We start from the raw sequence: 57,671 nt of genomic DNA on the forward strand, positions 1-57,671 counted from the left end.
GCCGCGGGTGGCGTGGCACGCGCTGGACGTGGCGGACGTGCGCGACCGGCTGGAGCACGAGACCGAGCCCGAGCCGACCGTCGTCGAGCAGGCCACGACGCGGATGCGGGAGGCGGCCGAACGGGCGGGCCGGGTGCGGGCGCTGGCACCGGTGCGCTGGTCGTGGCAGCTGGCCCGGGCCGTGCGCGGCGAGCTGGACGATCCGCTCACGCCGGTGCTGGCGGTCGGTTCGGCGGCCTCCGCGATCCTCGGCTCGGTCGTGGACGCGGCGCTGGTGGTCGGCGCGCTGGACCTGAACGCGCTGGTCGGCGGGTTCCAGCGGCTGCGGGCCGAACGGGCGCTGTCCGGGCTGCTCGCGGAGCAGAAGCAGAAGGCGCGGGTGAGCGAGGAGTTCCCCACGGCGGTGCCGGAGGCCCCCGCGGGAGACGCGAAAGGACCCGCGAAAGGCCCCGCGGAGGGCTCGGAGGCCCCCGCGGAGGGCGAGCCGCGGATCGTGGACGCCGCCAAGCTGCACCCGGGGCACGTGATCGAGCTGAAGGCGGACGACGTCGTGCCCGCCGACGCCCGGCTGCTGTGGGAGGAGGGCCTGGAGGTGGACGAGTCCGCGCTGACCGGCGAGTCGCTGCCGGTGGACAAGTGCGTGGACCCGGCACCGAAGGCCCCCGTGGCCGAGCGGTACTGCATGGTCTTCGAGGGCACGACCGTGGTGGCGGGCCGGGCACGGGCCGTCGTCGTGGACACCGGCGAGCACACCGAGGCCGCGCGGGCGGTGGCGCTGGCCGCGCGGACGCCGTCGGCCGCGGGCGTGCAGGCCCGGCTCCAGGAACTCACCCGCAAGGCACTGCCGTTGACGCTGGCCGGCGGCGCGGCGGTGACCGGCCTGTCCCTGCTGCGCGGCGCGTCGATCAGGCAGGCCGTCTCCGGCGGCGTGTCGGTGGCGGTGGCCGCCGTGCCCGAGGGACTGCCGCTGGTGGCGACGGTGGCCCAGCTGGCGGCGGCCCGCCGGCTCAGTCGGCACGGCGTCCTGGTGCGCACCCCGCGCACCCTGGAGGCCCTCGGCCGCATGGACACCGTGTGCTTCGACAAGACCGGCACGCTCACCGAGAACAGGCTGCGGCTGACCCGGGTCGCGGGCGCCGACGGCACCGTCCGCGGAGCGGGCGACCCGGACGCCGCCGGCACCGTACGGGTCGCCGCGCGCGCCTGCCCCCGCCTGGACGGCGACGGCGCCCGCCCGACCCACGCCACCGACGAGGCCGTCCTGGACGCCGCCGGACCCGACCCGCGGTGGACGCAGGACGAGGGCCTGCCCTTCGAGACCTCCCGCGGCTACGCCGCCGCCGTCGGCCGGGACGCGGACGGCGTGCCCGTGCTGGTGGTCAAGGGCGCCCCCGAGACGGTGCTGCCCGCCTGCGCCGGCCTGCCGTCGCACGCCTCCGACGCGGCGCACGACCTGGCCCGCGCCGGGCTGCGCATCATCGCGGTGGCGAGCCGGCCGCTCGGCGAGGGCGAGCAGGCGGCCGACGTCCTCGAACAGCCGCTGTCCGGACTGGAGTTCACCGGGCTGCTCGCGCTCGCCGACGTGGCGCGCGAGACGTCCCCGGCCCTGGTGCGCGGGCTGCGCGAGGCGGGCGTACGGCCCGTGGTGCTGACCGGCGACCATCCGCAGACCGCCCGCGCGATCGCCGTCGACCTGGGCTGGCCCGAGGACGCGGTCGTGGTCACCGGCGACGAGCTGGCCGCCGCCGACCGCTCGGCCCGCTCCCGGATGCTGCGCGACGCGGACGTGGTGGCCCGGGTGGCGCCGGAGCAGAAGCTCCAGGTCGTGGAGTCGCTGCGGGACGCCGGGCGGGTCGTCGGCATGGTCGGTGACGGCGCCAACGACGCCGCGGCGATCCGCGCCGCCGACATCGGCGTCGGCATCAGCGCCCGCGGTTCGGCCGCCGCCCGCAACGCCGCCGACCTGGTCGTCACGGGCGACGACCTGCTGGTGCTGGTGGAGGCGGTGCGGGAGGGCCGGGCGCTGTGGCACAGCGTCGCCGACGCCATCGCCATCCTGATCGGCGGCAACGCGGGTGAGGTCGGCTTCGGCATCCTCGGCACCGTCCTCGGCGGCTCCGCCCCGCTGTCCACCCGCCAGATGCTGCTGGTCAACCTCTTCACCGACCTGTTCCCGGCGATGGCCGTGGCGGTGACGGAGACGGGGGACGCCGAGCAGGAGAAGGACGACGCGGGCGCGCCGCTCGGTACGGCGGTGCTGGGCGAGCCCCTCATCCGGCAGATCCGGCACCGGGCGCTGACCACGGCGCTCGGGGCGACCGCGGCCTGGCTGCTGGGCCGCTTCACGCCGGGCACGCGGCGCCGCTCGACGACCATGGCCCTGTGCGCGGTCGTCGGCACCCAGCTCGCCCAGACCCTCGCCGACCGCCGCGACAGCCGGCTGGTGCAGGTGACGTCCGTCGGTTCGGCCGTCGCGTTGGTCGCCCTGGTGCAGACGCCGGGGGCGAGCCAGCTCTTCGGCTGCACGCCGCTGGGGCCGGTCGCCTGGGCGGCCGTGGCCGCGGCGATCACGCTGGCGCTGGCGGGGCAGCGGGCGTTGCCGGTGGTGGAGGAGGCGGTGGTGAAGTACTGGCCGAAGGTGGCGGAGGTTCTGCCGACAGCGATGAGGTGAGGCGCGTGTCGGTGTGAGGGGCGGGGGTGGGCGGTCGGGTGGTGTGCTGCCCGCGGGTGGTGGGGGCTGGTCGCGCGGTTCCCCGCGCCCCTGGGGGTGTGCCGGGGCGCCGGTTCGGTCGGTGTGCCGCGTGTCCTGGGGGTGTGCCGGGGCGCCGGTTCGGTCGGTGCTCCGCGTGTCCTGGGGGCGCGCGGGGGAGGCTGTTTGCGCAGTTCCCCGCGCGCGTCTGCAGGGCGTGCGGCGGGCGCCGGGCGTCAGTGCTCCGCGGTTCCCGGAAGCGTGCGGTGGGCGTCGGTCGGTCGGTTTCCCGCGCCCGCGGGCGACCGGGCCGGCTCCCGAACCTCCGGGGACTCCAGGCGCTCGGCCGTCCGCTCCGCCGTGCGGCGGGCCCAGCGGCCGCTCGTGACGGCGCCGAGGACGAGGACCGCGAGGCCGCAGGCGGCCAGGATCCACCAGCCGGGGCGGGCGGCGGAGACGAAGGTGTCGCGGTACGACGACGCGCCCACGCCCGTCGCCAGCACCGCGCCGACCACCGCCACGCCGAGCGTCTGGCCCAGCTGGCGGCTGGTGGAGGCGACGGCGGCGGCCACCCCCGCCTGGGCGCGCGGCATGCCGGAGACGGCCGTGTTGGTGATGGGCGCGTTGACGAAGCCGAAGCCGACGCCGAACAGGACGTAGCCGACGAAGAGGGTGACGTTCGACGTCTCCGCCTCGAAGGCGGCGAACAGCACCCCGCTCACGGTCAGCGCGCCGCCCGCGATCAGCAGGGGCAGCCGCGGCCCCCGGCTGCCGACCAGCCGCCCGGACAGCGGGGCGCACAGGAAGGTCGGCACGGCCATCGGCAGCATCCACAGGCCGGCGTGCAGGGCGCTCAGTCCGCGCACGTTCTGCAGGTACAGCGTGGACAGGAACAGGAAGCCACCCAGCGCGGCGAAGGCGCTGATCGCGATGACGGTGGCCCCGCTGAACGGCGCCGACCGGAAGAACCGCAGCTCGATGAGCGGGTCGGTGCGACGTGGCTCGTGGACGAGCAGGCCGATCAGCGCGGCGAGCGCCAGCACGGCGTAGGGGAGCACGGAGGTGATCCCCGCGTCCGGCGCCTCGATGATCGCGTACGTCAGGGAGCCGAACAGCACGATCACCATCAGCTGGCCCAGCGGGTCGGGGCGGCGGGCCTTGGGCGCGCGGGACTCGGGGACGAAGCGGAGGGTGAGCAGCAGGGCGGCCAGGCCCACCGGCAGGTTGACCCAGAAGATCGAACGCCAGCCCACCGACTCCACGAGCACCCCGCCCACCAGCGGACCGGCGGCCATGGATATGCCGACCACCGCACCCCAGACGCCGATCGCGCGGGCGCGCTCGCGCGGGTCGGTGAAGGTGTTGGTGATGATCGACATCGCGACCGGGTTGAGCATCGAACCGCCCACCGCCTGCATCATCCGGAAGACGATCAGCGAGGACAGGTCCGGGGCCAGCGAGCACAGCAGCGAACCGAGGGTGAAGATCACCAGGCCGGTCATGAAGACCCGCTTGCGGCCGATCCGGTCGGCCGTGGAGCCGGACAGCATCAGCAGGGCGGCCAGCACCAGCGTGTACGCGTCGATGGCCCACTGCAGGCCCGACGTGCTCGCGTGCAGGTCGCGCTGCATGGAGGGGAGGGCGACGTTCAGGATCGTGTTGTCGATGCTCACGATCAGCAGGCTCATGCAGCAGATGGCGAGCACGAGCATGCGGCGGCGACGGGTGAGCTCGGGCATGGACTCCATCGTACGCCCGTTTCAATAGTGCGGCTAACTAATGACCGATACATGATCTCTCGGCGTACGTGACAATGGAGGAATGTCCACGCTCACCACGCCCGCCCCCGACGCCCCCGCCGCGCCCCTGCGGATCGGCCCCCACACCGTCACGCCGCCCGTGGTGCTGGCGCCGATGGCCGGCATCACCAACGCGCCGTTCCGCACGCTGTGCCGTGGGTTCAGCGGGGGCAAGGGCCTGTTCGTGAGCGAGATGATCACGACCCGGGCGCTGGTCGAGCGCAACGAGAAGACCATGCAGCTGATCCACTTCGACGCGACCGAGACCCCGCGCTCGATCCAGCTGTACGGCGTCGACCCGGTGACCGTCGGCAAGGCCGTCCGCATGATCGCGGAGGAGGACCTCGCCGACCACATCGACCTGAACTTCGGCTGCCCGGTGCCGAAGGTGACCCGCAAGGGCGGCGGATCGGCGCTGCCGTACAAGCGGAACCTGCTGCGCGCCATCGTGCGCGAGGCCGTCACCGGCGCCGGTGACCTGCCCGTCACCATGAAGATGCGCAAGGGCATCGACGACGACCACCTCACCTACCTCGACGCCGGCCGGATCGCCGTCGAGGAGGGCGTCAGCGCCATCGCCCTGCACGGCCGCACCACCGCCCAGCACTACGGCGGCACCGCCGACTGGGAGGCCATCGCCCGCCTCAAGGAGCACGTCCCGGAGATCCCGGTGCTCGGCAACGGCGACATCTGGTCGGCCGAGGACGCGCTGCGCATGGTCCGCGCGACCGGCTGCGACGGCGTCGTGGTCGGTCGCGGCTGCCTCGGGCGCCCGTGGCTGTTCGCCGACCTCGTCGCCGCCTTCGAGGGGCGCACGGAGGACTTCGTCCGGCCCACCCTGCGCGAGGTCGCCGACGTGATGGTGCGGCACGCCACGCTGCTGGGGGAGTGGATCGGCGACGAGGCGCGGGGCGTCATCGACTTCCGCAAGCACGTCGCCTGGTACCTCAAGGGCTTCGCCGTCGGCTCCGAGATGCGCAAGCGGCTCGCGATCACCTCCTCCCTCGAGGCCCTGCGCGCCGGTCTCGACGAACTCGACCTCGACCAGCCCTGGCCCACCGGCGCCGACGGCCCCCGCGGCCGCACCTCCGGCAACAACCGGGTCGTCCTGCCGGACGGCTGGCTGAAGGACCCCTACGACTGCGCGGGCGTCGGCGAGGACGCGGAGCTGGACACCTCCGGCGGCTGACGACCGGGCCCTCAGCGCCCGGAAGGGCGCGGGGTCGAGCCGTACGCCGTCAGGAAGCGGTCGCGGAAGGAGCTCATCCGCCACACCGGCGCGTCGTGGGCGGGGCGCAGGCCGTCGCTCCAGTTCCAGCCGTCGATCGCGTCGAGCACCTTCGGGTCCTTCGCGACGATCGAGACGGGCACGTCCCGGCTCGCCCCCTCGCCGCTGACCCGGGCGATCGGCTGGTGGTCGCCGAGGAAGACCAGGACGGTGTCGTCGGTGCCGTAGCGCTCCAGCCACTGGGTGAGACAGGTGACCGAGTACTGGATCGACCTGCCGTACTCCTCGCGGGACTTCGCGGAGTCGGTGATGACGTCCGCCGGCTTCTCGCCCGCCGCCTCGATGTCGTCGAACACCGAACCGTCGCCGAGCTCGTCCCAGCCGACCGTCCGAGGGATCGGTGCCCACGGCTGGTGGCTGGAGGTCAGGATGACCTCGGCCATCAGCGGCCTGTCGCGCTTCCTGCCGTGCTCCAGCCGCTGGAAGGCCTCCAGCGCGTACTGGTCCGGCATGGTCGACCAGCTGAACTTCGGGCCCTGGTAGCCCAGGTCGGACGCGTCGTAGACCTTGTCCAGCCCGTACCACTCCGCCTCCGGCCACGCCTTCTGCACCCCCGGCATGACACCGACCGTGTCCCACGCGCCGGTCTTCGCGAACGCCTTGGTGAGGGTGAGGTGGTCGCTCGTGGTGACGGTGCGGTAGCGCTGCTGGCTGTCCACCCACAGGCCGGACAGGAACGTGGAGTGGCCGAGCCAGCTGCTGCCGCCGTACGTGGCGGAGGTCAGCCAGCCGCTCCTGGCGTGGAAACCCGCCTCGGCCAGCGCCTCCGTCCCCGCGTCGAGGGTCCGGTCGACGCCGGGGGCCATGACCGGGTCCTCGATCGCACTCCGGCCGTAGCTCTCGATGAAGGCGAAGACGACGTCCTTGCCGCGGAGGTCCGGCACCAGGCGGCCGGCCGGGGTGGCGCCGAAGCGGTCCGCCCTCGCCTCCTCGGCGAAGGCGGCCTCGTCCCGCAGCGTGTCCGTCACCCTGCGGGCCTGTTCCCGCAGGGCGGAGGACGCCCGTTGGGAGGCGACCGGTACGCCGAAGGCGTGCAGTCCGAAGGCCACGCAGGTCATCCACGCCGTGGCGGTGATCAGCGCGGCCCGCGACGCCCGGTCCCGGTGCGCCGTGAGCAGCCCGGCCAGCCGGACCGCGGCCGCGGCCATGAGGAGCAGCAGGGCCGGCACCAGCGCGACGGCGCCCGCGGTGGCCCAGGCCGCCGCGGCCCCGCCCATCGAGTCCGCCAGGTACGACCGGGCGTCGTCGAGCAGGCCCCAGTCCAGGACCGGGTTGAAGCCCCGGCCGAGGTACTCGTTGAAGCCGATGTCGAGCAGGTTCAGCACCGTCAGAGCGCCGAGGCCCGCCCCGCACAGCGCCGCGGCCACCAGCCGCGGCCGGTGCGGCAGCCACAACAGCACCACCGTCCCGATCACCGCCTCCGACGGGATCCGCGCGAACCAGTTCACCTCCAGGCCCGCGGGGGTGTTCGGCAGCAGCAGCGCGCCGAGGACGAGGGCGGCGGCGAGGACGGTGGTGGTCCGCCGGACGGCACGGGCGGCGCGCGGGTACCGGGTGCGCCAGGCCCGCCAGTGGGTGACGCGGGCCGCCCAGGGGCGCGGTGGCCGGGCGGCGGCCTCCGCCGCCGGTGGACCCTCGGGATCCGCCGTCCTCGGGGTGGGGTCCGGAGCGTCGCCGGTCGTCGAGTGCGGCGCCCGGCGCGAGCGAGTGAAGACGGCCACCCGGAGGTCCTTCCGTACGAAAACCATGGGGCGGCGGACCCGCCGTGGGGGAAACGGGTCCGCCGCCGTGTCGTACGTCCCGGACGTGGAGTGTGTTCACCCCGCCGCGCACACCGTCCGCGACGCGTCCGCATGGTGAAATCCGGCGGGCTGTGGCAGCGTGATTCTCGCCACCTCTGATAGGAGGAGTGCTCAGATGAGCGGATCGTGACCGATTCCACTTCTCCAAACTGTGGCACTGAGTGCCATACCTTGATCGTTCATCGATCGAACTCAAACGTGAGGAATGACGCTCAGGTGAGCAAGTCGTGGAGTCTGCGGGGGTTGATCCGTTCAAGAAGTGAAAACACGAGCTGCCGCTCGCTTGCCAAGCCTTGACTTTCAATCCGCTGGCGGACGAGTGGTTACAGGCACATGACGCGCACGTGGACGTACCCAGGTGCCTTCGATCTGGGTACATTCCTCGCCGTCAGGGCAGCCACCGCGTCCTCGAGGAGTCGAGACCCGTGTCGGAAAACAAAGAATCCCAGGTAGTCGAGCAGGGCACCGGCGTTGAGGGCGTGAAGTTCGTCTACGACTTCACCGAGGGCAACAAGGACCTCAAGGACCTCCTCGGCGGCAAGGGCGCCAACCTCGCCGAGATGACCAACCTGGGCCTTCCGGTCCCTCCCGGCTTCACCATCACCACCGAGGCCTGCAAGACCTACCTCGACAGCGGCGAGGAGCCCGCGGCACTGCGTGACGAGGTGAGTGCGCACCTCGACGCCCTCGAGGCGAAGATGGGCAAGAAGCTCGGCCAGGCCGACAACCCCCTCCTCGTGTCGGTCCGCTCCGGAGCCAAGTTCTCCATGCCCGGCATGATGGACACCGTCCTCAACATCGGCCTCTCCGACAAGTCCGTGCAGGGGCTGGCCGAGCAGGCCGGCGACGACCGCTTCGCGTGGGACTCCTACCGCCGCCTGATCCAGATGTTCGGCAAGACCGTCCTCGGCGTCGACGGCGACCTCTTCGAGGAGGCGTTGGAGAAGGCCAAGGAGGCCAAGAAGGTCACGGTCGACACCGAGCTCGAGGCCGCGGACCTGAAGAAGCTGGTCACCACCTTCAAGAAGATCGTCAAGAAGGAGGCCGGCCGGGACTTCCCGCAGGACCCGCGCGAGCAGATGGACCTCGCCATCAGGGCGGTCTTCGACTCCTGGAACGGCGACCGCGCCAAGCTCTACCGCCGCCAGGAGCGCATCCCGCACGACCTCGGCACCGCCGTCAACGTCTGCTCCATGGTCTTCGGCAACCTCGGCCCCGACTCCGGCACCGGCGTCGCCTTCACCCGCGACCCCGCCTCCGGCCACCAGGGCGTCTACGGCGACTACCTCCAGAACGCCCAGGGCGAGGACGTCGTCGCGGGCATCCGCAACACCGTGCCGCTCGCGGAGCTGGAGCGGATCGACAAGAAGTCGTACGACCAGCTCATGCAGATCATGGAGACCCTGGAGAACCACTACAAGGATCTCTGCGACATCGAGTTCACCATCGAGCGCGGCCAGCTGTGGATGCTCCAGACCCGCGTCGGCAAGCGCACCGCGGGCGCCGCCTTCCGCATCGCCACGCAGCTCGTGGACCAGGGCCTGATCGACGAGGCCGAGGCGCTCACCCGCGTCAACGGCGCCCAGCTCGCCCAGCTGATGTTCCCCCGCTTCGACGAGAGCGCCAAGGTCCAGCAGGTCGGCCGCGGCATCGCCGCCTCGCCGGGCGCGGCGGTCGGCAAGGCGGTCTTCGACTCCTACACCGCCGTCAAGTGGTCCCGTTCCGGTGAGAAGGTCATCCTGATCCGCCGCGAGACCAACCCCGACGACCTGGACGGCATGATCGCCGCCGAGGGCATCCTGACCTCGCGCGGCGGCAAGACCTCCCACGCGGCCGTCGTCGCGCGCGGCATGGGCAAGACCTGTGTCTGCGGCGCCGAGGAGCTGGAGGTCGACACCAAGCGCCGCCGCATGACCGTCCCCGGCGGGCACGTCGTGGAGGAGGGCGACGTCGTCTCCATCGACGGCTCGTCCGGCAAGGTCTACCTGGGCGAGGTCCCGGTCGTGCCGTCCCCGGTCGTCGAGTACTTCGAGGGCCGCATGCACCCGGGCGCCGACGACGCCGACGAGCTGGTCGAGGCCGTGCACCGCATGATGGCCTTCGCCGACCGCAAGCGCCGGCTGCGCGTGCGCGCCAACGCCGACAACGCCGAGGACGCGCTGCGCGCCCGCCGCTTCGGCGCCCAGGGCATCGGCCTGTGCCGCACCGAGCACATGTTCCTCGGCGACCGGCGCGAGCTGGTCGAGCGGCTGATCCTGGCCGACACGGAGGCCGAGCGCGAGGAGTCCCTCAAGGAGCTGCTGCCGCTCCAGAAGAAGGACTTCGTCCAGCTCTTCGAGTCGATGGACGGCCTCCCGGTCACCGTCCGCCTGCTCGACCCGCCGCTGCACGAGTTCCTGCCCGACATCACCGAGCTGTCGGTGCGCGTCGCCCTCGCCGAGTCCCGTCAGGAGCCGCACGAGAACGAGCTGCGCCTGCTCCAGGCCGTGCACCGCCTGCACGAGCAGAACCCGATGCTGGGTCTGCGCGGCGTCCGTCTCGGCCTGGTCATCCCCGGCCTGTTCACCATGCAGGTCCGCGCGATCGCCGAGGCCGCGGCCGAGCGCAAGGCCGCCAAGGGCGACCCGCGCGCCGAGATCATGATCCCGCTGGTGGGCACCGTCCAGGAGCTGGAGCTCGTCCGCGACGAGGCCGACCAGGTCATCGCCGAGGTCGAGGCGGCCACGGGCACCCGGCTCAAGCTGTCGATCGGCACGATGATCGAGCTGCCGCGCGCCGCGCTGACCGCCGGCCAGATCGCCGAGGCCGCGGAGTTCTTCTCCTTCGGCACCAACGACCTGACCCAGACCGTGTGGGGCTTCTCCCGCGACGACGTGGAGGCCAGCTTCTTCACGGCCTACCTGGAGAAGGGCATCTTCGGCGTCTCCCCGTTCGAGACCATCGACAAGGACGGCGTCGGCTCGCTCGTCGCCGCCGCCGCGAAGGCCGGCCGCGCCACCCGCCCCGACCTGAAGCTCGGCGTCTGCGGTGAGCACGGCGGCGACCCGGAGTCGGTCCACTTCTTCCACGAGGTGGGTCTGGACTACGTCTCCTGCTCCCCGTTCCGCATCCCGGTCGCCCGCCTGGAGGCCGGCCGCGCGGCGGTCACGTCGAAGGGCAGCGACCACCGCTGACCCCGCGCGGGGCACGAAGGACCCCGGAGCCGCCGTCTGTCACCCGACCACCCTCACCGATCGGCGGCGGCTCCGGATCACGAGAAGGGGCGGCACCCTGTGCGGGGGTGCCGCCCCTTCGTGCGCGCGCCGCGTGTTCCCGCGGCCACCCCCGCCGCACCGGCCGTCGGCCGGCGCCGGGCGGGCCGGAGACGACGGAGCCGGTGACGTGGCGGGAGAGTGGTGACGCGGGAAGGAACCGTGACGGGGACGCGACGCGACCGGGCGTCGACTCCCCGCTCCCCTCCCCGCGGCGCGTACGGTGAGGTGGGGTCCGGGAGATCGGGAAGGAGCCGTGGATGGCCGGCTGGAGTGTGCGCGACATCCCCGACCAGGGCGGGCGGACCGCCGTCGTCACCGGGGCCAACAGCGGACTCGGGTACGTGGTGGCGCGGGAGCTGGCGCGCAGGGGTGCGCGGGTCGTGCTCGCCTGCCGCAGCGAGGCGCGCGGCAGGGCGGCCCTGGGGCGGCTGGCCGGCGAGGTGCCGGGCGCCGACGTGGAACTGGCGCGGCTCGACCTCGGCGACCTGGCCTCCGTGCGGAAGTTCGCGAGCGCGCTGCCGTACGAACGGGTCGACCTGCTGGTCAACAACGCCGGGGTGATGGCGCTGCCCCACGGCACCACGGCGGACGGGTTCGAGACGCACTTCGGCGTCAACCACCTCGGGCACTTCGCCCTGACCGGACTGCTGCTGCCGACGCTGCTCGCCGCGCCGGGCGCCCGGATCGTCACCGTCTCCAGCATGATGCACGCGCTGGCCGACGTGGACCTGCGCGACCTCAACAACGTACGCCGCTACGGGCGGTGGATCGCCTACGCCCGCTCGAAGTCCGCCAACCTGCTCTTCACGCACGAACTGGCGCGCCGGCTCGCGGCGCGGGACGGCGGCCCGGACGTGACGGCGGCCGCCGCCCACCCGGGGTACGCGGAGACCAACCTCCAGACCGCCGGACCGCGCGCCGAGGGGCGGCGGCTCGCCGAGCACCTGATGCTGCTCGCCAACCGGACCGTCGCCCAGTCCGCCGAGGCGGGCGCGCTGCCCGTCCTGTACGCGGCCACCGCGCCCGCCGTGGCCCCCGACTCCTTCACCGGCCCGTCCTTCGCCATGTGGCGCGGGGCGCCCGCACCGTCCTGGCGGGCGCCCCGGACCCGGGACGACGCGCGGGGGGAGCGGCTGTGGGCCGCCTCCGAGCGGCTGACGGGGGTCACCTACGAGGCGCTGCGGACCTGAGTGCGGGGCGCATCGGGCCCGGAACGGTCCGGTCCCGGACCCCGGGGCGACCGGGTCGACGGTCCAGGGAGAACCTGGGGCGGCCGGACGGCGCGTCCGTCCCCGGGCGGACGGGTTCCGGCCCCGGTGAGGGGGTCAGGCGGTCTGGCCGCCGTCCACGACCAGGTCGGTGCCCACCACGGACGACGCGTCGTCCGACGCCAGGTACAGCACGGCCGCGGTGACCTCCTCCACCGACGAGACCCGGCCCAGCGGCGTCTCGCCCCGCATGCGCTCGGCCCGGCCCGCCTCCGTCTCGCCCGGCCGCAGGGACATGCTGGTCGCCGTGGCGCCCGGGCTGACGGCGTTGATGCGGACGCCGTCGGCGATGTGGTCCAGGGCGGCGCCCCGGGTGAGCACCGAGACCGCCGCCTTGGTGGCGGCGTAGGCGGTGGCGCCCGGGCTGCGCTTGTGCAGGCCGAAGGTCGAGGCGATGTTCACGATCGCCCCGCCGGACGCCTGGGTGCGCATCCGGCGGACCTCCGCCCGGAGGGCGTGGAACACGCCGGTGACGTTGATGCCGAGCTGCGTGTGCCAGTCCTCCTCGGGCAGATCGGCCACGGGGACGCCGCCGCGGAAGACGCCCGCGTTGTTCACGGCCACGTCGAGCGAGCCGAAGTGCTCCACGGCGGCGGCCACCAGGGCGTCCACGTCGGCGGGCCGGGTGACGTCCGCGGTGACGGCCAGCGCCTTGCCGCCCGCCTCCTCGATCAGCGCCACCGTCTCGTCGAGCGGCTCCCGCCTGCGCCCGGCGACCACGAGGTGCGCGCCCTCCCGGGCGAGGGCGAGGGCGACGGCCCGTCCGATGCCGGAGCCGGCGCCGGTCACGAGCGCGGTCCTGCCGGTGAAGCGCTGGGTGGTCACGAAACTCCCCTTTTTCTTGACCGATCAGTTCATTATGAGGACGGAAAAACACCCCTCCCTGAAGAGGGGCGCTCAGTCGAGCAGGGCCAGGGCCTGTTCCGCCGCGTCCCGCACCCGCGCCGGGTCCGCCGACGCCTTGCCGACCACCCGCATGCCCTGGAGCAGGACCAGCAGCATCCGGGCGAGGGCCGCCGGGTCGCGACCGGGGGGCAGTTCGCCCCCGTCCCGGGCGCGGGCCAGCGACGAGTGCAGCACGGTCTCCAGCTGGTCCCAGTTGCGCTCGACCCGCCGCGCGGCGACCGGGTCGTGCGGGGCCAGCTCGGCCGCCGTGTTGGTGACGAAGCAGCCGCGTCCCCGCAGGTCGTCGGCGGTCGCCTCGGCGGCGTAGCGCCGCACCAGGGACCGTACGCCCGGCAGGGCGGGGCCCGGCCGGGCCAGGTCCGCCAGCAGGTCCGGGAGCAACCCCTGCTCGTAACGCTCCAGTGCCTTCAGGTACAGCTCGCGCTTGTTGCCGAAGGTCGCGTAGATGCTGGCGCGTCCGATGCCGAGGTGCTCCACGAGGTCGGACATCGACGTCGCCTCGTAGCCGCGCCGCCAGAACAGCTCCAGGGCTGCCCGCAGCGCGGCGTCCGGATCGAACTCCTTGGTCCTGGCCACGTGCCGTAGCCTAGGCGTGAATGGAACGATCGGTCAAGAAACCTCGGCTCAGGCGGTCGTCACCTCGTACGTCGTCACCCGGACCGTCTCGTCGTCCAGGCACACCCCGGTCGCGAGGTCGAAGCGCTGCTTGAGGAGCGGGGAGGCGACGAAGGGGCGGCCGCGGTGGCTGCCGGTCAGGCCGCGGGAGAGGACCGCCGCGCCGGTGAACGGGTCGCGGTTGTCGATGGCGTACAGCCCGCCCGTCCGGTCGCGGAACAGGGCCGCCTGTCCGCCGTCCGGCAGCAGGGCCGCCACGCCGCGGCCCGGGAGCAGGGCGTCGAGGTCGCAGGCCGTGAACCAGTCGTCCGCCAGCCGCAGCCGGACCTTCAGCTCGGTCGTCTCGGGTGCCAGGGTCTGGGGTGTCAGGGTCTGGGGTGCCGGGGTCATCGCCGGGTGCTTCCTTCCAGGAGGTCGTCTTCCGAGGGGCGCCGCACGCCGATGCTCAGCAGCGGCAGGTCGGGCTTGATCTGGTCGCGCTCGGGCACGAAGCCGACGACCGGGTCGGGGGTGTCGGGTGCGTTGACGAAGGACACGAACCGGGCCAGCTTCTCGGGGTCGTTGATGGTCTCCGCCCACTCGTCCCGGTAGTGCGAGACGTGCGCGCGCATCAGGGACTCCAGCTCGTCGCAGATGCCGAGCGAGTCGTGCACCACCACGTCCCGGACGTGGTCCAGGCCGCCGGGGATGCGCTCCAGCCAGGTGGAGGTGCGCTCCAGCTTGTCGGCGGTGCGGATGTAGAACATCAGGAACCGGTCGATCAGGCGGACCAGTTCGGCGTCGGAGAGGTCCTGCGCGAGCAGGTCCGCGTGGCGCGGGGTGGCGCCGCCGTTGCCGCCGACGTACAGGTTCCAGCCGTTGGAGGTGGCGATCACCCCGAAGTCCTTCGACTGGGCCTCCGCGCACTCGCGGGCGCACCCGGACACCGCCGACTTCAGCTTGTGCGGGGACCGCAGGCCCCGGTAGCGCAGCTCCAGGTCGATCGCCATGCGCACCGAGTCCTGGACGCCGTAGCGGCACCAGGTCTGCCCCACGCAGGACTTCACCGTGCGCAGCGACTTGCCGTACGCGTGCCCCGACTCGAAGCCGGCGTCCACCAGCCGGGCCCAGATCAGCGGCAGTTGCTCGACGCGGGCGCCGAACATGTCGATGCGCTGGCCGCCGGTGATCTTCGTGTAGAGCCCGAAGTCGCGGGCGATCTCGCCGATGACGATCAGCTTCTCCGGGGCGATCTCGCCGCCGGGGATGCGGGGGACGACCGAGTACGAGCCGTTCTTCTGGAGGTTGGCCAGGAAGTGGTCGTTGGTGTCCTGGAGGGCCGCCTGCTCGCCGTCCAGGACGTAGCCGCTCGCGCCGATCGCCGGGGCGAGGGAGGCGATGATCGAGCCGACCGCCGGCTTGCAGACCTCGCAGCCGTCACCGCCCCGGGCCTCCTCGCGGCCGTGCCGGTCCAGCAGGTCCCGGTAGGAGGTGATCCGCAGGGCGAGGACGATCTCGTACAGCTCCTCGCGGGTCTGGGCGAAACAGCCGCACAGGCCCTTGTCGACCTCGACGCCGCTCGCCTCCAGCTCGGCGGTGACCAGCTGGTCCAGCACCTTGACGCAGGAGCCGCAGCCGGTGCCGGCCCTGGTGCACTTCTTCACCTCGGGCACGGTCGTGCAGGAGTGCTCCGTCACCGCGCCGCGGATCGTGCCCTTGGTGACGTTGTGGCAGGAGCAGATCACCGCGTCGTCGGGGAGGGCGGACGGGCCGAGCGGGGCGGGCGCCCCGGCGCCGGCGGGCAGCACCAGGGACTCCGGGGAGACGGGCGGGACCGAGCCGGTGAGGGCGCGCAGCGTGCCGTACGCCTCCGCGTCGCCGACCAGGATGCCGCCGAGCAGGGTGCCGTCGCGGCCGACGACCAGCTTCTTGTAGAGGCCCGCGCGGGAGTCGGAGTAGACGACGTCCAGGCAGCCCTCGGCGGTGCCGTGCGCGTCGCCGAAGGACGCCACGTCCACGCCGAGCAGTTTCAGCTTGGTGGACAGGTCGGCGCCGGTGAAGGCCGCCTCGTCCCGGGCGATGGTCGCGGCGGCCGTCTCGGCCTGCTCGTACCCCGGCGCCACCAGGCCGTACACCCGGCCGTCGGCGGCCAGCGCGCACTCGCCGATCGCGAACACGTGCGGGTCGGTGACCGTGCGGCACTGCTCGTCGACGCTGATGCCGCCGCGCTCGCCGACCGCGAGCCCGCAGTCGCGGGCCAGCTGGTCGCGGGGGCGGACACCGGCGCTGAACACCACCAGGTCGGTGGCGAGTTCGGAGCCGTCGGACAGCTTCATGCCGGTGACGGCGCCGTCGTCGCCGGTCACGATCTCCTGCGTGCCGACGCCCGTGTGGACGGACAGGCCCATCTCCTCGATGGTGCGCAGCAGCGCGGCGCCGCCGCCCTCGTCGACCTGCACCGGCATCAGGCGCGGCGCGAACTCCACGATGTGCGAGGTCAGTCCGAGCCCCTTGAGCGCGCCCGCCGCCTCCAGGCCGAGCAGTCCGCCGCCGACCACCGCGCCGGTCGTCGCGTTCTTCGCGTACTCCTCGATGGCGAGGAGGTCCTCGATCGTGCGGTAGACGAAGCAGCCCTCGGCGTCCTTGCCGGGGACCGGCGGGACGAAGGGGTAGGAGCCGGTGGCCAGGACCAGGACGTCGTAGTCGACGGTCAGCCCCGAGCGGGCGGTCACCCGGCGGGCCTCGCGGTCGATCGTCTCGGCCGGGTCGCCGACGTGCAGCTCGATGCCGTGCTCGGCGATGAAGGCCATGTCGGTCATCGACAGGTCCTCGGGGGTCCTCCCCGAGAAGTACGAGGTGAGCTGGACGCGGTCGTAGGCCGGGCGCGGCTCCTCGCACAGCACGACCACGCGGTGCGTGGCGGTCAGGCCGCGCTCGGCGAGCGCCTCCAGGAAGCGCTGGCCGACCATGCCGTGGCCGACGAGCACGAGGGTGGGGGTGGGCCCCGGGGTGGCGGTCATCAGGAGCCTCCGTCGTTGGTGAGCAGGTGGAGCAGGGGGCCGCCGTCGGAGGGGAGCGGCTCTGCTCCCTCCCAGGCGCGCGCCAGCGCGCCGACGGTGCCGAGTTCGCCGACCAGGACCCCGCCCACCAGCCGGTCGTCGCGGACGACGACCTTGCGGTAGGTGCCCCGGGTGGCGTCGGCGAGCTGCACGACGTCGTCGCCGGGGCGGGGGTCGGTCTCGCCGAACGCGGCGAGGTCGAAGGGGCTGTCCGGCCCGGTGAGGGTGAGCCGGGTCAGGGACCGGGTGCCGGTGTAGCGGGCGGCGCGGTCGCCGGCCAGCAGCGCGGCCAGCGCGCCGGCCTGTTCGAGGGCGGGCGCGGCCAGTCCGTACACCGTGCCCGCGTGCTCGGCGCAGTCGCCGACGGCGCGGATGTGCGGGTCGGAGGTGCGCAGCTCGTCGTCGACGACCACGCCCTCGGCGACGTCCAGGCCCGCCGCCCGCGCGAGACCGACCCGGGGCCTCACCCCGCAGGCGAGGACCACCAGGTCGGTGCCGAGGGCGTACCCGTCGGCCATCTCCACCGACCGCACCGCCCCGCCGACCGAGCGCACGTCCCGCACCCGGCACTCGGTGTGCACCTCCACGCCGAGGTCCTCCAGGCGGCGCCGGACGAGCGCGGAGGCGGCCGGGTCGAGCTGGCGTTCCATCAGCCGCTCGGACTGCTGGGCGAGGACGACCTGCGCACCGCGCACGGCCAGCGCGCGGGCGGCGGAGACGCCGAGCAGCCCGCCGCCGACGACGACCGCCCGCACCCCCGGCCGTACCGCCTTGGACAGGCCCAGGCAGTCGTCCATGGTGCGGAACGCGTGCACGCCCTCGGGCAGTTCGCGGCCCGGGGTGAACAGGCCGCGCAGCGGCGGCAGCACGGCGTTGGAGCCGGTGGCCAGGACCAGCGTGTCGTACGCGATCTCCGAGCCGTCGGCGCAGCGCACCGTCCGCGCGGACCGGTCGACGCCGGTGACCCGGGCGCGGACCAGCCGCGCGGGCGTCGGCAGGGCGGTCACCTCGGGGCCGAACCGTCCGGCCAGCACCTCCGCGAGCAGCACCCGGTTGTACGGGCGGTGCTCCTCGTCGCCGACCAGCAGCGCGGGCGTGCCGAGCTCACCGAGCCGCCGGGCGAGCGTCACACCCGCGAGCCCGGCGCCGATCACCACCACACGCGCGTTCGAGGTCATGGCAACGAGCCTGCGGTGCGGGTGTTACCCGACGGCATCCCCTCTGTTTCCCACGGGGAACGCTGCCCTCAGCGGGGACGGGGGAGGGGTGTGAGGGGCGCCGGGCCCACCCGGGAGGGGTGTCGGACCCACCCGGGAACCTCAGAAGTCCCTCATCTCGATGGACGGCACATCCATCCCGTCCATAGGGTCGCGAGCATGCCCGACATCTCGCTGACCACGGTCGTCCTGCTGTGCCTCGCCGCCTTCGCGGCCGGGTGGATCGACGCCGTGGTCGGCGGCGGCGGCCTCCTGCTGCTGCCGGCACTGCTGCTCGGCCTGCCCGCCGGGACCCCGGCCGCGCACGCCCTGGGCACCAACAAGGCGGTCGCCATCGTCGGCACCACGGGCGCGGCGGTGACGTACGCCCGCAAGGCGCCCGTGGACGTCCGCACGGCGGTGCGCATCGGCCTGGCGGCCCTCGCGGGGTCCTCGGGCGGGGCCTTCTTCGCCGCCGGGATGAGCACCGAGGTGCTCAAGCCCGTGATCATGGTGGTGCTGCTCGCCGTCGCGGCCTTCGTGATCCTGCGTCCCGCCTTCGGCACCGCACCGGCCGCCGGCCCGGCCACCCGCCGCCAGATCCTCGCCGCGATCGGCCTCGCGGGCCTCGGCATCGGCTTCTACGACGGCCTGATCGGTCCCGGCACCGGCACCTTCCTGGTCCTGGCGCTCACCGCCGTCCTGCACCTGGACCTGGTGACGGCCTCCGCCACCGCCAAGATCGTCAACTGCTGCACCAACGCGGGCGCCCTCGCCACCTTCGCCTGGCAGGGCGCGGTGCTGTGGCAGCTGGCCGCCCTGATGGCCGTCTTCAACCTCGGCGGCGGCATGTTCGGCGCGCACACGGCCCTCAAGAAGGGCAGCGGCTTCGTCCGCGTCGTCCTGCTGACGGTCGTCTTCGCCCTGGTGGCCGACCTGGCGTACGAGCAGTGGCTGGCCTAGGGCCACTTTCGCAACAGGCCCTAGCAGCGGCCGACCCGACGGTGGCCGACGAGGGGCGTGCACCTCGGCACGGCTCCCGGACGCCTCACCGGCTGCCGGTGAGGTGTGCGAAGACGACCACGTTCCCCCGGTAACCGGTACCGCGCGAGTAGCCGCCGCCGCAGGTGATGACCCGCAACTCGGGCCGGTCGGCCGCGCCGTACACCTTCTCGTCGGGGAAGTCCGTCGCCGCGTACACCTCCACCGCGTCCACGGTGAACACCGCGACGCCACCGTCGCGCCGGTCGACCTCGATCACGGCGCCCTTCTCCAGGGCGCCGAGCCGGTAGAAGACGGCCGGTCCCTCGGCGTTGTCGACGTGCCCGGCGACGATCGCGGTGCCCGTCTCGCCGGGCGTGGTGCCCGCCTCGTACCAGCCGGCGAGGTTCTTCTTCTCGGCGGGCGGCACGTCCAGGCTCCCCGTCGGCGTCAGTCCGAGACCGGTCAGCGGGGCGTCCACGCCGATCGCCGGGATGCGGACGCGGTCGGGCGGGGAGGGCGGCAGCGCCGGTGCGCCGGGTGCCTCGGGCGCCCGCCCCGAGCCGGCCTGCGCGGCCGACGGCTGTGGCGGGGACCCGGTCTGCGGGCCACCGCTCAGGAGGTACGCCCCCGAGCAGAGGGCGACCGCGGTGACGGCCGTTATCGCGGTGTTGCCGACCTTGTGCATGACGACCACTCTCCCTCGGGGATCCCCTGCCCCCTCCGGGCCGCGAGGGGCGTCGGACCCGGAGGGGGTGGGGAAGTGCGGTACCGGCAACGGGCAGCGGAGGGTGCCCGTCAGATCCCGTCGCCTCTCGCCCGGCGATGCAGGAGCCAGGTACCGCCCGCGGCGGCGACGGCGAGAGCCGTCACACCGGCCGCGGTCTGCACGGGATCGGGGCCAAGAGCGCCGCCGACCCCCGTCTTGACGCTTCCTCTGGGGTACACCTGCTCGCGGGCGGGGGTCAGGGTGACCACCAGGTCGCCCGTCACCCGACGGCCGCTCTCGCCGCAGGTGACGACGATCTCGTACGTCCCCGGCTGCGCGCTCGGCGGTACGTCGAACCGCCCGGTCACCTCGTCCCCCGGCGTGTCCGGCGCCAGCGGGAACCGGCCCGAGCCCACCGCGCCGGCGTCGCCCTCCGCCGAACCGTCCTCGGCGCAGGCCGAGGCGGTCACGGTGGCCTCCTCGCCCGGTACGACCGAGGAGGGGTGCACCTCCAGTCGACCGGTGGCCGCGGCGTCCTCGGCGTGCGCGGGCACGGTGGCGAGGCCCGCGGCCGTGACGGCGAGCGCGGTACCGGTCAGCAGGCGGGCGGTACGTCGCATCGGTGCTCCCTCGAGCTCTTCGGTGGCCCCTGCCCTACCGAGGAAAAGCGCACCGGACGCCCCTCGCTTGTCGAGCGCGCCCCGGCGATGGGGCGAACGGGTGTCACCGACGCGCCCGACGCGCCTGCCGGTGATCACGTCTGCGCAGGTCACCGCGGCGGTGCGGGGCGGCGGCGGAAAAGATCCGGAAGGGTGCGCGGCGCGCGTGTGAACGGGTGACCGGGGCGTGCGCGGCCGGACGCCGCGGAAGCGGGCTTGACCTCGAGCAAAGTTGAGGTACCAGGGTGTTCCGCATGACCGCAGAGATCGCAGAAACCGCAGAGACCGCAGAGATCGCAGAAACCGCAGAAGCCGCAGAGACCGCGGAGATCGCAGAGACCGCGCCCCTCCACGTGACCCTGATCGTCGGCAGCAACCGCCACGGCCGCTTCGGCCCCGTCGTCGCCGACTGGCTCCTGGACCACCTCCACGACCGCGACGACCTGGTCCCCGAGGTCGTGGACGTCGCCGGGACCGACCTGCCCACGGACCTCGCCCGGACCCCCGGGGCGACCGCCGCGCTGGCGGGCGTCACGCCCGCGCTGGCGGGCGCCGACGCGTTCGTCGTCCTCACCCCGGAGTACAACCACTCGTTCCCGGCCGGCCTGAAGAACCTCATCGACTGGCACTACCACGAGTGGCGGGCCAAGCCCGTCGGCCTCGTCTCCTACGGCGGCGTCTCCGGCGGCCTGCGCGCCGTGGAGCACCTGCGTCAGGTCTTCGCCGAACTGCACGCCGTCACCGTCCGCGACACGGTCTCCTTCCACAACGCGGGCGCGGCCTTCGACGACGCGGGCACGCTCCGGGACCCCGCCGGCCCGGACGCGGCGGCCAAGACCATGCTGGACGAACTGGTCTGGTGGGGCAGGGCGTTGCGGGAGGCGAAGCGGAAGCGCCCGTACGACGCGTGACACGCGCGGCGGCCGGCACCCCCGGGAAGGACGCCTCGGGAAGGACGCCCCGGGAAGGTGCCGGCCGCCGCCGGGTGCCGGTGGGTCAGCCCACGTTCACCGCGCTCCACGCCGCGGCCACCGCCGCGTGCTCCGCGCTGTCGGCGCCGTACAGTTCCTCGGCCGCGCTCAGGGTGGCGGCCCGCGCCCCCGCGTAGTCGGTGGACGAGGTCATGTGGACCGTCAGCGCCCGGTACCAGACGGCACCCAGCTTGTCCCGGCCGATCCCGGTCACCGTGGAGCCGTCGCAGGTGGGGGAGTCGTAGGCGACCCCGCCCACGGTCCGCGCACCGCTGCCCTCGGCCAGCAGGTACGCGAAGTGGTTCGCGACGCCGGACGAGTAGTGGACGTCGAGATTGCCGACCGAGGGGCTCCAGCAGTCCGCCGAGGTGCCGTCCCGGCTCGGCCGGTCCATGTAGCGCAGGGCGTCGCGCCCGAAGCCGGAGCGGACGACCTTCTCGCCGATCAGGTAGTCCCCGGCGTCGGCGGAGTTGCCGGCGTGCCACTCCACCAGCGTGCCGAAGATGTCGGAGGTGGCCTCGTTCAGGCCGCCGGACTCGCCCGAGTAGGTCAGCGCCGCCGTCGACGACGTCACCCCGTGCGACATCTCGTGCCCGGCGACGTCCAGCGACACCAGCGGACCGAAGGTCGTGCCGTCACCGTCGCCGTACGTCATGCAGAAGCAGGTGTCGTCCCAGAAGGCGTTGTTGTAACGGGTGCCGTAGTGCACCCGGTTGTAGGAGCCCTTGCCGTCGCCGGCGATGCCGCTGCGCCCGTGGACGTCGCGGTAGTAGTCCCAGGTCGCGTCGGTGCCGTACTGGGCGTCCACCGCGGCCGAGGCGCGGTCGGCGGCCTCGCCGGTGCCCCAGTGGTTGTCGGCGTCCGTGAACACCGTCGAGGGCGCCCGGCTGAGGCAGATGGTCAGGATGCACAGGTCGGTCTTGTTCGCCGCGTCGCCCGTGTACGTGCCGCCGCGCGTCGCGTCCTTCAGCTGGTACGCCGACCCCGACCGCGTCGTCTCCAGCGGCACCGTGCCGCCGTACAGCGACCTGCCGTCGCCCGCGGCCGACTCGATGGTGTCCCAGGCGTCGATGCGGGCGCCGGTGCCCGCGTCGGTCAGGACCGTGCGGGCGACCGGGTTGCCCAGGGAGTCCAGGGCCGCCGCGTTCGTGCGCCAGGCCAGCTTCGGGGCGCCGTGCAGGGCGTCGACGACCAGCTCGGGCTTGGCGGTGAGCCGCTTCAGCAACTCGCCCGGGTTGGCGGCGCGCAGCGCGTTCGCGGCCAGGTCGGCGGCCTTGGGCGCCGACAGCTTCGGCGTGACGGTGGGCGGGGAGACGGACGCCCGCGTCGCGCGGTCGGCACCGCGGTAGTCGCCGTCGGGGGCCAGGTGGACCACGAAGTCGCCGCCCAGGACGGGGAGTCCGCGGTAGGTGCGGTCGTAGCGGACGTGCTGGGTGCCGTCCGGGTCGACGACGACGTCGCGGACCCGCGTGTCCTGGGCGCCGGTCAGGCCCAGGGCCGTGGCGTGGTCCGCGAGGGCCGCCGCGGCGTGGTCGAGGGCGGCGGCGGGAGTGGGCCCGTCGGCCGCGCCCGCGGTGGGGGCGAGGGCGACGGCCAGGAGGGAGACGGCGGTGGCGGCGATGCTCGCCGTGGTGGGGCGGGAACCTCTGACGTGCCGTATTCGGCTCATCGAACTCCTCGGGACGGGCGCTTGGCGCGTGGGGACGCTGGTACTGACTCGGATTCAAGAGCCCGCTGTATGTCATGTCCATAGCGCTCACGTGGAGATCGTGAGGGGAGAGAATGACCCTCGTGGATGCCGAGCGACTGCCCTTCTTCGTCTACGGGACGCTCCGCCCCGGCGGCCCCTACCACGCCCGTTTCCTCGACGGCCGTACCCGGACCGAGGAACCCGCCCGTCTCACCGGCGCCACGCTGTACGCGGGCCCCGGTTACCCCTACGCCGTCGAGGCGGCGGACGGCACGGTGCGGGGCGACCTCGTCACCCCCCTGCCGGAGGCGTACGACGACCTGCTGGCCGCCCTCGACCGGCTGGAGGAGTACGTGCCGGGCGACCCGCGCAACCTCTACGACCGCGTGGCCAGGGACGTCGTCCGGGACGCCGACGGGACGCCCGTGCGCGCCTGGGTGTACGTCGCCGCCCCGCCCGTCGCCGCCCGGCTGCGGGCACGCGGCGAAGTGATCGCGAGCGGCGACTGGTGGACCCGGTGAAGGACCGCCCTCAGGGCGTCACCGTCTCCACCCGCACCGCGCACACCTTGAACTCCGGCATCCGCGAGGTCGGGTCCAGCGCCGGGTTGGTCAGGGTGTTGGCGCGGCCCTCGCCCGGCCAGTGGAAGGGCATGAACACGGTGTCGGGCCGGATGCCGGTGGTGATGCGGGCCGGTGCCACCGCCCGCCCTCGCCGGGACACGACCGCCAGCGGGTCGCCCTCGGCCGCCCCCAGCCGCGCCGCGAGCCGCGGGTGCAGCTCCACGAACGGGCCCGGCGCGGCGGCGTTCAGCTCGTCCACGCGCCGGGTCTGCGCGCCGGACTGGTACTGGGACACCACCCGCCCCGTGGTCAGCAGCACGGGGTACTCGTCGTCGGGCTCCTCGGCGCTCGGCCGGTGCGTGACGGGGACGAAGCGGGCCCGGCCGTCGTCGGTGGCGAAGCGGTCCAGGAAGAGGCGCGGGGTGCCGGGGTGGGGCCCGGTGCCGGTTCCGGTGGTGCCGGTCGCGGCGTCCGTGCCGTCGTCCGCGGGCGCCGGGCACGGCCAGAAGACGCCGTCCTCCTCCGCCAGCCGCCGGTAGCTGATCCCCGAGTAGTCCGCCGGCCCGCCCGCGCTCGCCCGGCGCAGCTCCTCGAAGACCTCCTCGGGATCGGTCGGGAACCCCTTCTCCACGCCGAGCCGCCCGGCCAGCCCGTGCAGCACCTCGAGGTCGCTGCGCACCCCGTCCGGCGGCGTGATCGCGCGCCGCCGCAGCAGCACCCGCCCCTCCAGGCTGGTCGTGGTGCCCGTCTCCTCCGCCCACTGCGTCACCGGCAGCACGACGTCCGCCAGCGCCGCCGTCTCGGAGAGCACCACGTCGGCCACGGCCAGGAAGTCCAGCGACCGCAGCCGCCCCTCGACGTGCGCCGCGCGCGGCGCCGACACCACCGGGTTGGAGCCCATCACCAGCAGCGACCTGATGTCCGTGCCCAGCGCGTCCAGCAGCTCGTAGGCGCTGCGCCCCGGCCCCGGCAGCGAGTCCGGGTCCACGCCCCACACCCCGGCGACGTGCCGCCGCGCCGCCGGGTCGGTCAGCTTGCGGTAGCCCGGCAACTGGTCGGCCTTCTGCCCGTGTTCGCGCCCGCCCTGCCCGTTGCCCTGACCGGTCAGGCAGCCGTACCCCGACAGCGGCCGCCCGGCCCGCCCGGTCGCCAGGCACAGGTTGATCCACGCGCCCACCGTGTCCGTCCCCTTGGCCTGCTGCTCGGGCCCGCGCGCGGTGAGCACCATCGCCGCCTGGGGCGCGCAGAACAGCCGCACCGCCTCCCGCAGTTCGGGAACGGACACCCCCGTGATCCGCTCCACGTACTCCGGCCAGTGCGCCATCGCCGCCGCCCGCGCCTCCTCCCAGCCCGCCGTGCGCTCCTCGACGTACCGCTCGTCGACCCGCCCCTCGGCGACGACCAGGTGCAGCATGCCCAGCGCGAGCGCGAGGTCGGTGCCCGGCCTCGGCGCCAGGTGCAGGTCGGCCTGCTCGGCGGTCTTCGTGCGGCGCGGGTCGACGACGATCAACGTGCCGCCGTTCTCCCGCAGTTCGCTGAAGTACCGCAGCGACGGCGGCATCGTCTCCGCCGGGTTCGACCCGACGAGGATCACGCACCCGGTCCTGGGGATGTCCTCCAGCGGGAACGGCAGCCCCCGGTCGAGCCCGAAGGCCCGCGTCCCGGCCGCCGCGGCCGACGACATGCAGAACCGCCCGTTGTAGTCGATCTGCGAGGTGCCCAGCACCACCCGGGCGAACTTGCCCAGCGCGTACGCCTTCTCGTTGGTCAGCCCGCCCCCGCCGAACACCCCGAGCGCGTCCGCGCCGTACTCCTCCCGCGTCCGCGCCAGCCTCCCGGCGATCCGGTCCAGCGCCTCGTCCCACGAGGCCGGCACCAGCGCGCCGCCGCCGTCCCGGACCAGCGGCGAGGTGAGGCGGACGCCCGACGAGAGCACCGCGGGCGCCGTACGGCCCTTGCCGCACAGGGCCCCCCGGTTCACCGGGAAGTCCGTGCGCTCGGTCACCTCGACGCTCCCGTCGGCGGCGGGCGTCAGATTCATCCCGCACTGCAGCGCGCAGTACGGGCAGTGCGTGGGCGTGGCGGTGTTCTGCATGCCGCCAGCGTGCGTCGCCCGTGTTACGCGACCGGGCGACCGATTGTTACACCGCCGGGACGGCGGCCTCCCCGCCGCCCTCCGGCCACGGTGAGGGGTGTGGCGAGGGGCGCGGGGAGGGCCGTGTCACCGCCCTCCGGCCAGCGCCTCGGCCACCCCCGTCTCCTTCGGCCCGAGGAAGCGCGGATCCGGCTCGAACACCGCGTCCAGCGCCGCCTTGCCCGCCGCGAGGACCTCCCGCGCGCCCCCGTAGTACCAGGTCAGGTCGTGCTCGGCGTCGACCCCGACGCCGTACGACGCCACCCCCGCCTCCTGGCACAGCGCCACGGCCCGCCGGATGTGGAAGCCCTGGCTGATCAGCACCGCCCGGTCGACCCCGAAGATCTTCTTCGCGCGGACGCAGGAGTCCCAGGTGTCGAAGCCCGCGTAGTCGCTGACGATCCGCCCGTCGGGCACGCCGTGCCGGACGAGGTACGCGCGCATGGCGTCCGGCTCGTCGTACTCCTCCCGGCTGTTGTCGCCGGTCACGAGCACCACCTCGATCCGCCCCGCGCGGTACAGCCCCGCCGCCGCGTCCAGCCGGTGCGCGAGGTACGGCGACGGCTCGCCGTCCCACAGCCCGGCACCGAAGACGACCGCGACCTCGGTGCGCGGCACGTCGGCGACGGTGCGCAGCCGGTCGTCGGCCGCCAGGTACATCCAGGTGGCCGGCAGCAGCGCCAGCACGCACCCCGCCATCACCGCCTGGACCAGCCGTCGCCGCCCGGCGCGGGTGCGCGGAAGGCGCGGTCTGCCAGGTCTCCAGCGGTGCATCGGTCGGTCCCTCCCCGGTCGTCTCCTGCTCCCGAGGACGTACGGACGCGCCGTCCGGTTCGCCGCCCGCTCACACGGGGCGGGCGGTGCCGTGTGAACCGACGGAAAATCCCCGTGACGTCCGCGCAACGGGGAGGCAACCTGCGGCCGCCACCATCGGTGCATGACGGCAACGACAGCAACGGGCAGGACGACGAGCACGGCGACCCCCGGCGGCGCCCCCGCCCTGGTCGTCGTCGCCCACGGCAGCCGCGACCCGCGCGCGCTGAGCACCGTACGGGCCCTCCTCGACCGGGTCCGCGCCCTGCGCCCCGCCCTGCCGGTGCACCTCGGGCACATCGAGCTCAACGCCCCCCTGCTCCCGGACACGCTGGCCGCCCTCGGTGACGGGGAGGCCGTCCTCGTCCCCCTCCTCCTCAGCCGCGGCCACCACGTGGGACGGGACGTCCCCGACATGGCGGCGGCCTCCCCGGCCCGTACCCGCGTGGCCGCCCCGCTCGGCCCGCACCCCCTCCTCGTGGACGCCCTCCACGACCGCCTCACCGAGGCCGGCTGGCCCGCCCGCGCCCCCCGGGACAGCGCCGTCGTCCTCGCCTCCGCGGGCTCCCGCGCCCCGGCCTCCCGCGCGGACACGGCCCGCACGGCGGCGCTCCTCGCCACCCGCCTCGGCGTCCCGGTGACGCCCGCGTACGCCTCGGCGGCCTCCCCGACGGTCCCGGACGCGATCCGCGCCCTGGCCGCCCGGGGCCACCGCCACATCGCCGTCGCCGCGAACTTCACCGCCCCGGGCCGCTTCGCCACGGAGTGCACGGCCCACGCCCCCTGGATCGCATCCGCCCCCCTGGGCACCCACCCGGCGATGGCCCATCTGCTCCTGCACCGCTACGACGAGGCACTCGGCGGAGGCGGCGGGAACGACGTGCCCCGAGGGGCGCGGGGAACCGCGCGAGCGGCCACGGCGACACCCGCACTCGCCCGGTGACCGCACCGGGCGGACGCACAGGCCCCCCCCGAGCGCCACCCCTTCCGCATACTGTTCAGGACATGGAAGGCACCACAGGCACCGCACCCCCCGCCCCGTACGACCCCGCGTCGGTGGCCCGCTGGGCCCCCGAGCCGGACAAACGCCCCGGCCGCACCGCCTTCCAGCGCGACCGCGCCCGGGTCCTGCACTCCTCAGCCCTGCGCCGCCTCGCCGGCAAGACGCAGGTCGTCACGCCCGGCGAGGGCAACCCGATGTGGGACGCCAGCCCCCGCACCCGCCTCACCCACTCCCTGGAGTGCGCCCAGGTCGGCCGCGAGCTCGGCGCCGCCCTCGGCTGCGACCCGGACCTGGTGGAGGCGGCCTGCCTCTCCCACGACCTCGGCCACCCGCCCTTCGGCCACAACGGCGAGGCCGCGCTGAACGAGTTCGCCGAGGACTGCGGCGGCTTCGAGGGCAACGCCCAGTCGCTCAGGCTGCTCACCCGCATCGAGCCCAAGCGGTTCACCGACGAGGGCTCCGTCGGCCTCAACCTCACCCGCGCCGCCCTCGACGCCGCCACCAAGTACCCCTGGTCCCGCGGCGCCCACCCCAGGGACCCGGCGTCGCCCAAGTTCGGCGTGTACGAGGACGACCTGCCCGTCTTCACGTGGCTGCGCGAGGGCGCCCCCGCCGGCCGCACCTGCTTCGAGGCGCAGGTCATGGACTGGGCCGACGACGTGGCGTACTCCGTGCACGACGTCGAGGACGGCCTGCATGCCGGTCACATCGACCCGAACTGCCTGCTCGCCGACCCCGAGCGGGAGGCGGTCTTCGACGTCGCCGTCGGCCGCTACGTCCCCGCCGGCACCGAACACGCCGAACTGGCCGCCGCCCTCGACCGCCTCCTCGCCCAGGACTGGTGGCCGCACGGCTACGACGGCTCGGCCGTCGCCCAGGCCCGTCTGAAGGACGCCACCAGCCAGCTCATCGGCCGCTTCTGCCTGGCCGCCGAGGCCGCCACCCGGGCCGCGTACGGGGGCGGACGCCTCACCCGGTACACCGCCGAGCTGGTCGTCCCCCGCGGGATCCGCATGGAGTGCGCCGTCCTCAAGGCGGTCGCCGACCGGTACGTCATGCAGCGCGCCGAGCAGGAGCGGCTCCGCGCCGACCAGCGCGTCGTCGTCGCCGGACTGGCCGAGGCGTTCACCGCCCGCGCCCCCGACGGCCTCGACCCCCAGTTCCGCGCCCTGTTCGACCGGGCCGGCGACGACAGGGCCCGCAAACGGGTGATCGTCGACCAGATCGCCTCCCTCACCGACGCCTCGGCCCGTTCGCTTCACGCCCGTCTGACGGGACATCCGTGAGACTGTCGGTGGCCTGATCGGGTCACTCCCCCTTCCCGCGCCACGCCGTGTGCGGGACGCTCGCATGTGGCGGCACCCTGACGAGGAGGCAACAAGTGGTCGACGCGGATCAGACATTCGTCATCGTCGGAGGAGGCCTGGCCGGCGCCAAGGCGGCCGAGACACTCCGCACGGAGGGGTTCACCGGCCGGGTGATCCTCATCTGCGACGAGCGCGACCACCCCTACGAGCGCCCGCCGCTGTCCAAGGGCTACCTGCTGGGCAAGGAGGAACGCGACGGCGTCTTCGTGCACGAGCCCGCCTGGTACGCGCAGCACGACATCGAGCTGCACCTCGGCCAGACCGTCGTCGCCGTCGACCGCGCCGCGAAGACCGTCCACTACGGCGACGACGGCACCCTCGCCCGGTACGACAAGCTGCTGCTGGCCACCGGCGCCGAGCCCCGCCGCCTCGACGTGCCCGGCACCGACCTCGCGGGCGTCCACCACCTGCGCCGCCTCGCCCACGCCGAGCGCCTCAAGGGCGTCCTGGCCTCCCTCGGCCGGGACAACGGCCACCTCGTGATCGCCGGCGCCGGCTGGATCGGCCTGGAGGTCGCGGCGGCGGCCCGCGAGTACGGCGCGGAGGTCACCGTCGTCGAGCCGAGCCCCACCCCGCTGCACGGCGTCCTCGGCCCCGAGCTGGGCTCCGTCTTCACCGAGCTGCACGAGGCGCACGGCGTCCGCTTCCGCTTCGGCGTGCGGCTGACCGAGATCGTCGGCCAGGACGGCATGGTGCTCGCCGCCCGCACCGACGACGGCGAGGAGCACCCCGCGCACGACGTGCTCGCCGCGATCGGCGCCGCCCCGCGCACCTCCCTCGCGCAGGCGGCCGGCCTGGAGATCGCCGACCGCGCGCACGGCGGCGGCATCGTCGTCGACGAACGGCTGCGCACCTCGGACCCCGACGTCTTCGCCGCCGGCGACGTCGCGTCCTTCCCGCACGCCCTGTTCGACACCCGCCTGCGCGTGGAGCACTGGGCCAACGCCCTCAACGGCGGCCCCGCCGCGGCCCGCGCGATGCTCGGCAAGGAGATCACCTACGACCGCGTGCCCTACTTCTTCTCCGACCAGTACGACCTCGGCATGGAGTACTCCGGCTGGGCGCCGGCCGGGTCCTACGACCAGGTGGTGATCCGCGGGGACGCGGCGAAGCGCGAGTTCATCGCCTTCTGGGTGAAGGAGGGCCGGGTGCTGGCCGGGATGAACGTGAACGTGTGGGACGTCACGGACCCGATCCAGCGGCTGATCCGCTCGGGGACCCGGGTGGACACCGAGGCCCTGGCCGACCCGCACGTCCCGCTGGAAAGCCTCGTCGTCTGAGGGCCCGCCCGCCCCGTAGAATTCACGCGTGGCAGGACGGATCAACGACGAGGACGTGAAGGCGGTACGGGACGCGGTCCCGATCGACGCCGTCGTCTCGGAGTACCTCCAGCTGCGCAACGCGGGCGGCGGCAACCTGAAGGGCCTGTGCCCGTTCCACGACGAGAAGTCGCCGTCCTTCCAGGTCAGCCCGAGCAAGGGTCTCTTCCACTGCTTCGGGTGCCAGGAGGGCGGCGACACCATCACGTTCGTGATGAAGATCGACCACCTCACCTTCTCCGAGGCGGTCGAGCGGCTGGCCGGCCAGGCCGGCATCACCCTGCGCTACGAGGAGGGCGGCTACAACCCCTCCCACCAGCGCGGCGAGCGCATCCGCCTGGTCGAGGCCCACAAGATCGCCGCCCAGTGGTACGCGGAGCAGCTGGCCACCAGCCCCGAGGCGGACACCGGCCGCGCCTTCCTCGCCGAGCGGGGCTTCGACCAGGCCGCGGCGGAGCACTTCGGCGTCGGCTACAGCCCCCAGGGCTGGGACCACCTCACCCGCTTCCTGCGCGGCAAGGGCTTCAGCGACAAGGAGCTGCTGCTCTCCGGCCTCTCCCAGGAGGGCCGCCGCGGCCCCATCGACCGCTTCCGCGGCCGGCTGATGTGGCCCATCCGCGACATCGGCGGCGACGTCGTCGGCTTCGGCGCCCGCAAGCTCTACGAGGCGGACAACGGCCCCAAGTACCTGAACACCCCCGACACGGCGATCTACAAGAAGTCCCAGGTCCTCTACGGCATCGACCTCGCGAAGAAGGACATCGCGAAGGCGTCCCGCGCGGTCGTCGTCGAGGGCTACACCGACGTCATGGCCTGCCACCTCGCCGGGGTGACGACCGCCATCGCCACCTGCGGCACGGCCTTCGGCGGCGACCACATCAAGATCCTGCGCCGGCTGCTGATGGACAACGGCTCGGCACGTGTGATCTTCACCTTCGACGGCGACGCGGCCGGCCAGAAGGCGGCCCTGCGCGCCTTCGAGGACGACCAGAAGTTCGCCGCCGAGACCTACATCGCCATCGCGCCCGACGGCATGGACCCCTGCGACCTGCGCCTGGCCAAGGGCGACGACGCCGTCGCCGACCTGGTCGAGCCGCGCACCCCGCTGTTCGAGTTCGCGCTGCGCCAGATCGTCGCCCGCTACGACCTGGACACCCCGGCCGGCCGCGCCGCGGCCCTCGACGAGGCCGCCCCGGTGGTCGCCCGCATCAAGAACAGCGGCGCCCAGCACGAGGTCGCCGTGCAGCTCGCCGGCATGCTCGGCATCCTCGACACCCAGTTCGTGGTCAAGCGCGTCGCCCAGCTGGCCCGCTGGGCCCGCGAGCGCGGCGGCAAGGGACCCGCCCCCGACCGGTCGCAGCGCGGCGGGGGCGACGGCCCGCAGCGGTACGCCCCCCGCGCGCAGGCGGCCCCCCGCGGCCCCGCGCTGAACCTGCGCAACCCCGTCTTCGCCACCGAGCGCGAGCTGCTCAAGCTCGCCCTGCAGCGCCCCGAGCTGGTCTCCCCGGCCTTCGACGCGTACGGCGTGGACGAGTTCACCGCCCCGCCCTACGCGGCCGTGCGCGAGGCGATCCTGGAGGCGGGCGGCGCCGAGTCCGGCGTCCACGACCCGCAGGGCTACCTGGTCCGCGTCCGCGAGGCCGCCCCCGACGACACCGTCCGCGCCATGGTCACCGAACTCGCCGTCGAGGCGATCATGCTGCACCGGGGCGTGAAGGACGTCGACGAGGTCTACGCGGGCGCCCAGCTCGTCACCGTCCGCCGCCGCGCGGTCGAGCGCCGCATCCGCGACATCACCGGCCGCCTCACCCGGCTGTCCGGCCACGGCGACCCCGCCGAACTCGCCGCCGTGCAGAACGAGCTGTGGGTCCTCCAGCAGTACGACCAGAACCTGCGCGAGCACGGCGCCGCCGCGCTGTAGATCCGCCCGCCGATCACCACGCGGTCACGGACCGGACGCAAAAAGTCACCGCACGCCCCTCGTGGCGGCGATGTGTCGTACCCCACACTGAGGGCGGTGCCCGAGTCCTCGGAGCGCGGCCGGCCCGTCCCCGACGGTTCCCGCAACCCCCCGGCCGCGTTCCACACGAACGGGACGGACGGCGGCGAGCGCGCCGGCTCCGCCCCCGACGTACCGCTGCCGCCCCCGCCGACGGCGTCCATCCTGGAGGTCGCCCCCGTGCAGACCCAGACCCTCGCCCAGACCGACGCGCGTACCGACGGCGCGGAGCCGGACGCGGACACCGGCGTCCTCCTCGCCCTGCCCGCGCGGCACCGCGCCGTGCACGACCCGGAGCACGCGCCCGCGGACGAACCGCCCGCCCATGAGCCGCCCGCCCATGAGCCGTCCGCCGACGAGCCGCCCGCCGACACCGCCGAGGCCGGCACCGCCGAGGCCGAGGAGCCCGCCGAGCCGCCGGCGCCCACCCGCACCGAGAGCGGCGGGCCCTCCTCCGACCTGTTCCGCCAGTACCTGCGCGAGATCGGGCGGATCCCGCTGCTCTCCGCGGCCGAGGAGGTCGACCTCGCCCGGCGCGTGGAGGCCGGGCTGTTCGCCGAGGAGAAGCTGCGGTGCACCCCCGACCTGGACGAACGCCTCGCCCTGGACCTGGACCGGCTCGTCGTCCTGGGCCGCCTCGCCAAGCGCCGCCTGATCGAGGCCAACCTGCGGCTCGTCGTGTCGGTGGCGAAACGGTACGTCGGGCGCGGGCTGACCATGCTCGACCTGGTCCAGGAGGGGAACCTGGGCCTGATCCGGGCCGTGGAGAAGTTCGACTACGCCCGCGGCTACAAGTTCTCCACCTACGCCACCTGGTGGATCCGCCAGGCCATGTCCCGCGCCCTGGCCGACCAGGCCCGCACCATCCGCGTCCCCGTCCACGTCGTGGAGCTGATCAACCGCGTCGTGCGCGTACAGCGCCGCATGCTCCAGGAACGCGGCTACGAGCCGACCCCGCAGGAGGTCGCCGCCCACCTGGACCTGCCCCCCGAGCGCGTCGGCGAGGTGCTGCGCCTGGCCCAGGAGCCCGTCTCCCTGCACACCCCCGTCGGCGAGGAGGACGACGTCGCCCTCGGCGACCTCATCGAGGACGGCGACGCCACCAGCCCCGTCGAGTCCGCCGCGTTCCTGCTGCTGCGCGAACACCTGGAGGCGGTGCTGTCCACGCTCGGCGAGCGCGAGCGCAAGGTCGTCCAGCTCCGCTACGGCCTGGTCGACGGCCGCCCCCGCACCCTGGAGGAGATCGGCCGCATCTTCGGCGTGACCCGCGAGCGGATACGCCAGATCGAGTCCAAGACCCTCAACAAGCTCCGCGACCACGCCTTCGCGGACCAGCTCCGGGGCTATCTGGACTGACCGGGGGCCCGGCGGACCGGGCCCCCGCCCGCTCAGCCGTCGACCTCGGCCACGGCCTGCGCGAACTGCGCCTTGTACAGCCGGGCGTAGGCCCCGTCGGCCGCCAGCAGGTCGGCGTGCGCGCCCTGCTCGACGATCGACCCGTTCTCCATGACGAGGATGGTGTCCGCGTCCCGGATGGTGGAGAGCCGGTGCGCGATCACGAACGACGTCCGCCCGTGCGCCAGCTTGGCCATCGCCTTCTGGATCAGCACCTCGGTACGGGTGTCCACCGAACTGGTCGCCTCGTCCAGCACCAGGATCACCGGGTCGGACAGGAACGCCCGCGCGATGGTGATGAGCTGCTTCTCACCCGCGCTCACCCCCGTGCCCTCGTCGTCGATCACGGTGTCGTAGCCGTCGGGCAGCGTCCGCACGAACCGGTCGGCGTGCGCGGCCCGCGCGGCCTCCTCGATCTCCCCGCGGGTGACCTCCCGCGAGGCGCCGTACGCGATGTTCTCCGCGATGGTGCCGCCGAACAGCCAGGTGTCCTGCAGCACCATGCCGATCCCGGCGCGCAGCTCGTCCCGGGACATCGTCGCGACGTCCACCCCGTCCAGGGTGATCCGCCCGCCGGACACCTCGTAGAACCGCATCAGCAGGTTGACCAGCGTGGTCTTGCCGGCGCCCGTCGGGCCGACGATGGCGACCGTGTGACCCGGCTCCACCTTCAGCGACAGGTCCTCGATCAGCGGCTTCTCCGGGTCGTAGCGGAACGACACGTGCTCCAGCTCCACCCGCCCGCGCAGCTCCTCGGGCCGCGCGCCCGGGATCGGGTCCGCCGACTGCTCCTCCGCGTCCAGCAGCTCGAAGACCCGTTCCGCCGACGCCACGCCCGACTGCACCAGGTTCGCCATCGACGCGACCTGCGTCAGCGGCATCGAGAACTGCCGCGAGTACTGGATGAAGGCCTGCACGTCACCGATGGACAGCGAGCCCGAGGCCACCCGCAGGCCGCCGACGACCGCGACGAGCACGTAGTTCAGGTTCGACACGAACATCATCAGCGGCTGCATGATCCCGCTGTTGAACTGCGCCCTGAACCCCGCCTCGTACAGCGCGTCGTTCTGCTCGGCGAACTGCTGCGCCGACTCCTCCTGCCGGCCGAACACCTTCACCAGCGCGTGCCCGGTGTACATCTCCTCGATGTGCGCGTTCAGCTGACCCGTCGAGCGCCACTGCTGCACGAACTGCGGCTGGGACCGCTTGCCGACCCGCGTGGCCACCACGAAGGACAGCGGCACCGTCACCAGCGCGACCAGCGCGAGGATCCAGGAGACGTAGAACATCATGATCAGCACGCCGATGATGGTCAGCAGCGAGTTGATCAGCTGGCCCATCGACTGCTGGAGCGTCTGCCCGATGTTGTCGATGTCGTTCGTCGCCCGCGACAGCACCTCACCGCGCTGCCGCTTGTCGAAGTACGACAGCGGCAGCCGCGACAGCTTCGTCTGCACGTCCTCGCGCATCCGGAACATGGTCCGGTTGACCGCCCGGTTCACCAGTCGGGTCGCCACCGCCATCAGCAGCCCGGCCGCACCGAACACCGCCAGCGCCAGCAGCAGCACGTGTCCCACGGCGGTGAAGTCGATGCCCTCGCCCGGGGTGAAGTCCGTGCTGCGCAGCATGTCGGCGATCTCGCCGTCACCGCGCTCCCGCATGGCCGCGAGGACCTGCTCCTTCGTGGCCCCGGACGGCATGTTCCGCCCGACGATGCCCGCGAAGACCAGGTCGGTGGCCCTGCCGAGGATCTTCGGCCCGACCACGCTGAGGCCGACGCTGACCACCACGCAGGCCAGCAGCGCGTAGATCGTCCCCCGCTCCGGCCGGAACCGGGCGACGAGCCGTTTGCCCGACCCCTTGAAGTCCATCGAACGCTGGTCGGGGCCGCCCCCGGCCATCATGCGACCGCCAGGGCCCGCCATCAGGCAGCCTCCGCTTCCGTCAGCTGGGAGAGCACGATCTCCCGGTAGGTGTCGTTGTCCGCCATCAGTTCGTGGTGCCGGCCCACGCCGACCACCCGCCCCTCGTCCAGCACGATGATCCGGTCGGCGTCCCGGATGGTCGCCACGCGCTGCGCCACGATCACCACGGTCGCCTCGGCCGTCTCCCGGGACAGCGCGGCGCGCAGGGCCGCGTCGGTGGCGTAGTCGAGCGCCGAGAAGGAGTCGTCGAAGAGGTAGATCTCCGGGCGCTGCACCAGCGTCCGGGCGATCGACAGCCGCTGCCGCTGGCCGCCCGACACGTTGGTCCCGCCCTGGGACACCGGCGCGTCGAGCCCGCCCTCCAGCCGTTCCACGAACTCCTTGGCCTGCGCCACCTCCAGCGCGTGCCACAGCTCCTCGTCCGTGGCGTCCGGGTTCCCGTAGCGCAGGTTGGTCGCGACCGTGCCCGCGAAGAGGTACGGCTTCTGCGGCACCAGGCTCACGACCTTCGCCAGCAGCTTCGGGTCGACGGTGCGCACGTCCACTCCGTCGACCAGCACCTCGCCGTCCGTGGCGTCGAACAGCCGGGGCACCAGCCCCAGCAGCGTGGACTTGCCGCTGCCGGTCGAGCCGATGACGGCGGTCGTCTCGCCCGGCCGGGCCACCAGGTCGATGTTCCTCAGCACCGGCTCCTCGGCCCCCGGATACCGGAACCCGGCACCCCGGAGCTCCAGGTGCCCGCGCCGGCGCAGCTCGGTGACCGGCGCCAGGGGCGGCACCACGCTGCTCTCGGTGTCCAGGACCTCCTGGATCCGCTCGGCGCACACCTCCGCGCGCGGCACCATCATGAACATGAAGGTGGCCATCATCACGGACATCACGATCTGCATCAGGTAGGCCAGGAACGCGGTCAGGTCGCCGATCTGCATCCCGCCGCTCTCGATCCGGTGGGCGCCGAACCACACCACCGCGATCGACGACAGGTTCACCACCGTCATGACCACCGGGAACATCAGCGCGAGCAGGTTGCCGGTGCCCAGCGCCACGTCCGTCAGATCGGAGTTGGCCTTCCGGAACCGCTGCTGCTCGTACTCGTCCCGCACGAAGGCGCGGATGACCCGGTTGCCGGTGATCTGCTCGCGCAGCACCCGGTTCACCGTGTCCAGGCGCGTCTGCATGGACCGGAACAGCGGCCGCAGCCGCCGCACGATCAGGGTCACGCAGATCGCCAGCACCGGCACGACCCCGACGAGGACGCCGGACAGCGGCACGTCCAGGCCGAGCGCCATCACGATGCCGCCGACGCACATGATGGGCGCCGACACCATCAGCGTGAACGTCATCAGGGTCAGCATCTGGACCTGCTGCACGTCGTTCGTCGTCCGCGTGATCAGCGAGGGCGCGCCGAAGGTGCCGACCTCCCGGGCGGAGAAGGACTGCACCCGGTCGAAGACGGCGCCCCGCACGTCCCGGCCGAGCGCGGAGGCGGTGCGGGCGCCGTAGTAGACGGCACCGATGTTGCACACGACCTGCACCAGCGAGATGCCGATCATCAGGGCGCCGTAGCCCAGGATGTAGCCGGAGTCGCCGTTGACGACACCGTTGTCGATGATGTCCGCGTTCAGGGTCGGCAGGTAGAGGGTGGCGCAGGTCTGCAGGAACTGCAGCACCACCAGCAGGGCGATGGGTTTCTTGTAGGGCCTGAGGTGGGCCCGCAGGAGTCGTATGAGCACGCTGGGTCTCTCGGGGTCGGCGACGGGGGCGACGGGTTGCCCCTGGCACCTATCGTCGGACACTCCACCCGCGTTACCTCAACCGATTAATCCGACGGCGCCGTCCTCCCGGCCGTCCGGGCGCTCCTACGCGTGCAGCGCCCCCGGATGCGTCTGCTCCCGCACCGACACGTACTGCTGCCGCACCGCCTGACCCGCGGCCAGCTCCTCGCCCGGCTCCAGCACCTGCGCGACCGCGCCCTGCCAGGCCGGGGGAGTGCGCGGGTCCAGCGTGCCCTGCGACACGCCGAGCGCCCAGGCCGCCTGCCGGGCCGCGCCGATCGCCGCGTAGTCCGCCGGCTGCGGTACGACGACCTGCGTCCCGAACAGCGCCGGTGCCGCCGCCTGCACGGCCGGCAGCTCGGCGGCCGCCCCCAGCAGGAACACCCGCCGTACGTCCACGCCCCGGCCGCGCAGCACGTCCAGGGCGTCGGCGAGGCCGCACAGCATGCCCTCGAACGCGGCCCGCGCCAGGTGTTCGGGCTTCATCGACTCGCGCCGCAGCCCGGCCAGCGTCCCGGCGGTGTGCGGCAGGTTCGGCGTCCGCTCGCCCTCCAGGTACGGCAGCAGCACCAGCCCGTGCGCGCCCGGCGTCGACTTCATCGCCAGGTCGGACAGGCTCTCCAGGTCCGGCAGGCCGAGCAGTTCGGCGGTGCCGCGCAGGGCCCGTACGGCGTTCAGGGTGGTGACGACCGGCAGGTGCATGCCGGTGGCGTCCGCCAGGGAGGTGATCATGCCGTTCCGGTCGAGGAGCGCCTCGGGGTGCACGGCCATCACCGACCCGGAGGCGCCGAGGGAGACCACCGCGTCCCCGAGGCCGATCCCGAGCCCGAGGGCCGCGGCCATCGTCTCGCCGGTCCCCGCGGAGATCAGCAGCCCCTCCGGCGTCGTGCCGGCGGCGTCGGCCGGGCCGATCACCTCCGGCAGCACCGCCTGGTGCCCGAGCGCCAGCTCGACCAGATCGGGCCGGTAACCGCCGGTCGCCGCCGACCAGTACCCGGTCCCCGAGGCGCCGCCCCGGTCGGTGGTCCTGCGGGCCGGCCGCCCCAGCAGCTGCCACACCAGCCAGTCGTGGGCCTGCATGAGCACGGCGGTCCGCGCGGCGGCCTCGGGCTCGGTGCGGGCCAGCCAGCGCAGCTTGGTCACCGGCTGCGGGGCCTGCGGCACACAGCCCACGGCCAGCGCCCACGCCTCGCGCCCGCCGAGCGCGTCGACCAGGTCGGCCGCCGCCACCTGCGAGCGCTTGTCGCCGCCCACCATGGCCGGGCGCACGGTGTTGCCCTGGGGGTCCAGCGGCACGACCGAGTTGGCCTGCGCCGAGACCCCGATGGCCTGCACGCCCTCCAGCAGCCCGCCGGCGGCGGCCTCCCCGAGGGACAGCAGCCAGGCCTGCGGATCCACGTCCGAAGGACGGCCACCGCCCTCGGGGCTCTCGACCGGATGCGGCGCGTATCCCTGCCGGAGCACGGCACCCGTGTCCGCATCACAGACGACGATACAAGTGAAATCGGGCGCACTGTCCAACCCGGCGACTATCCCCATGCGGAAAATTCTGCCGCACGGCGAGGGGTGTCCGTACCGGGCGGGGGCACGCGTCTCAGGTGTTGCTGGTGCCCCAGTCGTCCGAGACGGTGCCGTCGGAGTTGCGCTCGCGCAGCGACCGCACCCGCTGGGCGACCGAGTCGGGCATCCGGTCGCCGACCTTGTCGCTCATCACGTGGTAGGCCCGGTCCGCGAAGTGCCGGCCCTGCTGGGCCGCCGACTCGGCGGTGTTGCGGACGGCCGGGTTCTGTGCGACCTGCCGCGCCGACTCCCTCAACTGCTCGTAACGCTCACGCCCGGCCTTGGTGCCGAGCACGTAACCGACGGCGAGTCCGACGACGAATGTGAGCCGGTAACGCATGGCGGTCACCTTCCCTTGCGTAGCTCTGACGGTGCCGGGGAGTACCGATTGGCAAAGCACCCCCCTGCTTGCGCTAATGTATGTGTCGCAGCGAGCGCGCGCCCCCTGGCGAATACCCAGGCGGAGGCGTTCGATGCAACGAGGCATTCCTCCGTAGCTCAATTGGCAGAGCAGCCGGCTGTTAACCGGCAGGTTACTGGTTCGAGTCCAGTCGGGGGAGCTCGGTCCTCCGTAGCTCAATTGGCAGAGCAGCCGGCTGTTAACCGGCAGGTTACTGGTTCGAGTCCAGTCGGGGGAGCATGGTGAACGAGGGCCCTTCGGGGTCCTTTTTCATGTCCGCACCCATGCCGGGGGATCTTCTGGGAAGAGGGGGAACCGCGCGGCACGCTGCGGAGTCCTCAAGGTCGTGAAGGCGTCGCGGTGAGCCGACCAGCCGAGGCAGGAGATCGTATGAGCGGCTATGCTGCGGCAGACGGCACGCACACATGTACGCGACACGCCGTCACGGGGCGGTAGCTCAGCCGGTTAGAGCAGCGGACTCATAATCCGTCGGCCGTGGGTTCGAGTCCCACCCGCCCCACCACGGAGCCCCCTCGCAGGTGCCTTCTGACCTGCGGCGGAGCGATCGGCCCCGGATTCCGGGGCCTTTTTATGCCCGGGGTGGTCACAGAGTGGTCACCTGTGTCCGCCGGAGTCTTCCGGGCCCGCGGGATGAGCGCCGCCGCCTTCTCCGTGCCCTTCCGGGCCTCGCCGGGCAGCGGGTGCGCGTGGACCTTCGATGTGATCTGGATCCCAGAGTGCCCGGGCATCTTCGACACCGTCTCAAGCTGCACGCCACCGGCGAGCAGCAGCGAGGCGTACCCGTGCCGCAGATCGTGCAACCGCACCCGGCGTAGGCCGGTCTCGTCGACCAGGTCCGCGAACAACCGTGTCGCCTCGTCGGGCCGCAGCGGGTCGCCGTCCTCCTTGGCGAACACGAGGCCGTGGTCCGCGTACGCGTCGCCCCGCTCCTTCCGCTCCGCCTGCTGCCGGAGCTGGTGAGCGAGCAGCGCACCAACGACGTTGTCGCCCAGCTCGATGACGCGGCCCTTGCCGGTCTTCGTCTTCGGCTCGCCGAAGCTCACGCCCAGGTGCCCGGCGTCGCGGTACGGGCAGGGCGCCGCACCCTGCTTGCGCTTCTTTCCGGCCCGACTCCTGCACGACCTGGCGGCGCACAGTCAGGGTCCGCCCGGCGAGGTCGACGTCATCCCAGCGCAGGCCCAGCGCCTCACCGCGCCGCAGCCCCGTGTACGCGATCACCTCGAACAGGCCGCCGAGCCGGTGCCCGCCGATCGAGTCGAGGAAGAGGCCCGGTTCCTCACCGGTCCACGGCTCAACCTCGGTGTCGGTGGCCTGCGGGAGCGTCGCCTTCCCGGCGACGTTGAACGCGATCAGGTCCACGTGACCGGCCCCGTTGGTCACGGCAGGTGAGGCCGCCGACCTGCTCGGTTCATCCGCCGAGTGGGTGAGGCGCCTCGCCCGCCGCGGCACCCTCTCCGCCCGTCGCGTCGGCCCTCAACGGCTCATCGACCGCGCCGCACTCGACGACTACCGGCACGGCCGCACCCGCGGAAGGAGTACCGCAGCATGACCGCCGCCACCATCATCACGCCGGCCGACGAGGCCGCCCAGGCCGAGGCCGACTACCTCGCCGCCGAAGCCGAAGCCGAAGCCGAAGCCGTCGCCGCCGACGAGGCCGTTCTTCGTACCGAGTCAGTAGTGGTATCGAGCCTGGACGATGATCAACTCATCCTCGGTCGGCTTGTACACGAGTCGGTGCGTGTCGTCGATTCTCCGAGACCAGTAGCCCGACAGGTCGCCCTTCAGGGGCTCCGGCTTGCCGATGCCCTTGAAGGGGTCGCGCAGGGTGTCGTCGATCAGCTTGTTGATGCGCTTGACCATCTTGCGGTCGTTCTCGGCCCAGTAGGTGTAGTCCTCCCAGGCGTGGGACGTGAACGAGATCTTCACGCATGCTCCGCGTCGGGGTCGATCAGCTCGCGACGACGGGCCTTGCCGGCCTCCGCCTCGGCGATGGAGTCGAGCAGGCGGCGGGCGTTCTTGGGGGAGCGCAGGAGGTGCACTGTCTCGGTCCAAGAGCTGAAGTCCTCTTCGGACATGAGAACGGCGTTCCCCTTGCGGGAAGTGATGTGAACCGGAGCGTGATCCTCGTTGACCTGCTCGATCAGCGGGAACAGGTTCTGACGCGCCTCGCTGGCGGTGATGGACATGCTTACTTCCTCCTCTCTCGACTTGTACAAGATATGGTACAAGTCTTGATCGTGTCCACAGAGATCCCGGCGCGTCCGCTGGAGTGGTGCACCGAAAGCCGCTCGGTGGTCTCGCTTGCGGCTGTGCAGTGGGTTCGGTGGGCAGGGCGGCCTGTCTCGCCGATTTCTGTCCCGATCGGGTAGAGGCGGGCCTTGACCGGCAAGGTCGAGTCCCATGGAGCGGGGGCCTCCATCCGCTCGTCGTTCAACTCGGTCGGCACCGTGCCTTCCGCGGTTGAATACCGGTGTGGCACGGAAAGTGGTGGGATTCGACGAGGACGATCTGAGGGCGCTGGCCGGGGCTCGGTCCTTCGAGCGGGGGCTGGGGTGTCTGGACGCGGTGAGCGGTCTGGAGGTGGGGGAGGGCTCGGTCGCCGCCGTGGTGCACGGTACGGATGCCTACGAGGTGGAGCTCACCCTCGGCGGCGAGGAGGGGATCTCGGGATGGTGCGACTGCCCGTACGGACGGGAGGCCAACTTCTGCAAGCACTGTGTGGCGGTCGGGCTGACCGTGCTGCGGCGGGCGAAGGCGATCCCGCATCAGCAAGCCGCGGCACGGGCGCGGTCTTCCACCTTGGAGGCGTGGCTTTCGTCGCTGTCACGTGACGAACTCCTGGCGCTGGTGCGGGAGCAGGTCGCTGAGGATCGGGAACTACGCCGGCGTTTGGAGCTGCGGGCAGCCGCTGCTCGTTCCGACCTCGGTACGGTCCGGGATCGGATCGTCGCCCTGACCGATCCACGGCCGTTCGCCCGGTACGGGTACATCGAGTACGGGGATGCCTCCGGGTATGCGCGGCAAGTCGCCGAGGCGGCGAGCGCCCTGCGCGCCTTGACCGCAGACGGGCAGGCGGCACAGGCGGTCGGTCTGGCCGAGGAGGCGATCCGGGCGCTGGGAGAGGCGTACGGCGAGATCGACGACTCCGACGGTGTGGTCGGGGAGGCCGTCGCCGCGGTGGCCGAGGCCCATGTGGAGGCATGCGGGGTCGCCCGCCCCGATCCGGATCGGTTGGCCGAGTGGCTGGTCGGCACGGTGCTCGACGACAGCAACGACGTGACGGACCTGGATCCGCTCGACTATGCCGACGTGCTGGGGCCGAGCGGACTGGCCCGCACGCGGCAGCTGACGGCCGAGGCGCTCAGGCGCAGGCCGTCCGGCTGGGCGGAGCGGTACCCGATGGAGCGTCTGATCAAGGCAGCGGGTGACGTCGACGCGATGGTCGCCCTGCATGCGCAGGACCTCGACCCGTCCGGTGCCACTCATCTGCGTATCGCCGAGGAGCTGGAATCGGCGGGACGTGTGGACGAGGCGCTCGCCTGGGCGGAGCGCGGACTGCGAGAGTGCGCCGCCGAGACATACATCGATGGCCGCCTGGTCGACTACGCGTGCGCGCGGTACGCGCAGACGGGGCGGGCGGCCGACGCGGTCGCGGTGCGCCGGGACCGGTTCCGTCTCGAGCGGTCCCTGGCCGCCTACCGGCAGCTGCGCTCCGCTGCCCGGGCCGGGGACTGCTGGGAGGCCGAGCGCGCGGCGGCGCTGGCCACCTTGGAGAAGGACGCCCGTCGTGAGCGTGGCGGCCGGTACGGCGGGCCCGTGCTGATCGACGCGTTGCTCGACGACGGTGACCTGGACGCCGCCTGGCAGGAGGCCGCCGGCCGCGCCGACGACCGGCAGTGGGGACGGCTCGCCGACCTGTCGCGCGAGACCCACCCGACCTGGGCGCTCGGCGTGTACCTGCGGCTGGTCGAGCGGTCGAAGGAGCCGACCGGGGACCGTGCCTACGAGCACCTGGCCGGGTTGCTCCTGGCGGTCCGTGACTGCCATCGCGCGCTGGGGACCGAGGATGCGTTCACCCTGTTTCTCGCCGACCTGCGGAGGGAACTGAAGCGCAGGCGGAAGCTGATGAGCATCCTTGACCGGCAAGGGCTGTGAAGGGGCTCCGGGCGGCAGAGGCCTCGTCGGCGACGGAAGAACGACCGGGACAGGGACCGGCTCCCCCCGCCGGAACCGTCCGGCCGGTGTGGCGGCACGGGCGGGGGAGGCCGGATCACCGGCCTCCCCCGCCCTTCTCGTCGCCCTCCTCGTCGTCGCGCTCGCCCTCGGCCTGGGAGGGCGTGGTCTGCGACGGGTTCTGGCCGGCCTCGGCGCCCTGCTCGTCGTCGCGCTCGCCCTCCGCCTGGGACGGGGTCTGCTCGCTCATCGGGGTCCCTCCTTCTGGCTGCGTCCGGCCGCCTCCGGCCGCCGGTGCGGATTCCCGCGCCGAGTACCCCGCCCGCGCCGACGGCACCCCATCACCGGCACGGCGTCTCAGCGGCCGGCCCGCTCCAGGGCCGTCCGCAGGGCCGCGCGCACCTCGGGCGGTGGCGGCGGGCCGTCGCCGCGGGTGCCGGCGGTCACCGCGGCGGCCACCGTGCGCAGCTTGGTGTTGGACAGCTGCGAGGCCTCCCGCAGGATGTGCCACGCCTCGTCCGGCGTGCAGCCGTGGAGGGCCATCAGGACGCCCCGCGCCTGGTCGATGACCGGACGGGAGGCGATGGCCTGCCGGAGCTGCTCGACCTCCTCCTGGAGCACGCGCAGCCGCTCCGACCGCTCCGCCGCCACCGCCGAGCGCGCCGGCTCCTGTGCGGGAGGGCGGGGCGTGCCGCGCGGGGGAGCGGCGGCGTCCGGGCCGAGCAGCTCGAGGACCCTGCGCGGCTGACCGGTCCAGTTCCGCGCCGTCACCGGCACCGACCACTGCTCGCCGTGGCCGCGCAGCAGCTCCAGGAACTGCAGCCCGGCCGTGTCCATGAAGACCACGCCGCCCATGTCCAGGTCGATCCGCTCGACCTCCGCCGGCAACGCGTCCAGGGCCTCGGCCAGGGTGTCCGCGCACCCGTGGACCAGCTCTCCGCGCGGGACGAGCAGCGCCCGGCCCGCCTCCACACGGCCGTCGATCACCAGGACGGCCGGCCTCCCCGTCAGACGTGGTGGCGCCGCTGAAGTCATGTCACCGCCTTGTCCGTCCTCATCGTTCCCCGACGACGTCCACAACGTCACCCGGCCCCCCGTCTGCCGATGCGCCTGCCCGCCGTCCGGTGGGCGTACACCCGGCCGCGGGGAACGACCGCCCCACGGGACGGGTGAAGGCGTCACCGGGGACGGCCGGGTGTCCGCTCAGAGGGGCGCCTGCCAGGTGGCCGTCGCCCGGCCGCCGTCGGCGGGGGCCGGGCCCTCGGGCGTTCCGTCGTGCGCGACCGTCAGCCGCACCGCGTCGCGGCCGTCCGGCAGGGACGCGGTCGCGTCGACGGAGACCTCGACGCGGGAGACGCCGTGGCCGCGGGACGCGGCGGCCAGGGCCCGGCGCAGGGCGGCGAGGAGGCGGTCGGCGACCCGGTCCGGTACGCGGCTGTCGACGGCGCCCGTGAAGTGGACGGAGGGCGGGAAGCCGAGCGGGGCGGCGGCGGACGCGGTCTCGCGCAGCACCCGGCCGCGCAGGCCGGCCGGCGGACCGGCGGGGGACTGCTGGAGCGCGAGGATCGCCGTACGGACCTCCTGGACCGTGGAGCGCAGCTCGTCCACCGCCCGGTCGAGAACGTCACCGATGTCGTCCGCGCCGGGGCGGCGCCGCGTGGACTCCAGCATCATGCCGGTGGCGAACAGCCGTTGCACCACCAGGTCGTGCAGGTCACGGGCGATGCGGTCCCGGTCCTCGTACACGGCGAGGCGCTCCCTGCCGTGCCGGGCGTCGGCGAGGACGAGGGCCGACGCGGCCTGGGAGGCGAACTGGGTCGCGAGCAGCCGTTCGACGGCCGTGTAGGGGCGGTCGCCGCGGCGGCGGGGCAGGGCGAGCGTGCCGATCAGCCGGCCGTTCGCCCGCAGCGGCAGCATCATGCTGGGGCCGAACCGGTGCCGTACGCGCGTCGTCATGCGCGGGTCGGTCGCCGAGTCCGCGACGAACACCGGTTCGCCGCCGAGGAGCTGCTCGAGGACGGGGCTGCCCGGGGCGATGGTCACGCCGACGATGCCGTCCGGGTCGTCGGGCGCCGAGGCGGTCACGATCTCCATGCCGCCCTCCGCGGTCGGCTGGAGGATCGCCCCCGCCGAGGCGCCGGCGAGCAGCCGGGCCCGTTCCGCGACCGTCGTCAGGGCGTCGTCCGCGCTCCCGCCGGCGAGCAGCGCGGTGGTGACGGCCGCCGCGCCCTCGACCCAGCGTTCGCGCTGCCGGGCCGTCTCGTACAGCCGGGCGTTGCCGATCGCGATCCCGGCCTGCGTGGCGAGGACCCGGAGCAGTTGCTCGTCCTCGTCCGTGAACGGTCCGTCGTCGGGCGCCCGGCCCAGACGCAGCTCACCGAACTCCTCGTCCCGCACGCGGATCGGCACCCGCAGCCGGTACGCGGCGCCGGGGGCCCCGGCCGGGGACGGGGCCGGGGGCTCTTCCGGGCCGGCCCGGTGCGGGGCGCGGAACGTGGAGAGGCCCGCCACGTGCGGGTCGGTCGTGGTCAGGGACGCGCAGGCGGCACCGGTCAGACCGGCGGCGCCGTCCACGACGTGCTGGAGGGTGCTGCGCAGGTCCAGGTCGGTGCCGACGCCGAGGACGGCGTCGAGGAGGCGGGTCAGCCGGGACGCGGGCCGCGCGGCCATGCCGTCGGCTTCCTCGGCGGGTCAGTCGGCCAGCGGATCCAGCACGAGGGGCGCGATGCGGCCCTCCAGCATGGTGCCGAGACCCTGGACGGCGCACACGTCGGGCCGTTCCGCGATGTGCACCGGCATGCCGGTCGCCTGACGCAGCATCTGGTCGAAGCCGGGCAGCAGCGCACTGCCGCCCACCATCACGATCCCGCGGTCGGCGAGGTCCGCGACCAGGTCCGGCGGGCAGCCGCGCAGCACCTTGCCGATGCCGTCGAGCACGGCCGTCAACGGCGTCTGGATCGCGTTGCGCACCGCGGCGGTGTCCACCTTCACACTGCGCGCCAGGCCGGTCGCCACGTCCCGCCCGTGGATCTCGGTGGAGGCCGGGCCCTGCGGGGTGAGCCCGTTGCCGGACAGGGCGAGCTGCAGCGGGCGCACCGACTGGCTGGGCAGCACCAGTTCGTGCTGGTGGCGCAGGTGCTGCACGATCGCGTGGTCGACGGCCTCGCCGCCGACCGGGATGCGTTCGGCGGTCACGATCGAGCCGAGGGAGAGCACCGCGACCTGCGTGGCGTGCGCCCCGCACACCATGACCATCGTGGCCTCGGGCTGCTCCACGGGCAGCCCGCAGCCGACCGCCGCGGCGATCAGGGTGTCGACGAGCTCCACCCGCCGGGCGCCGAGCCCGACCAGCGTCTCGATCGCCGCCCGCCGGGCCAGCGGGTCGGCGTCGTGCGGCGTGCAGACGGCGGCGCGCAGCCGGGGCTTGCGGCGCAGCGTCCGGCGGATCCGGTCGCCGAGCAGGTGCCGCAGCATGCGCTGGGCCATCTCGATGTCGACGACCGTGCCGCCGGAGACCGGCCGGACGACGCGGATGTAGCCGGGGGTGCGGCCGGTCATCTTCTCCGCGAGCTCGCCCACCGCGATGAGCGCGCCGGTGCGGGTGTTGACCGCGGCCGCCGACGGCTGGTCGACGACGAGCCCGGCGCCCTTCACGTAGACCCGGGTCCTCGACGCGCCGAGGTCGACGCCGAAATGGCAGCGGCGCAGCTGCTCCAGAGTGGCGGTCATGGCAGTTCCTCCCGAGAGCGCAGACCGTGCGGGGGCCGGCGGGTGGCCGGTCTCCGGACATCGTGCGCGCGGGCCGGGGCGGGCGCCTTCCGGAGGGGGCCGGGCGGGGGGCCGCTGAATGGGGGTCACCTCCGAAGGCGGTCCGCCGTCGGCTGACGGCCCGTCGGTCTCGTGGCGGGAACCCGCCGAGTCGCCAACCCGCCACGTCCGGGCAACTCCCTTGTCGCTCCTGACTCCTGAAACTCTTTCGCAGCACTCCACGAAGAGAGGCGAGGATGAGCAGAGGACCAGTCAGACGCGGGGCGACCCTCCTGTCGGCCGGGCTCGTGATCGGGCTGTTGCCGGTCGGGCCGACGGCGACGGCGGCGACGGCGCAGGAGGCCCCCGAGAGCACGCACGGCCGAGCGACCACCCGTACCGTCACCCTCGTCACCGGCGACCGGGTGACCGTCACCGGCCTCGGCGGCGGCAGGAGGACCGTCACCGTCGAACGGCCGGCGGGCGCCACCGGCGCCGTACGCACCCGGAACGCGAACGGCGAGATCAGTGTCGTACCGGACGAGGCCCTGCCCTACCTGCGCGACGGGCGGCTCGACGAACGGCTCTTCGACGTCGACGCGTTGATACGCCAGGGGCTCACCGACACCGAGACCGGCGAACTGCCGCTGATCGTGACGTACGGGAAGAACGCGCGGACCCTCGTCCCGCGCGGCGCCGAGCGGACGCGGGCGCTGCCCAGCGTGCGCGGCGCCGCCGTCGAGGCGGACAAGGGGCGCACCTTCTGGCGGGCGTTCACCGGGCAGGCCGGCATCGACGGCGTGTGGCTCGACGGGCGGGTCACCGCCGCCATGGCCGAGAGCAACGCCCAGATCGGCACCCCCGAGGCCTGGCAGGCCGGCCTGACAGGCAAGGGCGTCACCGTCGCCGTGCTGGACAGCGGCGTGGACGCCGGCCACCCCGACCTCGCCGGGCGGATCGCGCGGAGCCGCAGCTTCATCGCGGGGGAGGAGGTCGCCGACCGGCACGGTCACGGCACGCACGTCACCTCCACCGTCGGCGGCAGCGGTGCCGCCTCCGGCGGCAGGGAGAAGGGCGTCGCCCCCGGCGCCACGCTCGCCGTCGGCAAGGTCCTGAACGACCAGGGCTCGGGCAGCGAGTCCGAGATCATCGCCGGGATGGAGTGGGCCGCCCGGGACGTGGACGCCGACATCGTCTCGATGAGCCTGGGGTCGACCGAGCCGAGCGACGGCACCGACCCCATGGCGCAGGCCGTGAACACCCTCTCCCGGGAGACCGGCGCGCTGTTCGTGATCGCCGCCGGGAACACCGGCGCGCCCTCCTCCATCGGCTCGCCGGGTGCCGCCGACGCGGCGCTGACCGTCGGCGCCGTCGACTCCGCCGACCAGGCGGCCTGGTTCACCAGCGCCGGCCCCCGCCACGGGGACAACGCCCTCAAGCCCGACCTCTCCGCCCCCGGCGTCGGCATCCTCGCCGCCCGGTCCCGGCTCAGCGAGGGCAGCGGCGACTACACCTCCATGGACGGCACGTCGATGGCGACCCCGCACATCGCCGGGGCGGCCGCCCTGCTGGCCGAGAAGCACCCCGACTGGACGGGCGCGCAGCTCAAGGACGCGCTGATGTCCACGTCCGAGCGGCTCGACGCCTCCGCCTACCAGCTCGGCGCGGGCCGGGTCAGCGTGCCCGACGCCGTCGGCGCCGAGATCACCGCGACGGGCAGCGCCGACCTCGGCTTCTTCTCCTGGCCCTACGGCGGCAACGAGCCGGTCACCCGCACCGTCACCTACACCAACTCCTCCGACGCCCCCGTCGCACTGGGCCTGTCCGTGCAGGGGGCGCCCGACGGCGTCGCCACCCTCGCCGACACCACGCTCACCGTGCCCGCGCACGGCACCGCGTCCACGACCGTGACCGGGGACGGCACGAAGGCGCCGGTCGGGAACACCAGCGGGCAGATCGTGGCCTCGGTCGCCGGCACACCCGTCGCGCACACCGCGTTCGGGCTGGTCAAGGAGGAGGAGCGGTACACGCTCACCGTCCACGTCAAGGACCGCGCGGGCGCGGCGACCGCCGCCGACCTCACCGTCCAGCGGCTGGCCGAGGGCGTCGACCCCGTGCCCGCCCACGTCGGCGACTCCGGCACCGTGAAGCTCCGGCTGGCGCCGGGGACGTACAGCCTCACCTCCTTCCTCGACGTGCGCGGCAGCCACGGCGCCGACTCCCTCGGCCTGGGCTTCCTCGCGGCGCCGGAGGTCGTCCTCGACCGGGACCGGGAGGTCACCCTCGATGGCCGGAAGCTGCGCGAGGTCCGCGCGGACGTCGGCCGGCGCACCGAGACCCGTCAGCTGCTCATGGAGTACGACCGCAGCGCGAACGGCTCCGACCTGTTCGGCGCGGTGCAGGTGCCCCTGACGTACGACAGCGTCTTCGCCGCGCCCACCGGGAAGGTCACCCGGGGCGGCTTCGAGTACCGGACCGTGTGGCGGCTCGGCAAGCCGCTGCTGGAGGCCGAGGGGATCGGCGAGGCCGTCGTGCAGCCGGGCGGCACGCTCGTCGAGGGCCGCACCCGGCTGCCGCTCGTCGACGTCGGCACCGGCCCGTTCACCGGGGTGGAGGGCAAGGCGGTCCTCGCCCGGCTCACCGGGGGCACCGAACCGGCCGCCCTCGCCCGGGCCGCCCAGGACGCGGGCGCGAAGGCGCTGTTCGTCACCGACGACGCGCCCGGCCGGCTGATGGCGTGGTGGGGCACGGACGACAACGCCGACCGGCCGCTGACGATCGCCACGGTGAACGCCGCGGACGCCGCCCGGCTGCGCGCCGCGGGCCGCGTCGACATGACCGGCACGCGCAACACGCCGTACGTGTACGACCTGTCGGAGGGGCACGCCGGCGCGGTGCCCGACCGGGACCTGACGTACGCGCCGGGCAAGCGGGAGCTGGCCGCCGTGCACACCAGGTACCACGCCGCCCGGCCGGTGAGCGGGGGCGAGTTCCGGTACTCGATCACCGACACCTTCCCGGTCGGCATCGGCTTCAAGGAGCGGATCGACTACCCGGCCGAGCGGACCGAGTACGTGTCGACCGGGCGCGGTCAGCTGTGGCACGAGTCCGTGGACGCCGCCGACGGCGCGCTGGAGGAGCGCGGCGGACTGGTCCGGTACGAGGGCGGCTCGCGTCCACGGCTCGACTGGTTCAAGCCCGTCTGGCACCCGTGGCTCGGCACCGGGCTCGGCTGGGGCCAGCAGCGCGCCGGCGACCGGCTCCAGTTCAACGCCCCCGGCTGGGGCGACTCCGGTCCCGACCACACCGGCTTCGGCGACGTGTGGAGCGAGACCAGCGGGATGACCCAGACCACGGCCGTGTACCTGGACGGCGAGCTGGCCGACGAGGGGACGTCGTCCGCCGTGTACGTGGAGGATGCGCCCGCCGACGCGCACACGTACAGGCTGGTCACGGACACCGCGCTGGACGCGGAGCGCTGGGGGATCGGGACGAGGGGCCACGCCGAGTGGACCTTCCGGTCGGCCGCTACCCCCGCGGACCGCTGGACCTTCCTGCCGCTGATCAACCTGTCCTTCGACGTGGACACCGACCTCGCGGGCGAGGTGCGCGGCGGGCGGAGGCTGTCGGTCGGCATCGGCGCCGCGTACGTGGCCGGTGCCCCGGACACCGGGACGATCGGCGGCGGGACGCTCCAGGTGTCCTACGACGACGGCCGGACCTGGAAGTCCGTCCGGCTGACCGGCGAGGGCGCGTCCTGGCACGGGACGCTGGACGTGCCGCGCGGCGCCGAGCACGTCTCGCTGCGGGCCTCGGCGCGCGACGACCGGGGCGGCTCGGTCACGCAGGAGATCGTGCGGGCCGTGGGCGTCCGGTAACCCGCACCGCGCACCTGGTCGTACGCGGACGGCGCCGCCTCCCTGGGACGGGGAGGCGGCGCCGTCGTGTTCCTCGGACCGTCAGACCAGCCGGCCGACGAAGTGGACGAGGCCGGCGAGGACGTCGGTGAGAAGGTTCATGATCGTGCAGCTCCTTGTGTGGTGCATGGTGTGGGACCTGCGCTCGGCCACGGTCTGCAGCCCGTCGCTCGCGCACCGTGAGTATCTCCGAGCACTCGTGTCTCATGTGATCTTATGACCGGCGATCACCTGTTCCAGGGAACACCTGATCCCCTGTTCGAAGCCGCAGTACGCCCAGCTCGGCCAGGTCCTGTGGTCTCAGCCTCAGTTGATCCGCCGTCACCTCCACCTCGTCCGGTGGGCGCTTCAGGATCGCCGCGGCCAGTTCCGGCGCGATGACGGAGAAGTAGCTGTCCGGCGTGGCCCAGGTGTCGCCGGGCGCGGCCAGCGCCAGCGCGCCGCCCGAGCCGCCCTCCCCGATGACCAGCGTGGTCACCGGGGTCCGGGCCGAGGCCACGGCGCCGAACAGGTCGGCGATCGCGGCACCGGCCCCCCGCCGCTCGGCCTCCGCGTCGTTCGCCGCGCCCGGGGTGTCCACCAGGGTCAGCACCGGTATGCCGAGCCGGTCCGCGAGGCGGATCAGCCGGGCGGCGGTGCGGAACCCGGCGGGCCTGGTCGCCGTGCCGGTCTGGGCGGCGTACGCGACCGTCCGCCCCGCGTGCTCGCCGAAGCCGCACAGCATGCCCTCGGCGTCCGTGCCGCCGCAGCGGTCGCCGGACAGGGCGACGCGGTGGGTGAAGTAGGCGTCCAGGTAGGCCCCGGCGCGGGGCCGCTCGGGTGCCCGGGCCCGCCGGACCGCGTCCCACCCGGTGACCGGCAGGTCGGTGGCGCCCAGCGGTTCGGGCACCGGCGCCGGGGTGTCCGACGGCGCCGTCAGCAGCCGCAGCCAGCGCCCCAGCGTGCCGCGCAGCTCCCCGGGCGGCACGACGGCGTCCGCGCTGCCCGCCGCCACCTGCGCCTCGGCCGTGTACGCCGCCGGGCCGGCGTCCGGCGGCCGGACCCGGGAACCGGCGAAGCCCACCTGGGCGCCGGGCAGGGCGAGGACCACGTCGGCGCCCGCGCCCAGCGTCGCCCAGCCGCCGCCGGTGGCCGGGTCCCGCAGGACGGCGATCTGGGCGAGGCCGGCCTGACGGGTGAGGGCCGACTGCCGGGCCACGCGCTGGAGCTGGGTCAGCGCGAACATGCCCTCCTGCATCCGGCTGCCCCCGGTGGCGACCAACGGCACGACCGGCAGCCGGTGTTCGCGCGCGTACGCGTACGCCGCCTCCAGCCGGTCGCCCGTGCGCCGGCCGAGCGAGCCGCCGAGGAAGCCGAACTCGAAGGCGAGCAGCACGGCCCGGACCCCCTCGACGTGCCCGGTGCCGCAGACGACGGACTCGCTCTCGCCGGTGCGTCCGGCGGCACGGGCGCGCTGGGCGCCGTAGCCGGGCCAGCCGAGCGGGCCGTCGGGTTCCTGGTCGCCGTCCGGGTGGGGGAGTTCGGCGAAGTCGTCGGTGAGGAGCGCGAGGAACGCGCGCGCGGAGAGCCGTTCAGCCATGGTCCAGCGCCCGCTTCATGATCTTCCCCATGTCGTTGCGGGGCAGCGCGTCGAGGTACCGGACGACGCGGGGCCGCTTGTGCGGGGCGAGCCGGGCGGCGACGTGCGCGGCCAACTCCTCCAGGGAGGGCGGCGCCTGCGGATCGGCCGGCACGACCCAGGCCACGATCCGCTCGCCCAGGTCCGGGTCGGGCTCCCCGGTGACGGCCGCCTCCCGCACCGCCGGGTGTTCCAGCAGCGCGTTCTCGATCTCCCCGGCCCCGATCTTGTACCCGCCGCTCTTGATCAGGTCGGTGGCCTTGCGGCCGACGATGCGGACGTGGCCGTCGGGGTCGCGCACCGCCATGTCGCCGGTGCGGAAGAAGCCGTCCGCGGTGAAGGCGGCGGCGGTGGCGTCGGGGCGGTTCAGGTACTCCGTGAACAGGTTCGGGCCGCGCACCTGGATCTCGCCGACGCTCTCCCCGTCGTACGCCGTGATCGGCGTGCCGTCCTCCTCCACGAGCCGCAGCTCCACCCCCGGCAGCGGCACGCCCACGGTGCCGGCACGGGGCTCGCCGTCCGCCCGCACGCTGGGCCGGGGGTCCGGGGGTGTCCACCGGGACGAGCACAGCATCAGGGTCTCCGTCATGCCGTACCGCTCGATGACGTGCCGTCCGGTCGCGGCGGTGATCCGCTCGTGGTCGTGCACCGGCAGCGCGGCCGACCCGGACACCAGCAGCCGGGCGCCCGCGAGGGCCTTGGCCAGCCCCGGGTCGCCGGGCAGGGCCTCGGCGATGCGGTGGTACATCGTCGGCACCCCGAACAGCATGGTCGCGCCGTCGCTCAGCTCCCGGGCGGCGCCCTCGGTGCTGAACCTGCCGAGGTGGCGCACCGATCCGCCGCGCCTGAGCGGGCCCAGGATCCCGAGCACCAGCCCGTGCACGTGGAACAGCGGCAGCCCCTGCACCAGCACGTCGTCGCCGGTCCACCCCCAGGCGTCGGCGAGCGCGTCCAGGGTCGAGGCGAGCGCCCGCCGGGGGATGACGGCGCCCTTGGGCGGTCCGGTGGTGCCGGAGGTGTAGACGACCAGCGCGGGGTCCTCCGGACCGCCGTCGTCCGCGGGGACGGGCCCGGCGGCGCGCACGTCGACGTCCACGCGCGGCAGCCCGGCGAGCGGCCCGGGCAGCTCGTCGCCGGGTGCGGCCAGCACCAGGGCCGGGGCGCTGTCGGACAGGATGTGGCCGAGCTCCTTCCCGCCCGACTTCGGGTTGAGCGGCACGGTGGCGGCACCGGCGAGCAGCGTGCCGACGACGGCGACGGCGGTCTCCGGCGTCGGCGTCGCCCACACGGCGACCCGGCCGGCGCCCCGCACCCGCTCACCGACGGCCCCGGCCGCCGCGGCCAGCTCGGCGTAGGTCAGGGAGCGTTCGCCGAACCGCAGGGCGACCCGGTCGCCCGGGGGGTGGGTGAGGGCGGGGAAGAGCGAGGACACGCGGTACTCCTGGGGACTCGGGAAACGGACACCCCGTTCCTACCCCGGCCCCGGGACGATCCGACGCCGCGCCGGGTTGACGCCGGTCACGTCCCCGCCCCGGCGGGCAGCCCCCGCGTCCCCACCAGCGCGGCCAGGTCCGGGGCGAGGCGCAACTCGACGGTGCGCAGCGCCGGGTGCTCCAGCCAGTGCAGCCGCGCCCGGTCCACCCGGCCCTCGTGCGTCGGGGGCCAGTCGGTGGCCGGGGTGAAGTCGTCCAGGACCACCGTGCCGCCCGGGACGAGCAGCCCGGCCACGTCGGCGGCCGGGTCGTGCTCCGACTTGCCCTGCCCGCCCCCGTCCAGCACCAGCAGGTCGTACGGGCCCCGCTCGGCGATCCGCGTCCAGTCACCGGTGAGCACCTCCACCCCGGGCCGCCCGGCGAACACCCCGGCGGCGATCCGGGCGCGCTCCGGATCCCGCTCCACGCTCACCAGCCGCACGCCCGGGCCCGCCCCCGACGCCAGCCAGGCCAGCCCCACGCCGCAACCGGTGCCCGTCTCCCCGATCGTCCCGCGCGCCCCGCCCGCCAGGGCGTGCAGCAGCCGCCCCTGCTCGGGCCGGCAGGAGTACGGGAACCCGTGGGCCCGCGCGGCGGCCAGGGCCCGCTCGACCAGCGGCGGCAGGCCCCCGGCCGCCGTGCCGTACGCGTCCGTTCCGGAGATCGCCATGCCGCCGATCCTGCCGCACGGACGTGACCCGGCGGGTTCCGGTCCCGCCGGCCGGTGTGGCCGGCCTCCCGGCGGTCGAGGGCCGTCGGGAGGCCGTGGCCGTCCGTCGGAGCGGCCCCAGGTGAACTCCGCGACCGCCTCGTGCCGTCCCCCCTCCGCGTCCGGTGCGGTGAAGGCGCGCCCCCACCGGGTGGGCGCCGAACCCTGCAGCGGGCGTCCTCGACCAGGTCCGGGGCGTGGTCGGCCGTGCGGCGCAGCAGCGCCGGCTGGAAGTCGACCGGCGTGAGCGGGGCGGCCGGGGGCGGGGAGGAAGACATGCGTCCGTCGTCGCTCGGCCGGGCAGGCCGCACCCCCGTACCCATTGCCCCGGCAAACGCAGTATGAGTAGCCTGTGTTCGCCATTCCGACCGCCTGTTGATATCTCGAACATCGGATATCGCCACCGCAGGCGCCCGAGACACCTAGGAGGGGGCCGGACATGGGACGTCTCGTACCAGCCGTGACCCGGGCTCTCGACATACTGGAGCTCTTCCTCGACGGGGACGGCACGCTCTCCGCCCCCGACATCGTGCGCCGGCTCCAACTGCCGCGCACCACCGTGCACGAACTGGTGACCACGCTCGCCGCCCGCAAGTACATCGTCCCCGTGGCCGGCCAGCCCGGACGGTACCGGCTCGGGGTGCGTCCGTACCAGCTCGGCGCCCGCTACGCCGAGCACCTCGACCTCGCCGCCGAGGGCCAGCAGGTCGCCCGGAGCGTCGCCGAGACCTGCGACGAGACCGTGCACGTCGCCATCCTCGAGGACACCGACGTCATCTACATCGCCAAGGTCGACTCCACGCACGCGGTGCGCATGGTGTCGGCGGCCGGACGCCGGCTGCCCGCCCACTGCACGTCCGTCGGCAAGATGCTGCTGGCCTCCCTGCCCGAGCAGGAGCTCGCCGCCCGCTTCCCCGACGGTGCCGAGCTGGCCGCGATGACGCCGAACAGCATCACCGACCCGGCCGCCCTGCGCGCGGCCCTGACCGAGATCCGCGAGCGCGGCATCGCGGTGGAGAACCGCGAGTCCAACCCCGACGTCTCCTGCGTGGCCGCCCCGGTCCGGGACCGCGCCGGCAGGGTCGTCGCCGCGCTGTCCATCTCCGTGCCCATGATCCGCTGGAGCGAGGAGCGCCGCACCGAGCTGGAGGAGCTCGCCGCGAAGGGCGCCGCCGACCTGTCCGAGCGCCTCGGCCACCGGAGCGTGGCATGACGTACGAGGTGGCGGTACGGGCCGAGGCGGCCCTCGGCGAGGGACCGACCTGGGACGCGGACGCGGGCCTGCTGATCTGGGTGGACATCCTGGGCTTCCGCGTGCACACCTACGACCCCGTCTCCGGGCGGCGGACGGTGCGCACGACCGAGCAGCACGTGGGCGCGGCCAAGCCGCGGGCCGGCGGCGGCCTCGTCCTGAACCTGCGGGACGGCATCGGCCTCGTCGACCCCGACGGGACCTTCCGCCTGCTGCACCACGACCCCGTCCCCGGCCGCCGGGCCAACGACGCCGCCGTCGCCCCCGACGGCAGCCTCTGGGCCGGCACCATGCGCTACGACGAGGCCCCCGGCGGCGGCACGCTCTCCCGGCTCACGGGCGACGGCACGGTGACGACCGTCCTGGACGACGTGGCGGTCAGCAACGGCACCGGCTGGAGCCCCGACGGGCGGCTGATGTACTACATCGACTCGCCGACCCGCCGGATCGACGTCTTCGACCACGACGCGGCAAGGGGCGGTGTCGGTGACCGGCGCCCGTTCGTCACCCTCGAGGAGGACGCCGGCTTCCCCGACGGGCTCACCGTGGACGCCGAGGGCTGCGTGTGGGTGGCCCTGTGGGGCGGCTCGGCGGTCCGCCGCTACACGCCCGACGGCACGCTGGACCGGGTGATCGACCTGCCCGTCCCGCTCGTCACGGCCTGCGCGTTCGGCGGCGCCGGCCTGACCGACCTGTACGTCACCACGGCCCGCACCGGCCTGACCGCGCCGCACCCGCTCGCCGGGTCGGTGCTGGTGGTGCCCGGAGCGGGCAGGGGGCTGCGGCAGCCGGCGTTCGAGGGCTGACCGGGCCGTCGCCCCGCGCTGCACGCGGCGGGCGAGGCCGGGCGCGGTGACACCGGCCCGCCGCACCTCCCCGGCGTCGCGGCGACGGTGGAGCCCGTGGCGGCCGGGCGCCCCGGCGGGGCGACGCATCCGCCTGCCCGCGCGCACCGCCCCCGGTCCCGTTCCGCTCTCGTCGGATGCCGCGGCGTTCGTCGTGCGACATGCCGGAGCCCCGCCCGGTTCGGCCGCCTCCGCTTTCCGTGGCGGCCGCGGGCGCCCGCCCGGCGCGCGGCCCTCTCCCCGCCTGGCGCGGCACGGCGGGCGGACGCGCCCGTCCCCGCCGGCACCCCGCGATCCGGAGAGCCTCATTCCATGGGAGAAGACCGTCCCTGCTCAAAAGTCCTGCGCGACTTATTGACGCGAACGGGCTCCCACCCTACGTTTCCCGTTCGAAGTTACGAGCGAGATTCGATATATCGAACAGTCGGAGTGGCCATCCGTTCCCCGGCGGGAACGACACCGACAGATGAGGCAGGGCATGGGACGACCTGACCTGAATCGCAGACACTTTCTGACCGTGGCGGGCGGCCTGACGGTCGCGGGCGGCTTCGGCTTCGCGGCCCTGGGCACGGGCGCCGACGCGCTCGCCTCCGGAGCGGACACCCGCGTGCGCTACTGGAACCTCTTCAGCGGCGGCGACGGCTACAACATGATCGCGATGCTGGACTCCTTCCGCGAGGACAACCCCGGCATCGACGTGAAGGACTCCACCCTCCAGTGGGGCAGCCCCTTCTACACCAAGCTCGCCATGGCGGCGGCCGGCAACCGTGCGCCGGACCTCGGCGTCATGCACCTGGGC

General features: G+C 73.8%; 45 protein-coding genes and 3 tRNA genes (1 of these 48 running past the window's edge). 22 read left to right on the top strand and 26 right to left on the bottom strand.

What is annotated here, in order from left to right; translation table 11 throughout:
* Window positions 1-2,671 (top strand): cation-translocating P-type ATPase (locus tag JHAT_RS00005; RefSeq protein ID WP_143660330.1); only part of this gene is annotated, 2,671 nt, incomplete at its 5' end.
* A gap of 254 nt (window positions 2,672-2,925) precedes the next feature.
* Here the strand turns inward: JHAT_RS00005 and JHAT_RS00010 are convergent.
* Window positions 2,926-4,428, bottom strand: a complete 1,503-nt coding sequence (locus tag JHAT_RS00010) for an MFS transporter (RefSeq protein ID WP_077796123.1) — start codon at window positions 4,426-4,428, stop codon at window positions 2,926-2,928.
* A gap of 82 nt (window positions 4,429-4,510) precedes the next feature.
* Here JHAT_RS00010 and dusB point away from each other — a divergent pair, with 82 nt between their 5' ends.
* Entirely contained in the window at window positions 4,511-5,677 is a 1,167-nt protein-coding gene (dusB, locus tag JHAT_RS00015) for a tRNA dihydrouridine synthase DusB (protein WP_077795896.1), read from the top strand.
* Window positions 5,678-5,688: 11 nt separating this feature from the next.
* On the opposite strand, the gene JHAT_RS00020 is transcribed toward dusB, so the two are convergent.
* On the bottom strand, window positions 5,689-7,497 hold the full coding sequence (locus JHAT_RS00020; protein ID WP_077795897.1) for a CDP-alcohol phosphatidyltransferase: 1,809 nt from the start codon (window positions 7,495-7,497) through the stop codon (window positions 5,689-5,691).
* A 506-nt stretch (window positions 7,498-8,003) separates the two neighbouring features.
* Here JHAT_RS00020 and ppdK point away from each other — a divergent pair.
* Both ppdK and JHAT_RS00030 read left to right on the top strand, forming a co-directional pair.
* Window positions 8,004-10,751 carry a pyruvate, phosphate dikinase gene (gene ppdK, locus JHAT_RS00025; RefSeq protein WP_077795898.1) on the top strand — a complete coding sequence of 916 codons (2,748 nt, stop codon included), beginning with the start codon at window positions 8,004-8,006 and terminating at the stop codon, window positions 10,749-10,751.
* A gap of 338 nt (window positions 10,752-11,089) precedes the next feature.
* The gene (locus JHAT_RS00030; RefSeq protein ID WP_077795899.1) at window positions 11,090-12,022 is read left to right on the top strand and encodes an oxidoreductase; all 933 of its coding nucleotides are present in this window, start codon (window positions 11,090-11,092) and stop codon (window positions 12,020-12,022) included.
* A 135-nt stretch (window positions 12,023-12,157) separates the two neighbouring features.
* Here JHAT_RS00030 and JHAT_RS00035 read toward each other — a convergent pair whose 3' ends face one another.
* The 5 genes from JHAT_RS00035 to JHAT_RS00055 form a co-directional block, all read right to left on the bottom strand.
* Entirely contained in the window at window positions 12,158-12,925 is a 768-nt protein-coding gene (locus JHAT_RS00035; protein WP_077795900.1) for an SDR family NAD(P)-dependent oxidoreductase, read from the bottom strand.
* A gap of 72 nt (window positions 12,926-12,997) precedes the next feature.
* A complete protein-coding gene (locus tag JHAT_RS00040) occupies window positions 12,998-13,582 on the bottom strand; it encodes a TetR/AcrR family transcriptional regulator (protein WP_077795901.1) in 585 nt (194 codons plus the stop codon).
* Window positions 13,583-13,630: 48 nt separating this feature from the next.
* On the bottom strand, window positions 13,631-14,011 hold the full coding sequence (nirD, locus tag JHAT_RS00045) for a nitrite reductase small subunit NirD (RefSeq protein ID WP_171990671.1): 381 nt from the start codon (window positions 14,009-14,011) through the stop codon (window positions 13,631-13,633).
* Window positions 14,008-16,620 carry a nitrite reductase large subunit NirB gene (gene nirB, locus JHAT_RS00050; RefSeq protein ID WP_077795902.1) on the bottom strand — a complete coding sequence of 871 codons (2,613 nt, stop codon included), beginning with the start codon at window positions 16,618-16,620 and terminating at the stop codon, window positions 14,008-14,010. Before nirB ends, nirD begins: the two co-directional genes overlap by 4 nt.
* On the bottom strand, window positions 16,620-17,837 hold the full coding sequence (locus JHAT_RS00055; RefSeq protein ID WP_077795903.1) for an NAD(P)/FAD-dependent oxidoreductase: 1,218 nt from the start codon (window positions 17,835-17,837) through the stop codon (window positions 16,620-16,622). The genes nirB and JHAT_RS00055 overlap by 1 nt, the downstream gene beginning before the upstream one ends.
* Before the next feature lie 198 nt (window positions 17,838-18,035).
* On the opposite strand from JHAT_RS00055, the gene JHAT_RS00060 reads away from it, so the two are divergent.
* Window positions 18,036-18,818 (top strand): TSUP family transporter, encoded by a 783-nt coding sequence (locus JHAT_RS00060; protein ID WP_077795904.1) that lies wholly within the window; start codon window positions 18,036-18,038, stop codon window positions 18,816-18,818.
* Window positions 18,819-18,903: 85 nt separating this feature from the next.
* On the opposite strand, the gene JHAT_RS00065 is transcribed toward JHAT_RS00060, so the two are convergent.
* Both JHAT_RS00065 and JHAT_RS00070 read right to left on the bottom strand, forming a co-directional pair.
* The gene (locus JHAT_RS00065; RefSeq protein WP_077796125.1) at window positions 18,904-19,524 is read right to left on the bottom strand and encodes a class F sortase; all 621 of its coding nucleotides are present in this window, start codon (window positions 19,522-19,524) and stop codon (window positions 18,904-18,906) included.
* A 110-nt stretch (window positions 19,525-19,634) separates the two neighbouring features.
* A complete protein-coding gene (locus JHAT_RS00070; RefSeq protein ID WP_077795905.1) occupies window positions 19,635-20,165 on the bottom strand; it encodes a hypothetical protein in 531 nt (176 codons plus the stop codon).
* A gap of 293 nt (window positions 20,166-20,458) precedes the next feature.
* Between JHAT_RS00070 and JHAT_RS00075 the strand changes: the two genes are divergently transcribed.
* Complete coding sequence (locus JHAT_RS00075; RefSeq protein WP_077796126.1) at window positions 20,459-21,115, top strand: NADPH-dependent FMN reductase; 657 nt, start codon at window positions 20,459-20,461, stop codon at window positions 21,113-21,115.
* Window positions 21,116-21,200: 85 nt separating this feature from the next.
* Here the strand turns inward: JHAT_RS00075 and JHAT_RS00080 are convergent, their stop codons facing one another.
* Window positions 21,201-22,844: a M4 family metallopeptidase gene (locus JHAT_RS00080; protein ID WP_077795906.1), complete on the bottom strand. Its 1,644-nt coding sequence runs from the start codon at window positions 22,842-22,844 to the stop codon at window positions 21,201-21,203.
* A gap of 113 nt (window positions 22,845-22,957) precedes the next feature.
* On the opposite strand from JHAT_RS00080, the gene JHAT_RS00085 reads away from it, so the two are divergent.
* Complete coding sequence (locus tag JHAT_RS00085) at window positions 22,958-23,386, top strand: gamma-glutamylcyclotransferase family protein (protein WP_077795907.1); 429 nt, start codon at window positions 22,958-22,960, stop codon at window positions 23,384-23,386.
* Window positions 23,387-23,396: 10 nt separating this feature from the next.
* Here the strand turns inward: JHAT_RS00085 and JHAT_RS00090 are convergent, their stop codons facing one another.
* The gene (locus JHAT_RS00090) at window positions 23,397-25,523 is read right to left on the bottom strand and encodes a molybdopterin oxidoreductase family protein (RefSeq protein WP_077795908.1); all 2,127 of its coding nucleotides are present in this window, start codon (window positions 25,521-25,523) and stop codon (window positions 23,397-23,399) included.
* 126 nt (window positions 25,524-25,649) lie between these two features.
* A complete protein-coding gene (locus JHAT_RS00095; RefSeq protein WP_077795909.1) occupies window positions 25,650-26,336 on the bottom strand; it encodes a vancomycin high temperature exclusion protein in 687 nt (228 codons plus the stop codon).
* 163 nt (window positions 26,337-26,499) lie between these two features.
* Between JHAT_RS00095 and JHAT_RS00100 the strand changes: the two genes are divergently transcribed.
* From JHAT_RS00100 to JHAT_RS00120, 5 genes are all read left to right on the top strand, one after another.
* On the top strand, window positions 26,500-27,318 hold the full coding sequence (locus tag JHAT_RS00100; RefSeq protein WP_077795910.1) for a sirohydrochlorin chelatase: 819 nt from the start codon (window positions 26,500-26,502) through the stop codon (window positions 27,316-27,318).
* 62 nt (window positions 27,319-27,380) lie between these two features.
* Window positions 27,381-28,664 carry a deoxyguanosinetriphosphate triphosphohydrolase gene (locus JHAT_RS00105; protein ID WP_077795911.1) on the top strand — a complete coding sequence of 428 codons (1,284 nt, stop codon included), beginning with the start codon at window positions 27,381-27,383 and terminating at the stop codon, window positions 28,662-28,664.
* Window positions 28,665-28,759: 95 nt separating this feature from the next.
* On the top strand, window positions 28,760-30,025 hold the full coding sequence (locus JHAT_RS00110) for an NAD(P)/FAD-dependent oxidoreductase (protein ID WP_077795912.1): 1,266 nt from the start codon (window positions 28,760-28,762) through the stop codon (window positions 30,023-30,025).
* A 28-nt stretch (window positions 30,026-30,053) separates the two neighbouring features.
* A complete protein-coding gene (dnaG, locus tag JHAT_RS00115) occupies window positions 30,054-31,985 on the top strand; it encodes a DNA primase (RefSeq protein WP_077795913.1) in 1,932 nt (643 codons plus the stop codon).
* Window positions 31,986-32,081: 96 nt separating this feature from the next.
* Window positions 32,082-33,419 carry an RNA polymerase sigma factor gene (locus JHAT_RS00120; protein ID WP_107481781.1) on the top strand — a complete coding sequence of 446 codons (1,338 nt, stop codon included), beginning with the start codon at window positions 32,082-32,084 and terminating at the stop codon, window positions 33,417-33,419.
* Between the two features lie 32 nt (window positions 33,420-33,451).
* On the opposite strand, the gene JHAT_RS00125 is transcribed toward JHAT_RS00120, so the two are convergent.
* The 4 genes from JHAT_RS00125 to JHAT_RS00140 form a co-directional block, all read right to left on the bottom strand.
* A complete protein-coding gene (locus JHAT_RS00125; RefSeq protein ID WP_077795914.1) occupies window positions 33,452-35,383 on the bottom strand; it encodes an ABC transporter ATP-binding protein in 1,932 nt (643 codons plus the stop codon).
* Window positions 35,383-37,116: an ABC transporter ATP-binding protein gene (locus tag JHAT_RS00130; protein WP_077795915.1), complete on the bottom strand. Its 1,734-nt coding sequence runs from the start codon at window positions 37,114-37,116 to the stop codon at window positions 35,383-35,385. The genes JHAT_RS00125 and JHAT_RS00130 overlap by 1 nt, the downstream gene beginning before the upstream one ends.
* A gap of 126 nt (window positions 37,117-37,242) precedes the next feature.
* Window positions 37,243-38,697 carry an FGGY-family carbohydrate kinase gene (locus JHAT_RS00135; RefSeq protein WP_077795916.1) on the bottom strand — a complete coding sequence of 485 codons (1,455 nt, stop codon included), beginning with the start codon at window positions 38,695-38,697 and terminating at the stop codon, window positions 37,243-37,245.
* A gap of 55 nt (window positions 38,698-38,752) precedes the next feature.
* Window positions 38,753-39,058 (bottom strand): hypothetical protein, encoded by a 306-nt coding sequence (locus JHAT_RS00140; RefSeq protein WP_077795917.1) that lies wholly within the window; start codon window positions 39,056-39,058, stop codon window positions 38,753-38,755.
* A 147-nt stretch (window positions 39,059-39,205) separates the two neighbouring features.
* Here JHAT_RS00140 and JHAT_RS00145 point away from each other — a divergent pair.
* The 3 genes from JHAT_RS00145 to JHAT_RS00155 all read left to right on the top strand — a co-directional run bounded on the left by JHAT_RS00145 (window position 39,206) and on the right by JHAT_RS00155 (window position 39,641).
* A tRNA-Asn gene (locus tag JHAT_RS00145) sits at window positions 39,206-39,278 on the top strand.
* Window positions 39,279-39,283: 5 nt separating this feature from the next.
* Window positions 39,284-39,356, top strand: a tRNA-Asn gene (locus tag JHAT_RS00150).
* Window positions 39,357-39,564: 208 nt separating this feature from the next.
* Window positions 39,565-39,641: transfer RNA gene (locus tag JHAT_RS00155), tRNA-Ile, on the top strand.
* Here JHAT_RS00155 and JHAT_RS35865 read toward each other — a convergent pair.
* Entirely contained in the window at window positions 39,598-40,182 is a 585-nt protein-coding gene (locus JHAT_RS35865; RefSeq protein ID WP_375603538.1) for a tyrosine-type recombinase/integrase, read from the bottom strand. The two genes, JHAT_RS00155 and JHAT_RS35865, sit on opposite strands and share 44 nt — an antisense overlap.
* On the opposite strand from JHAT_RS35865, the gene JHAT_RS35045 reads away from it, so the two are divergent.
* Both JHAT_RS35045 and JHAT_RS35870 read left to right on the top strand, forming a co-directional pair.
* Window positions 40,148-40,528 carry a hypothetical protein gene (locus tag JHAT_RS35045; protein ID WP_253195353.1) on the top strand — a complete coding sequence of 127 codons (381 nt, stop codon included), beginning with the start codon at window positions 40,148-40,150 and terminating at the stop codon, window positions 40,526-40,528. The genes JHAT_RS35865 and JHAT_RS35045 overlap by 35 nt on opposite strands.
* Before the next feature lie 34 nt (window positions 40,529-40,562).
* On the top strand, window positions 40,563-40,688 hold the full coding sequence (locus JHAT_RS35870; RefSeq protein ID WP_375603539.1) for a hypothetical protein: 126 nt from the start codon (window positions 40,563-40,565) through the stop codon (window positions 40,686-40,688).
* A gap of 122 nt (window positions 40,689-40,810) precedes the next feature.
* Here JHAT_RS35870 and JHAT_RS00170 read toward each other — a convergent pair whose 3' ends face one another.
* Both JHAT_RS00170 and JHAT_RS00175 read right to left on the bottom strand, forming a co-directional pair.
* Entirely contained in the window at window positions 40,811-41,065 is a 255-nt protein-coding gene (locus JHAT_RS00170) for a Txe/YoeB family addiction module toxin (RefSeq protein ID WP_077795919.1), read from the bottom strand.
* Window positions 41,062-41,325, bottom strand: coding sequence for a type II toxin-antitoxin system Phd/YefM family antitoxin (locus tag JHAT_RS00175; RefSeq protein WP_077795920.1), 264 nt, complete (start codon window positions 41,323-41,325; stop codon window positions 41,062-41,064). Before JHAT_RS00175 ends, JHAT_RS00170 begins: the two co-directional genes overlap by 4 nt.
* Before the next feature lie 286 nt (window positions 41,326-41,611).
* Here JHAT_RS00175 and JHAT_RS00180 point away from each other — a divergent pair, with 286 nt between their 5' ends.
* The gene (locus JHAT_RS00180) at window positions 41,612-43,294 is read left to right on the top strand and encodes an SWIM zinc finger domain-containing protein (protein ID WP_253195354.1); all 1,683 of its coding nucleotides are present in this window, start codon (window positions 41,612-41,614) and stop codon (window positions 43,292-43,294) included.
* 115 nt (window positions 43,295-43,409) lie between these two features.
* On the opposite strand, the gene JHAT_RS34480 is transcribed toward JHAT_RS00180, so the two are convergent.
* The 4 genes from JHAT_RS34480 to JHAT_RS00195 all read right to left on the bottom strand — a co-directional run bounded on the left by JHAT_RS34480 (window position 43,410) and on the right by JHAT_RS00195 (window position 47,041).
* On the bottom strand, window positions 43,410-43,562 hold the full coding sequence (locus JHAT_RS34480) for a hypothetical protein (protein ID WP_171990673.1): 153 nt from the start codon (window positions 43,560-43,562) through the stop codon (window positions 43,410-43,412).
* A 107-nt stretch (window positions 43,563-43,669) separates the two neighbouring features.
* Window positions 43,670-44,347: an ANTAR domain-containing response regulator gene (locus tag JHAT_RS00185; protein ID WP_077795922.1), complete on the bottom strand. Its 678-nt coding sequence runs from the start codon at window positions 44,345-44,347 to the stop codon at window positions 43,670-43,672.
* Between the two features lie 168 nt (window positions 44,348-44,515).
* Window positions 44,516-45,982: a GAF domain-containing protein gene (locus JHAT_RS00190; RefSeq protein ID WP_077795923.1), complete on the bottom strand. Its 1,467-nt coding sequence runs from the start codon at window positions 45,980-45,982 to the stop codon at window positions 44,516-44,518.
* 21 nt (window positions 45,983-46,003) lie between these two features.
* A complete protein-coding gene (locus tag JHAT_RS00195; RefSeq protein WP_077795924.1) occupies window positions 46,004-47,041 on the bottom strand; it encodes a rod shape-determining protein in 1,038 nt (345 codons plus the stop codon).
* Window positions 47,042-47,316: 275 nt separating this feature from the next.
* On the opposite strand from JHAT_RS00195, the gene JHAT_RS00200 reads away from it, so the two are divergent.
* On the top strand, window positions 47,317-50,937 hold the full coding sequence (locus tag JHAT_RS00200; RefSeq protein WP_077795925.1) for a S8 family serine peptidase: 3,621 nt from the start codon (window positions 47,317-47,319) through the stop codon (window positions 50,935-50,937).
* Between the two features lie 253 nt (window positions 50,938-51,190).
* Here JHAT_RS00200 and JHAT_RS00205 read toward each other — a convergent pair whose 3' ends face one another.
* The 3 genes from JHAT_RS00205 to JHAT_RS00215 all read right to left on the bottom strand — a co-directional run bounded on the left by JHAT_RS00205 (window position 51,191) and on the right by JHAT_RS00215 (window position 54,736).
* Window positions 51,191-52,555: a carboxyl transferase domain-containing protein gene (locus tag JHAT_RS00205; protein ID WP_077795926.1), complete on the bottom strand. Its 1,365-nt coding sequence runs from the start codon at window positions 52,553-52,555 to the stop codon at window positions 51,191-51,193.
* Entirely contained in the window at window positions 52,548-54,026 is a 1,479-nt protein-coding gene (locus tag JHAT_RS00210; RefSeq protein WP_077795927.1) for an acyl-CoA synthetase, read from the bottom strand. Before JHAT_RS00210 ends, JHAT_RS00205 begins: the two co-directional genes overlap by 8 nt.
* Window positions 54,027-54,112: 86 nt before the next feature.
* Entirely contained in the window at window positions 54,113-54,736 is a 624-nt protein-coding gene (locus JHAT_RS00215; protein WP_077795928.1) for an O-methyltransferase, read from the bottom strand.
* Window positions 54,737-55,214: 478 nt separating this feature from the next.
* Here JHAT_RS00215 and JHAT_RS00225 point away from each other — a divergent pair, with 478 nt between their 5' ends.
* The 3 genes from JHAT_RS00225 to JHAT_RS00235 form a co-directional block, all read left to right on the top strand.
* A complete protein-coding gene (locus JHAT_RS00225) occupies window positions 55,215-55,988 on the top strand; it encodes an IclR family transcriptional regulator (RefSeq protein WP_077795929.1) in 774 nt (257 codons plus the stop codon).
* Complete coding sequence (locus tag JHAT_RS00230; RefSeq protein ID WP_077795930.1) at window positions 55,985-56,833, top strand: SMP-30/gluconolactonase/LRE family protein; 849 nt, start codon at window positions 55,985-55,987, stop codon at window positions 56,831-56,833. Before JHAT_RS00225 ends, JHAT_RS00230 begins: the two co-directional genes overlap by 4 nt.
* Window positions 56,834-57,350: 517 nt before the next feature.
* Window positions 57,351-57,671, top strand: the start of a protein-coding gene (locus JHAT_RS00235; protein ID WP_077795931.1) for an extracellular solute-binding protein. The gene runs 1,038 nt beyond the window's last position; only the first 321 of its 1,359 coding nucleotides appear in the window; its start codon is at window positions 57,351-57,353; its stop codon lies off the right edge, out of view.

It is taken from the genome of Streptomyces sp. JHA26 (assembly GCF_002005565.1).
Classification (GTDB): Bacteria; Actinomycetota; Actinomycetes; order Streptomycetales; family Streptomycetaceae; genus Streptomyces.

Excerpts from the sequence above, each read along its gene's own strand:
- JHAT_RS00010 (WP_077796123.1), bottom strand. The coding sequence starts at position 4,428 with ATGCCCGAGCTCACCCGTCGCCGCCGCATGCTCGTGCTCGCCATCTGC.
- dusB (WP_077795896.1), top strand. The coding sequence starts at position 4,511 with ATGTCCACGCTCACCACGCCCGCCCCCGACGCCCCCGCCGCGCCCCTG.
- JHAT_RS00030 (WP_077795899.1), top strand. The coding sequence starts at position 11,090 with ATGGCCGGCTGGAGTGTGCGCGACATCCCCGACCAGGGCGGGCGGACC.
- nirD (WP_171990671.1), bottom strand. The coding sequence starts at position 14,011 with ATGACCCCGGCACCCCAGACCCTGACACCCCAGACCCTGGCACCCGAG.
- nirB (WP_077795902.1), bottom strand. The coding sequence starts at position 16,620 with ATGACCGCCACCCCGGGGCCCACCCCCACCCTCGTGCTCGTCGGCCAC.
- JHAT_RS00055 (WP_077795903.1), bottom strand. The coding sequence starts at position 17,837 with ATGACCTCGAACGCGCGTGTGGTGGTGATCGGCGCCGGGCTCGCGGGT.
- JHAT_RS00060 (WP_077795904.1), top strand. The coding sequence starts at position 18,036 with ATGCCCGACATCTCGCTGACCACGGTCGTCCTGCTGTGCCTCGCCGCC.
- JHAT_RS00065 (WP_077796125.1), bottom strand. The coding sequence starts at position 19,524 with ATGCACAAGGTCGGCAACACCGCGATAACGGCCGTCACCGCGGTCGCC.
- JHAT_RS00070 (WP_077795905.1), bottom strand. The coding sequence starts at position 20,165 with ATGCGACGTACCGCCCGCCTGCTGACCGGTACCGCGCTCGCCGTCACG.
- JHAT_RS00075 (WP_077796126.1), top strand. The coding sequence starts at position 20,459 with ATGACCGCAGAGATCGCAGAAACCGCAGAGACCGCAGAGATCGCAGAA.
- JHAT_RS00080 (WP_077795906.1), bottom strand. The coding sequence starts at position 22,844 with ATGAGCCGAATACGGCACGTCAGAGGTTCCCGCCCCACCACGGCGAGC.
- JHAT_RS00085 (WP_077795907.1), top strand. The coding sequence starts at position 22,958 with ATGACCCTCGTGGATGCCGAGCGACTGCCCTTCTTCGTCTACGGGACG.
- JHAT_RS00090 (WP_077795908.1), bottom strand. The coding sequence starts at position 25,523 with ATGCAGAACACCGCCACGCCCACGCACTGCCCGTACTGCGCGCTGCAG.
- JHAT_RS00095 (WP_077795909.1), bottom strand. The coding sequence starts at position 26,336 with ATGCACCGCTGGAGACCTGGCAGACCGCGCCTTCCGCGCACCCGCGCC.
- JHAT_RS00100 (WP_077795910.1), top strand. The coding sequence starts at position 26,500 with ATGACGGCAACGACAGCAACGGGCAGGACGACGAGCACGGCGACCCCC.
- JHAT_RS00105 (WP_077795911.1), top strand. The coding sequence starts at position 27,381 with ATGGAAGGCACCACAGGCACCGCACCCCCCGCCCCGTACGACCCCGCG.
- JHAT_RS00125 (WP_077795914.1), bottom strand. The coding sequence starts at position 35,383 with ATGGCGGGCCCTGGCGGTCGCATGATGGCCGGGGGCGGCCCCGACCAG.
- JHAT_RS00135 (WP_077795916.1), bottom strand. The coding sequence starts at position 38,697 with ATGGGGATAGTCGCCGGGTTGGACAGTGCGCCCGATTTCACTTGTATC.
- JHAT_RS00140 (WP_077795917.1), bottom strand. The coding sequence starts at position 39,058 with ATGCGTTACCGGCTCACATTCGTCGTCGGACTCGCCGTCGGTTACGTG.
- JHAT_RS00175 (WP_077795920.1), bottom strand. The coding sequence starts at position 41,325 with ATGTCCATCACCGCCAGCGAGGCGCGTCAGAACCTGTTCCCGCTGATC.
- JHAT_RS34480 (WP_171990673.1), bottom strand. The coding sequence starts at position 43,562 with ATGAGCGAGCAGACCCCGTCCCAGGCGGAGGGCGAGCGCGACGACGAG.
- JHAT_RS00185 (WP_077795922.1), bottom strand. The coding sequence starts at position 44,347 with ATGACTTCAGCGGCGCCACCACGTCTGACGGGGAGGCCGGCCGTCCTG.
- JHAT_RS00190 (WP_077795923.1), bottom strand. The coding sequence starts at position 45,982 with ATGGCCGCGCGGCCCGCGTCCCGGCTGACCCGCCTCCTCGACGCCGTC.
- JHAT_RS00195 (WP_077795924.1), bottom strand. The coding sequence starts at position 47,041 with ATGACCGCCACTCTGGAGCAGCTGCGCCGCTGCCATTTCGGCGTCGAC.
- JHAT_RS00200 (WP_077795925.1), top strand. The coding sequence starts at position 47,317 with ATGAGCAGAGGACCAGTCAGACGCGGGGCGACCCTCCTGTCGGCCGGG.
- JHAT_RS00205 (WP_077795926.1), bottom strand. The coding sequence starts at position 52,555 with ATGGCTGAACGGCTCTCCGCGCGCGCGTTCCTCGCGCTCCTCACCGAC.
- JHAT_RS00215 (WP_077795928.1), bottom strand. The coding sequence starts at position 54,736 with ATGGCGATCTCCGGAACGGACGCGTACGGCACGGCGGCCGGGGGCCTG.
- JHAT_RS00225 (WP_077795929.1), top strand. The coding sequence starts at position 55,215 with ATGGGACGTCTCGTACCAGCCGTGACCCGGGCTCTCGACATACTGGAG.
- JHAT_RS00230 (WP_077795930.1), top strand. The coding sequence starts at position 55,985 with ATGACGTACGAGGTGGCGGTACGGGCCGAGGCGGCCCTCGGCGAGGGA.